Source organism: Corynebacterium breve, assembly GCF_030252165.1.
In the GTDB taxonomy this organism is placed as follows: domain Bacteria; phylum Actinomycetota; class Actinomycetes; order Mycobacteriales; family Mycobacteriaceae; genus Corynebacterium; species Corynebacterium breve.
In genome coordinates this window covers 1,259,865-1,316,866 of the sequence record NZ_CP126969.1, presented here as the reverse complement: position 1 = coordinate 1,316,866, position 57,002 = coordinate 1,259,865, and the positions used below count along the sequence as shown (strand labels likewise).

Below are 57,002 nucleotides of genomic sequence, written 5' to 3'. Positions count from 1 at the left end.
TCCTGCTGCCATGTGGGATTTGGGCCGACCTCCGCTAGGTCGTCAGAGTGCTGCGAGTGTTCGAACAATTCGAAGCACTGATCGAACAGAATCATTAGGTCGCCAACAGGCCAAAGCCACTACGCGAGAAAATTGCAAAGCGTTCGAAACTCGTCGCGAGATGGGGCGCAATTTGGTGCTCGGTAGTGTGCTCGGATTGAGCTTGATTATCGGGTCGGCATTCGGTGGAGCGTTTGGCGAGGATACGACTGGGTCTGCTGGGGCTGACCAAGTGACATATGCCGGAGTGCGGTAATTGATCGATATCGTCGGACTGGGTTGGCATACGAAGGCTAAACTCTATGGTTGGTGGCTCGCTGAATCCTTACGCGCGCCCTAGAATCAAGGCCAACCAAGAGGACGGAAAATACCTGTGCATTGCCCTTTTTGCCACAATGACTCGTCACGTGTCATAGATTCTCGAATCATTGATTCAGGGTCCTCAATTAGACGGCGTCGGGAGTGCGTGGAATGCAATGGCCGCTTTACAACGATTGAGAAGGCCGTACTTACTGTAGTCAAGAGGAATGGCCTGTCAGAGCCTTTCGATCGTGACAAAGTCATTACCGGCGTGCGACGTGCATGCCAGGGGAGAGATGTTACTGACGATGCACTGAAACGACTTGCCCAAGAAGTCGAGGAAACTGTTCGTAGCCAGGGTAGTTCGCAGATCAATGCCAATGAGATTGGACTTGCGATTCTGGAACCCTTACGTGCACTAGACGAAGTCGCATACCTGCGTTTCGCATCGGTGTACAAATCATTCGAAAGCGCCGATGATTTCGAGTCTGAAATACGATTGATGAGACGTCGCGACCGCGAGTACTAGACGACGAGGGGCGCCGGAGTTTATCGAAGCTTATCGACCATTTTCTGAATGCGGCGCTCAGAAACTGGTTTGGGAGTTCCTAGTCGTTGTGCAAACAGGCTCACGCGAAGCTCTTGAATACGCCAGAGGATGTCTTTGACCTCTTTTGTCTTCTCACGCCCAGCCGGCAGGTGATTCAGCTTATTATGCAAGTAAGCTTCGACATTATTTACCACAGACTGTCGATCGGCGTCCCGTTCGGGATCGAAAGACATTTCCTCTAAGCGGGTGCCCATCGCGTCCATGTAGCGGGGAATATGTTGGAGGTTCTCAATCCCGTGAATAGTGATTGCATGCTTCGGCAGGATGAAATCCAGCTGCTTGCGCATGTCATCGATTGCTGGACCTTCCCACTTTTGCAGTTCTGTGGCGATGTTGGCATACTCGACCAGCCCAGGAGCAATCATGACGACAGAACGACGTACTTTGCCCGCTACATCTGGCTTTACCTTGGCAACCAAGGCGTCAAACTCTTCCGGAGAACGTACTGGTCCACCGTGCTCAAACATCAAGTCACGGATCGCCGCCACACGTGCATCTTCAACAAGCCCTTCGGCGCCTCCATGCGGATAGTGATCTACCGCCACCCTTTGCCGTAGCGGCAACCCTTTGATCATCTGCGACGTTGAAACAGTGATCTGCCGCAGCAAAATGGTAAGTGTCGCCGTTACCATGGATGCCTCGGCGGCAGCTCTCGTAGGATGCACAGTGACTTTGACACCGTCCGATGTAGCTTGCAAAGCGGGATATGCCTCTACTTGATTTCCATCGACAGTAGTAGAGACAGTCTCAGGGATAGATCCCAAGGAATCCTTAGTCCACTCTTTGACTGTCTTGGTTTCAGCTTTCCGGCCAGCCTTAGATACCGAGGAGCGAATCTGTCCCGCGCGCCGATCCTGCAAAGCCGCAAGATCCTTATCGTGGTCAATGACCATGCCACGTTTATCTATGGCTGCATATGTAATGGACAGATGCGCGGGAAGAAGCTCAGGACGAAAATCCGAACCATTAATGCCTCTGGCTCCCATCTCCTGGAGCACTTGAGCTAATTGATCAGTCAAAGGCGACTCAAACGGAATCAGTTTTGGTGTCGCACGCTCTGCAAAGTTAGGAGCTGGAACCACTGTCTTGCGCAGCGTTTTCGGAAGCGAACGAATGAGTTCTGTGACTAGTTCAGTACGGAGTCCAGGTACTAACCAGCGGAAATCTTCGCCCTCGACGTTTGCCAACAGGGGTACAGGAATGAGGACGGTGACACCATCGAACGGGTCTCCTGGCTCAAATTTGTACTGCAGCTCGTAGGTGACGCTGCCTTGCTTCCAAGTATCCGGGAAAGAGTTATCGGTATGCCCTTCAACGTCGTCGACAAGAGCTTCTGGGTCGAAGTTGAGAAACGCGGGGTTCTCTTCGCGCTTCCTTTTCCACCAGGAGTCAAAATGGCGTCCGGTTGTCGCATTATCAGGTAGACGGGAGTCATAGAAGTCGAAAAGACTGTCTTCATCCACGACTAAGCCTCGGCGACGAACCTTGTCTTCGACAACTGAGGCTTCGTCGAGAAGCTGCTGGTTGTGCTTCAAGAATTTGTGGTGAGTGTTCCACTCTCCCGCAATAAGCCCGTTGCGGATGAACATATTTCGGGCGGCTGCCTGGTCGATGCGGTGATAGGGCACCATACGGTCCGCTACGACGGTGACCCCGTACAACATCGATTTTTGGTGCACCATCGCGGCTGCCCGTTTGGTCGACCACACCGGCTCGGAATAGGAGTGTTTGAGCAAATTGCCAGCGAGCTTCTCTACCCATGCGGGTTGAATCTTTGCGACACTACGCGCCCACAGGCGGGAAGTCTCTACGAGTTCTCCCGCCATGATGAACTCCGGTGGCTTCTTCGCTAAGGAAGATCCGGGAAAGATCAAAAACCGCGTCCCGCGAGCACCGAGGAATTCTTTGGAATTGCCGTCGCGAGCGCCGATATTCGACAAAAGCCCCGACAGCAATGATTGGTGGATCGCATCTTCGTTACGCGTGCCGACGACGCGGTCGGCGCTGGACCATCCGAGCTGTTTTTCAACGTCGCGAAGCTGCCGCACCAAGTCGTACCACTCACGGATGCGCATGTAGTGGAGAAATTCCTTCTTCATGCGCTTGCGGAAAGCATTACCGGAAAGTTCGTCCCGGGATTCATTGATGTAGTCCCACAACTTTAGGCTAGAAAGAAAATCTGAGGTCGAGTCTTTGAACCGAGCGTGCGCCTGATCAGCCTGAGCTTGGAGCTCAAGTGGGCGCTCGCGGACGTCCTGGATTGTCAATGCGGAGACGATCACGGTCACATCGTCCAGCACACCAAGGGTGTTCGCCTCAACCAGCATGCGCGCCATGCGCGGATCTACGGGGATCTTGGCTAGATCCCGGCCGATCGCCGTCAAGCGGGGTTCTTGGCTTGCTTCTAGCGCACCGAGTTCGTTTAGGAGGACTAGACCGTCACGGATCGCTTTGTGATCCGGCGGCTGGATAAATGGGAAATCGGTGATCTCGCCAAGGCGTAGGGAAATCATCTGCAAGATGACGCTGGCGAGGTTTGTCCGCAGGATCTCTGGGTCGGTGAACTCCGGGCGAGAGTTGAAGTCGTCTTCTGAATACAGCCTGATGGCGATGCCGTCCGCTACTCGGCCACAGCGCCCGGAGCGCTGATTCGCCGAGGCCTGAGAAATCTCCTCGATAGGGAGTCGCTGCACTTTTGTCCTCGTGGAGTAACGAGAGATGCGTGCGGTGCCAGTGTCGATGACATAGTGGATGCCCGGCACTGTCAGCGAGGTTTCCGCGATGTTGGTCGATAGCACTATGCGGCGACCAGAATGTGGGGAGAACACGCGATGCTGTTCCTGGTTGGAAAGCCGTCCGAATAGGGGAGTGACTTCGACCCCGCGCCAGTTCTGGCCCTCGATGACCTCCATAGCATCACGGATGTCGCGTTCGCCGGCGAAGAAGCAGAGGATGTCTCCGTCGCCTTCCGCCATGAGTTCTTGGAGGGCGTGGATCAAACCGTCGAACATGTCGATATCAACGGTGCGATCGCCAACTTGCTGTTCTAACGGGCGATAGCGGATTTCTACGGGATAAGTGCGTCCTGAAACCTCGATGATAGGGGCAGGCGTGCCATCAGCGGCAGCGAAGTGGCGCGCGAATCGCTCAGGGTCGATCGTTGCGGACGTAATGATGACCTTCAGATCCTTGCGACGTGGGAGTAGCTGCTTGAGATAGCCCAGCAGGAAGTCGATATTAAGAGAACGTTCGTGTGCCTCGTCGATGATGATGGTGTCGTAGGCATTGAGAAAGCGGTCGCGCTGCATCTCAGCGAGCAGAATACCGTCGGTCATGAGCTTGACTGCCGACGACTGCGACACGCGGTCATCAAAGCGAATAGCGTAGCCAACCGACTGACCGATTTCTTGACCGAGTTCGTCCGCAATACGTTCTGCCACCGTGCGTGCAGCAAGGCGTCGCGGCTGGGTGTGGCCGATAAGGCCACGTCTGCCACGGCCTAGTTCCAAAAGCATCTTCGGTATCTGGGTGGTCTTGCCCGAGCCGGTCTCACCAGCGATGATGACTACCTGATTGTCACGGATGAGCTCCATGATGTCTTCCCGACGTTCCGATACGGGCAGTTCCTCTGGGTAGGTGATGACGGGAACGGTGTCGTCGATAAGCGAAACTCGAGCCGCGGCCTCGTCGATGTCCCGGGCAATGGCGGACAACGCCTGCGGAGCGCGAGCCTTACGAAGCCGCCGAGAGAACCGGCGAGCATCAGCTAGCGACACGTGGTCTAGGCGGGCGAGCAAATCATCGCGTGAAGGAGGAGAAGTAGTCATGGCTGTTTATGAAGTCTAGCGGGATCGCATAGCGGTGTTGATTGAGGCACGATAATCTGAGCCGGATCGGGTTAGTGTTTAAGTGAACAAACAAGCTCTAGGAAAGGATCGGTCAGATGACCACGCCACCGAACGACAACAACAATTCGGGATATCCGAATTTCCCGGGTGAGGGATCAAATCCTTTTGACGGGTCCCAAAGCCCGCAGCAGCCACACCAGCCGGCTGGTGGATTCCCAGAGTACCCAGCGACACCCCATCCTGAAGATACTCAGGGATTCGGTCAGCAGAATCAACAGAATCAGCAATACCAGCAATACCAGCAGCCAACGTCAGGCTACGGAGCCTACCCAGATTCGCCATCTGGGTACGCCGTGCAAGCGGAGAGCCAACCTCCGATGGTGAACACTGATGGTCGGATTCACGTTATGCGTGCGCTTAAGTGGGGCTTCTCCGTAACCTTCAGCAACGCCTTTGTTTGGATTCTCGGTGCGATCGCGTCGGGTATCGTCATTATGGTTGTCGCTGGCGGCGGTGGCATGTTGTTCGGTGCCACCGGTTCGATGTTTGCGACGGCAGTGTGGGATATCATCGTCAGCCTTGCAACTTCCGCTCTGATGGTCTTTGTGTTGCGCGGCATGATTTGGCAGGTAGATAAGCACAAAGCGTCCTACTCGGATCTGACTAAGGACGTCCACTTCGTTCCCGCGTTCATCGTCTCGATCATCATTACGGCGATTTCCTCCGGGGTCGGTTATGCCTTTGGGTGGGGCATGGGTGGAAGCCTGATGAACGACTTGGGTACCGAGCCGACCCCAGAGCAACTCACCAGTGCAATGGGGCCGATGATTGGAGTAGTGGCGCTTGCCGGAATCGTCAGTTTGCTGATCGGCCCATTCATCATGTTCCCGATCCACTTCGCGGTCGAGGGGCGCGCCAAGGGTATCGGCCAGGCCTTCGCAATGGCATTTGATGCTGGTAAGCGCAATTACGGCAAGCTTATTCTGTACTCCGTGGTTGTAGCACTTGCGGCGACACTCGTAATCGTCTTGACCCTTGGCCTTGCAACAGTGATCATTGCTCCTGCGATGATGCTCACCACAGTTCACATGTATCGCCAGGCGGCAGGTGGGCCAATCCCGCAGAATCCTCAATACGACGCGCCAGCGAATCCGGGCTACCAGGGCTTCGCATAGGGCTTCGCTTGACGACGACTCCCACGCCGTCCACGGATAGTTTCCGTGGACGGCGATTGTTTTTCATAGGACAATGAGCGGGAACATTCTTGTCTCCAGCGCACCTTCACGGTTACACACTGAATCCGAGTCGATCCGAAAGAGCCGATCCCAATGACGATGCCACCGTACGGCGAGTTTCCCCAGTACCAGAACAATCAGCAACCGCAGCCGAACCATTATCCACACCAGGGCGCGCCTCAGGCACCTTACAGCCAGTACAGCTCTGGACCCGGCGCGGGATTCTACGACTATGCGGACAGCAACCACGACCAACTGGTTAACACTAACGGTCAAGTTCACGTGCTCAATGCCGTGAAGTGGTCGTTCCAGCGATGGAGCGAAAACATGAACTGGCTTACTTGGATCTGGGTCCCTTTGGTATTCGTGCTGATTATTTCGATCGTGTTCGCAGCCGGGGCAGGTGTGTTTGTGCTCGTAGCCGAATCCGACGTGCAATGGCTGGCCTTCATTGGCTTCGCCGTCCTGTTGATCGGATTCATCTGGTGCTCTTTCGCGTATAACGCCTTCATGCTGAAAGGATCTATCAGGCAGCTTGAGACTCGCCAGATACAGTTTGGCGATTTCACCAAAAACGCACACATCGGCGGTCTCTTTGGTCTGGGCGTTTTGCTTTTACTCATCCTCGGACTGTTCGCCGGCTTAATCGGCGGACTTGCCTATGCGATCGCCCCAAAGCACATGACTGATGACGAAATTGGCCTGTATATCATGTGCTGGTCGCTCGTATTCATTCTTCTGGCGGTTCTGGTGTCGCCGTTCTTTTTCACGATGCCGTACTACGTTGTCGACGGACGTCTAGGCTCTTCCGGGGCCATCGGCAAAGGCTTTGCAGATGGAAAGCGGCACTGGGGCAAGATCTTCCTCTACTTACTGCTTGAGGGGGTGCTGTCGCAGTTCTTCGTAATGGCCACGCTCGGCTTGGGTGCATTTGCAATCGGGCCCATCGTGCAGATTGTCAGGGCGAATATTTACCGGCAAGCAGCTGGCGGACCGATTCCGGCGGGAAGCGCGATGATGCCGCCAGCCCCTGCTCCGGCTCCGACGGGGTGGCCTCAGCAGTACTAGCTAAGCGCCGGCCAACGCCTTGTTGCCTTCCAAGGTGCGCTCGAAAGCTCGTTTTACCATCTCACCAAGCTTTTCGTACTCGGCGATGCGTGACGACGAAGAGCGGTATACAAGACCGATCGTACGTTGTGCCACAACTGACTCATCGAAGGTTGCCAAAGCGAGGCCAGGACGGGTGCATTCAGTTTGAAGTGCCGATTCTGGGACCAGAGTGGTACCCAGCCCAGCTACGACGAGCTGGAGAATCGTGGTCAACGATGAGGCGCGAGTAACGGAGTCGGCGGCCTCAGCAGGGTTGATGCTGGCGGCACGGCATAAATCCACTACTTGATCTCGAAGACAGTGACCGTCGTCGAGAAGCAAAAGGTCGAGTTGGTCCATGGCCTGCAGTCCGAGGTTGGATTCACCAGCCAAGGAGTGATTCTCTGGAACCACGATGGTGAAACGCTCGTCGTAAAGCGGTAGATCGATAAGTCCGGAACCATCGGACGGAAGCGCCATCAGAGCGACATCGAGCTGGCCTTCGCGCAGCTGGGTGACCAGGTGTTTGGTTTGTTCCTCGACAATTCGCGGTTCCAGCTCCGGGAACTCGTCCTTCAAACCGCGGAGCAGCTCGGGAAGGACATAAGGAGCAACTGTCGGGATCACCCCGATTGTTAGAGGCCCGGTGAGATCGCCATGTGCGCCACGGGACTGGTGGATAAACGCATCGGCTGCCTCGAGAGTCGCTTTGGCATAGGGGAGGAGTTTCTCCCCGATGGGGGTAACGATGACTTTGCGAGTCGATCGTTCAATAAGCTGCACGTCCAACCCGGTTTCCAGAGCAACGAGTGCCTGGGAAAGGGAGGGCTGTGAAATAGACAGCTTGTTGGCTGCGGTGCCAAAGTGCTTATTCTCTGCGATCGTGACAAATGTCCGGAGCTGTGCAAGGGTCGGCCGATACTCTTTATTGCTCATGCTTATTACTGTAACCGATTAAGATAGGTTTTGCTATTGACAGGCCGGGGATTCTTTGGCATAATGGATAACGAACGCGTGACGGAGCGTGGCAACATGTATCCACAAATGTTCCACCACGCGCGAAGTGGCATCACCCGCAAGTTTTTCTTTAAGGAGAATCGTAGAGCTATGGCAATCATGACTGTTGGGGAGCGTTTCCCAGAATTCGAGCTGACCGCACTTAAGGGCGGTGACCTGCACGAGGTCAACGCTGCACAGCCAGAGGATTACTTCGAGACTGTGTCTCTGGACAAGTACCCAGGCAAGTGGAAGGTTGTTTTCTTCTACCCAAAGGACTTCACCTTCGTCTGCCCAACTGAGATTGCTGCATTTGGCAAGCTCGATGAGGACTTCCAGGACCGCGACACCCAGATCTTGGGTGGCTCCACTGACAACGAGTTCGCACACTTCAACTGGCGCGCAACCCACCCAGAGCTGAAAGAAGTTCCTTTCCCAATGTTCGCGGACGTCAAGCACGAGCTCATCCGCACCCTTGGTGTCGAGAACGAAGCTGGCGTTGCAGACCGCGCGACCTTCATCATTGACCCAGACGGCATCATCCAGTTCGTCTCCGTCACCCCAGACGCAGTTGGCCGTAACGTGGACGAGGTCCTGCGTGTGCTGGACGCTCTGCAATCCGAGGAAGTTTGCGCTTGCAACTGGGAAGCAAACGACCCAACCAAGAACATCAACAAGCTGGACGTTGTTCAGGAATCCCTGAAGTAATCCAGTCTTACGTGCCCCGCTATTCCGCCTTCATCGGTGGCGGGGCACACCCATATCTACACGCTTAAACGAAAGGAACTCGTATGTCTATCGATAACCTGAAGAACGCAATGCCAGAGTACGCAAAGGACCAGAAGCTCAACATTGGTACCCTTGCACGTTCCACTGAGCTCAACGAAGAGCAGCTCTGGGGCGCTCTGGTTGCAGCTGCTGCAGCGACCAAGAACTCCACTGTCATCTCCGAGATCGTCGATGAGGCTAAGGATCACCTCTCCGCAGAGGCTCTCGAAGCAGCATTCGGCGCAGCTACCGTCATGGCAATGAACAACGTTGCATACCGCTCCCGTCACATGCTTGGCGACGACTACTCCAACGTCAAGATGGGCCTGCGCATGAACATCATCTCTAAGCCAGGCGTTGAGAAGGCTAACTTCGAGCTGTGGTCCATCACCGTTTCCGCAATGAACGGCTGCGAGGCTTGCCTGGCTTCCCACGCTCAGGTTGTCCTGGAGGAGGGCCTGACCAAGGAGCAGGTCTGGGAGGCAGTCAAGATCGGTGCAGTGATCAACGCTGTAGCGACTGTCGTCGACATCGAGGACGCTCGCTAAGCTTTTCGCTTAACGACGATCACCCGCGCGCTCAAAGAGTGTGCGGGTTTTCTCTTGTGTGGGCATCATCTCCTATGATTGACGCGTAATTAGTCTCTACATGATTGGATTGTCCTACATGAGTTCTGTTTCCGTCGCTGCGATCACCGCATGGACCCTGCATCGTCAAATTGATATCCCGCAGGATATTTTCCCCATGCTCACGCCGGGAGAACAGCCAGTTGCTGCATTTGCGACGTTTCGTGACTCCGCAGTGTTCACGACGAAGCGCATGATAGTCCGTGACGCCCAGGGGCTGCGCGGCAAGAAAGTTGAAATGTACTCATTGCCTTACAAGTCGATCGATATGTGGTCGAGCGAGAACTCGGGCACCCTAGATTTCAACGCTGAACTTGAGCTATGGACTCGAGCCGGAAAGTTCAAGATCAATGTCGGTCGCGATGTCGACGTGCGTGCACTAGACAATCTGATCGCACAGTGCGTTCTCGGCGAACAGTAAACCCGAAACCAAGGAACAATAAGGGGCATGAGCGCTTTGTTTGATGCCCCGACCCCCATCAGCCAACTTTCGCCCGATTCGGCGTACGCCTTTGATCCAACCGGTCTTGCACTCGCCGGGCGTGAAGTCGGTTCGCAATACCATTTTCCAGCCGTCCTCGGTGACACCCCAAGCACCGTCTTAGCAGAATTGGCCGTGATACAGGCCACGCAAGATCTTGTCACCGTCACCATCGATACCGGGCTCTTAGCGTGGCCGGCGGAACTTCGGCCACAACGGTCAGAATTCACCGGCTACAGCGAAGACGACTATTACGGCATATCGTTCCCGCAGCGCGTGGTGGGAGACATCAACGGGCATCCAATTACTCGTATGCCGATGCGTACCGATAACGGTGGAAGAGTGACGTTTTGGTGCACGGAGCTGGATCAACTCGGAGACTACGTCAGCGCCTTTGATCTTCTTCAGTACGCTCAGCACGCAATGGGCCAGTGGCGTCACATTGCAAAGATCCCTCGGTGTGTGCAGATTCCGGCGCTTGAACTGACCTATCAATCAGAGATCTTCGGGCTCGGCCCCGTCACTTTGCAGCGCTTTGCGGTCGGGATTGACGAAACCGGAGCACGTGTCATTGCCCAGACCGGCATGGTCACAGGAGCGTTAGCGCAGACCAAGGACACTGCTGAACCCGTGGTATTTGGTGCACATGGCCCTGTGTTGATGTGGTTTTCGGCAAGCGATTCTACACTGCCCTTCTCGATCATCGGCACAACATCGGATGCATGGCTTTCACCGGAATCCTTCGTGGACCTAAGGAACCTTGAGTTTCCAGAGTGGAGCATCGTTCCACGTCAGAAAGGTCCCGTCGTGCCCGGTGGAATCGTCGATAAGCTCAGGCAAGGGATGCTCAGGGCCGAGGAGATGGAAGCTCTGATGTTTCTCTTCGGACCTGATTTTACGCAGTCTCGGCGAAAGGAAGGGACGACGATCGAGTATCTGTCCAGTGTTGCCACCAGCCATGTTCGTGCAGGGACGTGCCTAGCGCCCGAGGAGCAGCGCGCACTCTACGCTATGTATCAAGAGTTGTTTAGCGCAGGGGATCAAAAGGCGCGATGATCGGGTCTACCTCGCCGGTAGCAATCTGCTTGGCTAGGAGCTTGCCAGAGACTGGGCCCAAGATGATGCCCCACATGCCGTGCCCGCCACAGGTGTACACGTTAGGGACCTTGGTGCGTCCGACTAGGGGTAAACCGTCAGGGGTGACCGGGCGCGAACCGACCCACTCGTCTTGAATGTCATCCCAATCGATGCCCTGGAACATTGGCTTGGTCACGTTGATGATGGAATCTATCCGCGCAGGTTGGAACGCCTCGTCCGGTTCGCGGAATTCCATTGTCCCCGCGATCTGGAAGCGGCCCTTCGAAGGAACGGGCGTACAAGCCACGCGAGTATGTGGAAGGTAAACCGAGTACTTTGCTTCCTTCTCGGTAGGAACATTGAAGGAGTAGCCACGGCCAGCTTGAACCAGTGTGCGCACACCCAAATCCCGCGCCAGCGAAGGTAACCAGGCGCCTGTAGCTAGGACGACGACATCGGCGGTAGCCCACTCACCAGTAGCAAAATTCAAAGCTGGAATACGGGTCGAGCGCACCTCGGTGACTTCAATGCCACCACGGATGGTGCCACCGCGCTGGCGAATAGCATCGGCAAGCGCATCACAGAACACGGAAGGTTCAATGTAGCGCTGGCCACCCATCGTGTAGATGGCCTGAACACGCTCGGAAAGCATTGGAGCGTATTCAAGGGCTTCGTCGTAAGTGATCTGCTGGAAGGGGATGTCTTGGCCGTGACGGATAGCGCCCTCGACCTCGCCGAGGAAACCGGTGGCTTCGGATTCCTTCTCAAAGCCGACGATGAACGGACCATCATGAGTGACGGCATCGACGCCGCCATCGATGAGCTCGTCGAACGCAGCCAGCGAAGCTTGATCCGCCGGGGTGAGCGCGGCCATAGTCTTATCCCAAGACTTCTGATTTGCGCGTGCCATAAATTGACCGACGAAAGCCCATAGCTTCGGATCGATCCGTGGAGGAACACTCATTGCGGCGTTCTTGTCTAGTAACGCAGTAGGGCCGTAGCGCCATAAGCTCGCGTTTGAAAGCGGGATAGTTTTCCCCGGTGCGAGCCAACCCGCGTTTCCCCACGAGGATCCTGCAGCGACGCCCACGCGGTCGACGACTTCGACCTCATAGCCATATTCCTGCAGGTGCCAAGCGGTAGCAAGGCCGGTCATTCCGGCTCCAACGATGATTGCCTTGGTCATGTGCTCCTCCTCACAAATGAAATCGAATAGGATCACTATGCGTGAGCTCAAAGTACTTGACTATCGGCTTGGTGGAATCCGCCGCGAAAGCACCACAGTTGCAGGAATCTGCCATCGTCCATGAGGGATGTGCATGAATCGGCCACTAGATTCCATCGATCGCGCCATCATCGCGACCCTTCAGGGTAATGCGCGCATCCCCATTGCCGAGCTTGCAGCCCGTGTCAACGTCAGCGAGTCCACGGCGCATCGCAGGCTACGGTCGCTTGTCGACGACCATGTGATCACCAAATTCACCGCCGAGGTCGATATCGCAGCCTTGGGGCTACAGACAGAAGCCCTGATTCATATTCGCCTCCATGCGAGTGCCCGCAATGCTCTGCGGAGTTTTCAAACTTTTCTCCAGGAGCTTCCTGAATCCCGTCATGTGTACTTTGTCTCCGGCGGAAGCGATTTCGTAGTTCATGTTGCGGTCGCGGACTCCGCGACATTACGAGACTTCGTGTCAGATTCGATCAGTGCGCGCCCTGAGGTAGCGTCGACCAACACGTCCTTAGTTTTTGAGCATCGTCCGGGCTCGGGTATTGAATGGAAAGCTGGAGAATCCTAGACCTGAAATGTGATGTGGGTTACACTTTGTTAAATGATTTATCAATGGAGGTGACCCACATGTTCCACGACGTTTTAGATAAGTCAGCAACCGATGCTCTTGTCCAGGAAGCGAAGTCTGTGACGATGCGTCTCGTCGAAAAGCAAGATTTGCGCAAGGCAACCGACGCTGCCCGCTTCTACCTACAGATGTTGGAAGGCGGCGAACCGCATCATAAACACGCACGCATCAAGCTCAACGCAATGTTGGTTCAGGTGCTTCGCCGACAGCGCCGGTTCGCTGAGACTAAGGAACCGCTGGAGTTTTTGGTCTCCACCGGCTTTTTTGAATACGCGCGGGTCAACGGTGTTAATGTCGCTGACCATTACCTTGCGGATATGTGCCAAGCACACGGCGACTACGAGCGCGCCGCGCACTTGCGCGACACATTCCTGGAGGAATCCAAGAGAGTGTACGGAAGTGACTCCGAGCACACGCTCGCAATGGAACTACTGGCCGAGTCAACTTGGGCACTGGTGAAGAAGGAATTTCCTTCCTAAACTTGTTTCATCTCAAGGGAGCTCAAGCGCACTTCACCCGCGGCGTCAGAAGCATCCAAATCGACTACGCCGTGCAGCTGAAATGCGTTGTCACCCTCTGGATCTTTGATGATCTGTCGAACAGGCCAGCTGCGAGTAGCGTCGTCGGCGATAGAGAAGAACTCTGGTCCTCGGGCATCGGGGCCGGTGTCTAGATCGTCGTATTCATCAAAGTAGTCGTCCAAAGCCGAACCCCAGTCGGGCGTATCTTCGGGGTCGAGGTACTCCAGCATATCGGCGAGACGATCTTCCTTTTCAAAGGCGAAAAGCTCCACCAGTCGGAAGAAGTAGTTGCGCACCATGATCTTGAACGCGCGTCGGTTGGAGGTGAGCGCAGAAGGGTCTTCCACGCCGAACGCAAGCTCGCGTTCCAGGTCGTGCTTTGAAATTGGTGTGTCTTCGTCGGCCATATGCGCCCACTCGTCGATCAGCGAGGAATCGACTTGGCGGATGAGCTCACCAAGCCATTCGATGATGTCTTCTAGCTCCTCGGTGAGGTACTGCGCTGGGATCGACTTTGCTAGGGTGCGCCACGCGTCGGTGAGGTAGCGCAGCACCACGCCCTCGGAGCGTGCCAGACCGTAGGTTGCGATGAGATCAGAAAAGGTCATCGCGTGCTCGATCATGTCACGCACGACCGACTTCGGCGAGAGTTCGAATTCCTTGGCCCACGGGTTTCCCTCGCGGAAAGTTTCAAATGCTTCGTCGAGCTCGTCTTTTAGCGGCATCGGATAGGTGACGTCTTCGATGAGGGCCATGCGTTCGGTGTAGTCAACCCCGTCAGCCTTTAACGCCGCGATCTCCTCACCGCGCTCTGCTGATTGTTGAGCCTGAAGCAGCTGGCGTGGATCGTCCAAGATCGCCTCGAACGTGGAGATGACATCCAACGTGTACGTGTCGGACTCAGGATCCAGCAGCGTGAGGTACGCGAGGGCAAACGGGGAAAGTGGCTGGTTGAGCGCGAAATCGCGGTCCAGCTCTTCCGTCAAGGTGTAGGGCCTCGATGCAGGCGAGTCTGGGGTACGCTCGACGATTCCCGCGTTTATCAGACCCCGGAACAGTTCCACGGCAGTTAGAATGTCACGGTTCTGCTTTGCACGAGAGTCGTGATTGGTGCGTAGGAGATTCCTCATGTGCTCGTAGCCATCGCCCGGTCTCGCTACAACATTGAGCAGCATTGAGTTCGATACTCTGAACTGGCTGGTCAGCTCCTCAGGTTCGGCGGTGGTCAAGCGTTCGAAAGTATTCTCTGACCATGACACCTGGCCGTCGCGCGGAGCCTTCTTCCGGATCTTGCGTAGCTTGGCAGGATCGTCGCCCGCTTTTCTACGCAGCTTGACGTTTTCAATCTCGTGCTCCGGAGCCTCAACGACTACGGTGCCTTCGGTGTCGTATCCTGCACGACCCGCACGCCCCGCGATCTGGTGAAACTCACGAGACTTCACGATGCGCTGGCGCTGCCCGTCGTACTTCGCCAGCCCCGTCATCAACACAGTTCGAATCGGGACGTTGATGCCGACCCCCAGCGTGTCCGTGCCACAAATAACTTTCAGCAGGCCGGTTTGAGAAAGCTTTTCGACGAGGCGCCTGTACTTTGGCAGCATGCCTGCGTGGTGAATGCCGATGCCGCGGCGCAGCAGCTTAGACAGAGTCTTGCCAAACGTCGTGGTAAAGCGGAAATCCCCGATCTCCTCGGCAATCCGCGCTTTCTCCTCGTCGTTGATGATCTTCATGCTCGTCAGCGCCTGTGCCCGTTCGGTCGCCTCACGCTGGGAGAAGTGCACCACATAAATCGGGGCCTTCCCGTTAGACAACAGCTCCTCGATCGTTTCGTGGACTGGTGTAAATACGTAGTGAAAATCCAACGGCACGGGGCGTTCGGTACCAGAAACCAATGTGGTCGTACGTCCGGTGCGATCTGTCAGATCATCCTGCAGCCACTGTGTGTCGCCCAAGGTGGCAGACATCAACAAGAACTGTGCGTTGGGCAGTTCCAGCAGCGGCACCTGCCACGCCCAGCCACGATCGGGTTCCGAGTAGTAGTGGAACTCATCCATCACAACCTGGTCGATGGCGGCATTCTTGCCATCACGCAATGCAATATTGGCCACGATCTCCGCTGTTGCTGCGATGATGGGTGCGTTGCCATTGACGGTTGCATCGCCAGTCATCATCCCGACGTTTTCAGCTCCGAAGATCTCGCAGAGTGCGAAGAATTTTTCGCTTACCAACGCCTTGATCGGCGCCGTGTAGAACGTCCTCTGCCCGCGAGCCATGGCGATGAAGTGTGCGGCGTTTGCCACCATCGACTTTCCCGAGCCGGTGGGGGTCGCAAGAATAACGTTGTCACCCGCCAACACCGCTAAGGAGGCTTCTTCCTGTGCCGGGTACAGAGTGATGCCGCGACTATTGGTCCACGACATGAAAGAGTCCCAGATTGCGTCCTCGTAGAGGGAATCTGGAACTTCTGAAAGATCAGGCAGGAGCTGGGCTAGATTCACGGTTTCCACCGTAGCCCAGATCAGCTTTCGTCCGTGGTACCTTGGCCGTCCGCCTCGGACTCAGAGTCGGCATCGGGGGCAGGGGAGTCGTCGCCAAGCGATGGGTCGTCTGCTGCCTGTTCGTTGCTATCGAAGTTAAACAACTGCTTTGCGTGCGGCAGCTCAGGCCGGGTTCGCTCGCGGTCATCTACCGCGGCCAGGTAGTTCTCAAAAGCCGCGCCGATTTCCTCGCCAGACGGTACCTGGGATTCCCCGGGCATCATCGCGTTCGGGTGAGTCTTGCGGTACTCGGCAAGTTCTTGGTCATAATGCTTTTCCAACTGAGTGACCACATGCATGATCTCCTCAGAGCCTGCGGTCTGTTCTGTGAGCTGCTTGGCAACCACATTCATGTCATGTTCAAGTGCCTTCAGAGGGAACTTTAACTTGGAAGTATCAGACACCGACTGCAGCAACTGGAACGTGGCATGCGGGTATGGCGATTGTGCCAAATAATGGGGGACGTGCGCCGTATATCCGGCAACGGCATGACCGCGGGCGTGCAGTTCGCGCTCGATCATCAAGGAAGCCGAACCTGGCATGGTTACCTTGCCATCGAATGAGAACATCGTGCCTACTAAGTCGCGGTCATTTCCATGCGCGGACACCATCAGGGGACGAGTATGAGGAACGGCCATGGGTGCTCCGTACAGGCAGATGGTCTTGCTGACGTTGTACTTATCTGCCAGATCGGCCACTGCCTGGCTAAAGCCTTCCCAGCGCAAGTCAGGCTCAGGACCCGAGAGCAAGAGGAAGTTCTCACCCTCTGAGTCTCGCACTACGCGCATGTCGAGCTCGATCTTCTCCATGTTGGTGATTTCATGCTTTTCCATCATCACCGCAGGCCTGCGTGAGCGGTAATCGATCAGCTCGTCGGCGTTAAAAGTAGCGACTTGGCTGTTGTCTAAAGCTGCCTTCAAATGCTCGGCAGCACTTTCTACAGCGTGACCAGCATCGGCGTAGCCCTGCATCGCGATAATAAGGGTCGGTCCATGCTGGCTGGTATCTCCCACGGGCGGTGCGGGGTACTCCATCTCATACATGCGGCGAGTATCGTCTGCCATGATCAACCTCTCTTACTAATAAAGTTCATTTCCTAAGGACGGATGTATTAGTTACAACATTGTCAGTTAGCAAATGATTCCCTCGAATACTTCATTGTTCTTTAAAACTGGAGCTTTTGCCAACGATCCAGTGATTTCACCGCAAACCTGTGGATGAAAATGTTGTTTTCCACAGATTTCGGGCATTGTGAGCACGAAGCCAGACGTGACAGCTGTGCACCACAACGATGGAAAGCATGACCAACATAGACAACCATTCCATCCCACCACTTACTCAACCCGGCGAACTTATCGCGGCCATCCCAGGCGTGCTCGGCTTCTACCCTCAAGATTCTGTCGTGCTCATCGGCTTTATGCTTGACGACGATCACCCGCACTCCCTGCTCCTCGGCCCCGTAATGCGGGCCGATCTTGACAACACCGACACTGTCTCCGACGCACTCCACTTTCCACCAGCAACCGCCTGCGACGTCTTCTTGGCGGTTCTTGTTTCTGACGACACAACATCCCGACAATACAAGCGAGCCGTCTCAACATTGAAGAATATGGTTGATGCTTTCGGCCACCCTTTCATAGACGCGTGTTGGAGCGTGCCCGAGATCGCCACGGGCGCAGCCTTCTACGTAGAATTCGGCCCTGATGACGATGATCTGATCGGAGGGATTGTAGATAACGTGGCCATGTCCCCGGCAATGAAACCACTGTTGGATCATGGTGCGCTTCCGGCATTGAGTAGGGCAGAGGCCTTTGCTTACTTCCAAGCCGAGTGTGTTTATGACCCAGACACCCAAGCTCTGGCACGCTTGGCGTACAGCAGGGCCGACGAACTGATTGCACGAGACGATGCCGGGGCACCAGGGGCAGACCGTGCCGTTGATCAATCCGCGCGGATCATAGTGAATGCACCGCAATACTCACTAGTCACGGTAGATAACGCCCCAAAAGTCAATGACGTGCTCCCTGAAGAGGATGACCTGCTCACGGTACTCACGTGCCTAGCACGATCCAGACTCCGGGATTGCTTGGTTCCTACTGCGGTTGCGCATCCCCGTCGATCCGCCCCGGTCTTCCTCGCGATCGCGCGAGAATTCGACGGTGTGATTCGCAGCAACGCACTGTGCCTGTGGGCGATTGTTGCTACAGCACACTCTCTCAGCTCGTGGGCTACAGCTGCACTAATCATTGTGCAGGAGGAACTGCCCGGACACGCATTAGCCGATGCGCTTTTCAAAGCGCTGATGTTGGGGGATTTCGACGGGATGCTCAAGGTAGTGCAAAAAGGGGCACACGAACAGCGTCGTCGTCTGGTTCCAAGCGACGGGAAAGCCGCCTAACTAATTTTTCTGACGAGTTGCCGAGTGCGCTTTGTCGCCCAGCTGGGCGGTGTACGCCCACGCATCCTCCACGATGGTGCGAAGATCGGTGCGGGTCGGGTTCCACCCTAGTTCAGCCTTGATCTTATCGCTGGAGGCGATCAGGGTAGCTGGGTCACCCGCGCGTCGCGGGGCAATCTCGGAAGGGATGGGGTGACCAATGACTTCTCGGCACATCTCGATGACCTCGCGAACCGAATAACCATCGCCTGAGCCGAGATTAAAAATACGGTGTTCGCCGGCGCGGTTGGTCTCAAGGGCGCGCAGGTGGGCGTCGGCAAGATCGCGAATGTGGATGTAATCACGTACCGCGGTGCCGTCCTTGGTTGGCCAGTCATCACCGAACATGTAGATCTTTTCACGGTGTCCCAGGGCTACCTGGAGGACCAGTGGGATGAGGTGGGTTTCAATAGCGCGGTTCTCGCCGATCGACCCGTAGGCGCCGGCCACGTTGAAGTAGCGCAGACTCGTGGCCGCCAGACCGTGGGCCGTACAGAAAGAGGTGATTGCGTAATCGATCGCAAGCTTGGTAGCACCGTATGGGTTTGTCGGCTGCGTGGGCATGTCCTCGGTGATTGGAACTATCTCCGGCTCGCCGTAAGTGGCTGCAGTGGACGAGAACACTAGGGAAGGCACATTATGCTCACGCATGGCATTGAGCAGGGTCAAGCTGGTGACAAGGTTGTCTTGCCAGTATTCCTCGGGCACCTCCATAGATTCACCGACCAACGACCGTGCAGCGAAATGCAATACGCCGTCGAAGCCTCCTTCGGTCAGCACATCGTTTACGGTGTCTTGGACATCGCCTTCTACAAGGCGCACCCCGTCGACCAGGGCATCGCGGTTACCGGTCGAAAGATTATCAATGACGGTGACGTCGTGGCCGGATTCAACTAAGACCGCAGTGCAGACACTTCCGACGTATCCTGCGCCGCCTGTGACAAGAAGCTTCATAAAGATCTACCTTTCTGTGGGCGAGCCTGTGGGCAAAATTCTACTGTGCCAGGGTGATGCGGAAGGCGTGCGCGAGGTCGTCGTAAAGCTCAACTTCATCCCCTGTAGAGCTTGCAACGACGATGGTGCCGTTGTCGTCGAACAGGGTGACTTCGTCACCAACGGTGATTCCTGCCTCGGTCAGCGCGGAGAATTGCACGGGGTCGAGCTGGAGGATCTCATGGATCTGCTCTACCGTGCCCGACACTGGGTTGGAAAGGTCGAGGTCGGTTGCGCGCGTGCCAATTTCCACGGAGTCGGGTGAGGCGATGCCAAGACCGGTGAGGTTAGGAATGGGGTTGCCAAAAGGGGAGCGGGTCGGGTCGTCGAGGACGGCAATGACACGCTTTTCCACAGCCTCGCTCATCACATGTTCCCAGCGGCAGGCTTCTTCGTGCACGAGTGAAAGATCCAATCCGAGGATGTCGACCAAAAGCCGCTCTGCCAACCGGTGTTTGCGCATAACGGAGGTTGCGCGGGAACGGCCTTCGTCGGTAAGCGAGAGGCTGCGGTCGTCTTCGACGACGACCAACTTGTCCCGTTCCATGCGCGCGACGGTTTGTGAGACGGTTGGGCCGGATTGGTCGAGGCGTTCAGCAATACGGGCGCGGAGGGGAACGATTCCTTCTTCCTCAAGCTCGTAGATGGTGCGCAAGTACATCTCCGTTGTATCGACCAAATCACGCATTACTTGTTTACCTCAGGCATTCACAAAAAAATTACTCCGCCACTCCCATGGCGGAAACGAATGACCACATGGTACCGCAGAATTGGCACCATGTGGTCAGAGCAACGATTTTCGATTAGGCGTAATCGCGCAGCTTTTCCGCACGTTCGCCCACGCGCAACTTAGCCATTACTTCCCGCTCAATCTGGCGTACTCGCTCACGAGATAGTCCGAACTTTCGTCCGATCTGATCTAATGTACGTGGCACACCGTCGTCGAGGCCGTAGCGCAGGCGGATGACGTCTTGCTCACGCTGCTCTAGGGAGCCGATTACCTTCTGAATATCGTCGTGGCGCAGCGTTGCAACGACAGAGCTTTCCGCATCTGTTGCTTCCGCGTCTTCAATGAAGTCACCCAGAGGTGCCTCTTCATCAGCGCCCACCGGCATATCGAGGCTGACTGGATCACGAGATTGACGGAGCAGCATTTCGATCTTGTGCTCCTCGATGCCGGATTCCTCTGCCAACTCTTCGTTGGTCGGTTCACGACCCAAGGATTGGTACATTTCGCGCTTAATGCGAGAGAGCTTGTTGACTTGCTCGACTAGATGTACTGGGAGGCGAATCGTGCGTGACTGATCTGCCATTCCGCGGGTGATTGCCTGTCGAATCCACCAAGTGGCGTAGGTGGAGAACTTGAATCCCTTGGAGTAATCAAACTTCTCCATCGCGCGAATCAGGCCCAAGTTGCCTTCCTGGATCAAATCCAGCAGTGGCATTCCGCGTCCGGTGTAGCGCTTTGCAAGCGAAACGACAAGGCGGAGGTTTGCTTCTAGAAGGTGGGCACGAGCCTTACGGCCCTGCTTTGCCAAGATTTTCAAGTCGCGCTTCTTCGCGCGGGTGAGCTTGGCGTCTGGATCATCGAGCAACTTCTGGGCGTACAGGCCGACTTCAATCTGCTGTGCGAGCTCTACTTCCTCTTCAGCGTCAAGTAGTGCGGTCTTGCCGATGCCGTTGAGGTAAACGCGGACAAGATCTGCAGCGGGATTGTCGTTTGTTTGATTGCGGCGGCTTCCACGGTCAACTTTCTCGTCCATCTCCTGTGCGGGTGACGGTTGAGTCATAAATCTGCCTCCTTGAAGGTTTGCCAGTCTATAGTCACAACGGTTGATGCGCGCAGATTGTTCCCAATACAGGAAGTTGACATAAAAGCAGGTCAACCGGGGGTAGATTAGGCTTCGACGAGAACCGTAAAAGGACCGTCGTTCACGCTTGAAACCTTCATCATGGCGCCAAACCGGCCTTCCTCCACACGAATTCCACGTTCCCGCAACGCCTGCGCGATCTTCGCGATGGTTGGTTCCGCTACCTCACCCGGAGCCGCATCAGACCATGATGGGCGCCTGCCCTTTGCGGTTTTACCCATCAAAGTGAATTGGCTCACCAGAAGCACGGGGGCTTGGACATCGGTGACCGATTTCTCGCCGTCTAAGATGCGCAGTTCTGCAATCTTACGCGCCATTGTCTCCCATGCGCTCGCGTCGTCATCACGACCGACTCCGACTAGGGCCAAAATGCCACCGGTGTCGGGACACGAAATGCTGCCCACAACTTCATCATCGACGGTGACGGCAGCTTCGGTCACACGGGTCAGTACTGCTTTCAACGGATTGTCCTCTCTCGGTTCCTCTCTCGGCGGTCTCTATGCGATTATCTAGGCCTGCGTCGTTGCAATGTCTGATGGCAGGATCAGCCCGTGGCGAATGAGATCAACTACGGCGGAAACGGCGGACGACGCGAGCTCTTCTTCGTCGTCAATGCCCTGTGCAGCAGCCCACAGCCCGACAGTTTCTTCGAGGTTCAATCCCTGCGGGTGAAGTCCTGCGACGATCGATGCTAAAGCTCGGTCAACCTCGTGGCTAAAACGCGGACCGTCCGTGCGCGTTAAGCGAATGACCTGTGGGGTAAAACCCATGCCGGTCTCGCTATCTGCAAGGCTGACCTCTTCGCGCGCGACTCCCGGTCGCACAAGATACGTGCTCTGGAGGATTTCGGCGGCTGTTTTGTCCCGGAGCCAGCCAATGCGTTCAAAGTACTCATCAACTTCAGGACCTAAAGGATCAGTAAACGGCTGTAGGACTTCCTCACAGGTAACCTCCGTTGGACGATCACCGATATCACGCAAGAAGATCCAGCCGAACCCAACACCGATCACACCTTCTTCGCGGAAGTACTCAAGCCACTCCTGAGTGCGCTCAATACCCGCGCGCGAGCGTGGATCGATGGATTCATCCTTCAGCCAAGTGCTGACGTATTGCCCCGGATCGGCAACATCACGCTGAATTACCCAAGCGGATACACCACGCTTAGGCAGCCACGACGCGATGCGGGTTGCCCACGATTCCTCGCGCGTGTGCACCCAGGCACCGAGGGTGTAGGCCGTACCGTTGGGGTTCAGATGCGCAGGGGCATGCTTAACGACGAGCTGCGTCGCCCCATCCAAACTCAACCCAGAGTCGCGATAGACGTGTCCCACCTCGGGCAGCCCCACTACAAAAGGAGGGTTAGCCACGATCCGGTCGAAAGACTCTCCTTCCACCGGCTCGAACCAAGACCCCGTTCTAATCTCAACATTTCTCACATGGGCACCCGCCATTGTGCACCGAGCCATTTGCAGCGCGCGTTCGTGGACATCCGTTGCGACAATGCGCATCGCAGAATCTGCCTGTGCCAAAGCTTGCACTCCAGAACCGGTGCCCAAGTCCAATACGGAATCGACAGGGGAGAGCGGGGTTGCCGATAACAGAGACAAACTCGCCGCACCGACGCCGAGAACGTGGTCGGGACCTGGGACATGATCAGTCACTGAGGCATCCAAGTCAGAAAACACCACCCGGTTCTTTCCGGCGATGATGTGAGGGCGAATATCCACGGCAACCTGTACTTCACCCGCGGGCGTGACGTGGACAAACGCTTCGTCGATAAGCGAGGCAGCAAGGCGATGCCCAATTAGCTCGCCCAAGATCTCGCCGCTTGTCGGCAGACGCAGTAGGAAAAAGCGGATCAGGCCAGCGAGCGCGTCGTTGCCATTCGTGGCGGACATGACTACGCCAGGCTCTCCGCGATAAAGGGCCTCTGTTACCTCCGGACCCAAGTAGCCCGCAATGCCATCAGCGGTGAAGCTCAGCTCGGCAAGCTTATCGACGAGCGCGCGGGCCGTTTCAGGACGCGAAGATGCAGAATCCACTCAAAAACTCCTCAAGTAGTTAGTGTCCGGCTGGGGGATCATCGTGATCGATCACCCCGTTGATGATGTCATCATGATCGATGGTAGCGGGAAGGTTGTGCTCCACACCTGTCCCATGACGCGCTTCAAGAGCAATCTGTTTCTCCGACTCAATGGCGTGGTGACGAGCGACGGCCGGCTTGTACACGTTTCGCGCACGCGAATCGCGTGGCTCGCCGCGACCGTTAGCGATCACGACCGCAATCCACGGCATGGGGACAGACACTGTAAAGAAGAACGCCGCGGGCCACCACATCTGCTCGAAACCGAGCCAGATGCTGGCGAAGATGAACGGCACACGCAGCAACTGCAAGACCAGATACTTAACCTCGCGAGTGTGCCGGTTTTGTTCCGGCGACGTTGTCGCATCGGTGATGAGTTCTGGTTTGCGGGGGCGCAGCGAGAACCGACGACGGGGATGCTCCTCCGGAGGAGCATCCGCGTCAACCCAATCTTTGCCTTCTACGCCGTCCATGTATTCCAAGGGTAGCCCGAACAGCTTAAGAAATTGAAGAAAGTGAGGCATGATGGAGAATGTGAGAACGACGACGAAAACCATTGAGCGCCCAGATATTCGTGAAGACACCACCACGGGGACCGATGATGGCACCCCGAAGTTCTTCCACTACGTGAAGAAGGACCAAATCGTGACATCTGCCGTTAGCGGAAAGATGGTCGTTGCACTGTGCGGAGAGACTTTCCCCGTAACCAAGCAAGCAAAACCCGGCTCTCCCGTGTGTCCTGACTGCGAGCGCATTTTTAAGGGGTTGCGTCGCAAGTGACCCAACCTGCGCCAGGGCCTCAGCTGCGTATATGGCAGCAAGAGGCCCTTGATCAGTTTCTCCACAAGAAGCCAAGAGACTTCCTCGCAGTGGCTACGCCAGGCGCGGGTAAGACTACTTTTGCTTTGACGTTGGCTGCCACGCTGCTGGCGGATCGCTCGGTGGAGCGCCTTATCGTCGTGGTGCCTACTGAACACTTGAAGCATCAGTGGAGCGAGGCAGCGAAGCGTTTTCGAATTTCGCTTGATCCCAATTTCACCAATTCATCTGCGTTTAACCCAGCCTTTGACGGCATCGTTGTAACCTATGCGCAAGTTGGCATGCACCCGTTTAAGCACCACGCGGTGTCGTCGTCACGCAAGACGCTGGTGATTATGGATGAGATTCACCATGCCGGTGACTCCAAAAGCTGGGGCGATGGCGTTTACGAGGCCTACAACGATGTCGAGCACCGACTCGCTTTGACCGGTACGCCTTTCCGCTCAGACGATTCGGCGATTCCGTTTGTGCGCTACGAAGAAGACGGCGACGGCCATCAAGTTTCGCGAGCAGATTACACATACGGCTACGCCGAAGCGCTTAAAGACGGTGTTGTTCGTCCAGTGGTGTTCCTTGCCTACTCTGGCGAGGCACAATGGCGTGACTCGGCCGGGGAAGAGTATTCGGCCCGCCTCGGTGAGCCCCTCAACCCCGAGCAAACTGCCCGCGCGTGGAAAACCGCGTTGGACCCAAAGGGGGATTGGATCGCGGCTGTCTTGACGGCTGCGCACACGCGCCTTCAAAAGGTACGCACCAACATGCCAGATGCAGGTGGTTTGGTCATAGCAACGGACACGACAACAGCACGTGCCTATGCGAAAATCCTCGAAAGCTTAAGTTCCACCCCGGTTTCAGTCATCTTGTCTGATGAACCCGGTTCCTCCGAGCGTATTGATGAATTCTCCGCGTCACGCGACGAGTGGATGGTGGCAGTCCGCATGGTGTCTGAAGGCGTCGACGTTCCTCGACTCGCCGTAGGTGTGTATGCGACATCGGCGTCGACGCCACTGTTCTTCGCTCAAGCAATCGGTCGCTTCGTGCGTTCCCGAATGCCGGGCGAGTCCGCATCGGTGTTTTTGCCCTCTGTGCCGGTACTGCTTCGCCTAGCTGAAGAGATGGAGGTCTCTCGCGATCACGTATTGGGCAAGCCCCACCGAGAAAAGGACGGCTGGGACGACGACTTGGTGGCGGAGGCTAACCGAGAGCAGAACGAACCTGACGAGCCCGGAACCTACGAGGCGTTGGGGGCGTCGGCGGAGTTGGACTCGCTCATTTTCGATGGATCTACTTATGGAACCCCAACCCTCGCAGGTTCCGCAGAAGAACGCGAATATCTCGGCCTTCCAGGTCTACTCGATGCAGAGCAAGTAAAGACTCTGCTGCGCAAGCGGCAAAGCGATCAACTCGACGCGCAAGAAGCTGAAGAAAAGGCGCGCCGGGCAGCAGAAAGAGAGCAGCGAGAACGCGAGGAGATGCTCGGGACTTCGACTAAGAAGAAGCCAGACGATTCAGACCCTGGATCATCGGGGGTCGCCTCCGATGAGATCCCAGCACTGCGCAAACAGTTAAATACATTGGTATCGATTACTGCGGGTCGAACAGGACGTCCGCACGGTTCGATTCACACCGAGGTGAGAAAAGCGTGTGGCGGGCCTCCCACGGCTCTATGCTCTGCCGAGCAGTTGCGCGAGAGAATCGCCTACCTTAGCGATTGGTGATTTCCGTTTTCATAAGCGGGGACCGTCCGGGAACTGTACTGTAGAAGGGAACATATTTGCCCGATGCGATACCGATGGAAGGATACCCTCCCTCATGACGGACAATTCGAACCAAAACAACCCTTTTGGCAACAATCAGCCGGACAACGGCCCATACAACAACCCCGGCGGAGACTCCGCACAGGGTGGAACGGACTACACCTCGTCCTATCCACAGAGTGGCCCCACCGATGGAGCTGGTAGCTCCTCCAGCTACTCCGATCAGACCGGCTACTCGGCACAGGAAAGCTACCCGAACCAGGGTGGCTACCAGGCTGGGCAGCCAGTGGAAAAGAACAACCTTGCACTGTGGTCTTTGATCCTGGGCATCGTCGGCATCGTTCTTGTCATCACCATTTTCCTGTTCCCAGTAGGCACGCTCGCCGCGATCATCGGCCTGATTCTCGGCATCATGGGTATCCGTCGTGCAAACAAGATCACCGGCCCTGTGACTCGTAAGGGCATGGCGATTGGTGGTGTGGTCACTTCCATCATCGCTTTGGTTATGACTGTTGGCCTCCTGTTCCTCGGCGTTGGCATGATGTCCTTCTACCAGGAATCTGGCATGAAAGATTGTGAGCACCTCCTGGACTCGCCAGACGAGTATGAGCAGTGCGTCCAAGACGTCATCGAAAACGCGAACCAGTAAATCGTGGATACCGCTCAAAAAATTCAACGCCGCGGAACCACCTCGAAGCGCATTCTTGCGCCCGATGTGGCCCGCGGCTTGGCTTTGCTAGGCATCGCAGTAGCCAACCTCCCCACGGCGTGGGCGATCCCCATCGACGCGGAGGGCGACTCGATGCTGGGAGGCTTCTACCCAGGAGCCTCGGAAACTCATCATCTTCTGGATCAACTAGCGATGGTCTTTTCCGCAATGTTTGCGCATGTGCGCGGACTCCCGATGTTTGCGACTCTGCTCGGCTTCGGCATCGGATTGATTTCGCTCAGCTTGCAGCGTCGTCAGTTCCCTCGCAACAAGGCAATGCTGGTCCTCGTTCGCCGCTATGGTTTCTTGGCTCTGTTCGGTGTCATCCACTGCATTTTCCTCTTCTTCGGCGACATCATGATTTTGTATGGCCTACTGGCGATGATCGTCGCGTTGATGATCGGTCTATCGAACAAGGCCATTAAGTGGATTGCAGGAGTGCTGCTCGGTCTTGGAGTGACGGTGGGAACTGCATTCACCTTTTTCATGATGAACTCATTCGGCGACAAGATGATCAACTACAGCTTTACGCTGCCGGAAAACTATCTGGGATACATGCTGCTTGGTCTTGGATCGATCGCCGGATACGTCTTTGGCGTTGTAGCCTCAGCGGGAACTATTTTCCCTGTGATTTTGATCGGGTTCCTTTTTGCCCGCACTGGCGTACTCCATGAGCCGGAAAAGCACTTGCGCACGCTTTGGGCATGGATCATCGCTGGTGCAGCAGTAGTGCTCTTTATCGGTCTGCCTTGGGGACTATCCGCCGCCGGATTTATCAATCCTGAGTGGGCAGAGACATTCAGCACGCTGAACCTGAACTTCGGCTACATTACTGGACCTGCGATTGTGGCGTTGGTGACGGTCGTCTTGATGCCAGTGCAAAGACGCTACGCAGAGACTGATGTCGTGCCGCTGTGGCTCCGGGCACCTGTAGCGCTGGGCAAGCGCTCGATGTCCGGTTACCTGATGCAGTCTGTATTGTTCTTCATCTTGGCGCTACCTTTCACATTGAACCTGCTTACAGATATTGGTGCTGCGCTAGTACTTGTTGTCGCGACAGGAGTATGGCTAGTCACGCTAATTCTTGCCGTAATCCTGGAAATGACCGGTACTCCGGGGCCGTTTGAATGGCTTCACCGCAGAATTTCGTATGGAAAAAATGGCCTACCTACGCAGTGGAAACCGCCACAGGCCGAGCTTCCAGCTCATCCAATTCCTGCTCAGCAGCCTCCACACAACCCCGCGCACAACCCCGCAAATAGACAAGCACCACCGCAGTTGGACTAATAAACGAAACGACGAAGCTCCCGCGACCGAAATGATTCCGGTCGCGGGGGCTTCGTCGTAAAGCAGGGGCGTAATACTAATCCAGGTAGTCGCGTAGCACCTGGGAGCGCGACGGATGACGCAGCTTGGACATCGTCTTTGACTCGATCTGACGAATGCGTTCGCGCGTCACGCCGTAAACTTGGCCGATCTCGTCGAGGGTACGAGGCATGCCGTCGGTGAGACCGAAGCGGAGGCGCACAACCCCAGCTTCGCGCTCGGACAGGGTGTGAAGCACGTCTTGGAGCTGGTCCTGGAGCAGGGTAAAGGAGACGGCATCGACTGCGACAACAGCCTCGGAGTCTTCGATGAAATCTCCAAGCTGGGAGTCGCCTTCGTCGCCAATGGTCTGGTCGAGAGAGATTGGCTCGCGGGCGTACTGCTGGATTTCGAGGACCTTTTCCTCGGTGATATCCATTTCCTTGGCCAGCTCTTGCGGGGTAGGTTCACGGCCCAGATCCTGCAGTAGCTCGCGCTGGATACGGCCGAGCTTGTTGATGACCTCGACCATGTGCACAGGGATACGGATCGTACGAGCCTGATCAGCCATAGCGCGGGTAATCGCCTGGCGAATCCACCAAGTTGCGTAAGTAGAGAACTTATACCCCTTGGAGTAGTCGAACTTCTCCACAGCGCGGATGAGGCCGAGGTTGCCCTCCTGAATCAAGTCAAGGAATGCCATGCCACGGCCGGTGTAACGCTTTGCCAGCGAAACGACCAGGCGTAAGTTTGCTTCGAGCAGGTGGTTCTTGGCCTTGCGGCCGTCACGAGCCACCGCACGAAGGTCACGCTTCACAGCAGGGGTGAGCTTGGCATCCTTGTCGCCCTCTTCTGCAGCGCGTGCCATCTCGTCCAAGCGGTGTTGAGCATAAAGACCAGCCTCGATGCGCTTTGCAAGTGAAACCTCTTGCTCAGCATCGAGAAGGGCAACCTTACCGATTTGCTTGAGGTATGCACGGACAGAGTCGGCGGAAGCAGTGAGCTGTGCGTCCTTGCGGGCCTGGCGAAGTGCCGCGGACTCTTCGATGTCCCAGACTGAGGAACCTTCGTCTTCCTCTTCGTCTTCCTCGTCTTCATCCGCGAACTCTTCATCGTCGGCGAGGGTAGGGTCAAAGTCGCCCTCGTCCTCGTCGGTTTCCGCACCATCGACCTCATCAACAAGGTCGTCTTCTAGAAGCTCATCCTCGGAATCGGTGACTGCGTCGTCGGCTTTGGCGGTAGCCTTTTTAGCCGTCGTTTTCTTGGTCGTCTTCTTCGTAGTCTTACGAGCGGTCTTTTTCGCAGTCTTCTTGACTGTCTTTTTGGCCGTCTTTCTCGCAGTTTTTTTGGCGGTCTTCTTAGCGGTCTTCTTGGTCGCCTTCTTGGGCTCCGCCTGCTTGTTTTCGCCGTCGCTGGCGACGCCGCTGGTCGTGTTTACATCCACGTCCGCTGCGTTTGCCTTGCTGGAAGATGTGCTGGCTGCCACGTACGCCCTTTCGCCTTGATCGTCGTGCTTTCTCGTTGCTGGTCAGGAACCATAAAATACTGGTAGCTGAGAAGCGTCTTGAGTCGTATTGCCCAAGGATACGCAAAACCCTAACTCAACGTAGAAACGCGGTGGGAAACAAAATATTCCCTGCTCTTGCGTGAGCAACTCGGTTAACAGTACAGTATACCGTCTTGATTTTGAGCATTGGTCCCAGTACTGGGTTTCGCCTGAAGTTTTATGGAGTTACATCACCGTCGACAGCCATCGCTGCTCCGACGATCCCAGCGCGGTTGCGCAGTTCAGCTGGATATACGGGAGTCTCCACAGTTAACCGCGGTACCCACTTCTCGTGTTCGCGCGAAATGCCACCGCCAACAATGAAGCAAGAAGGGGAGAAGAGCTTTTCGTATTCCGCAAGGACGGTGTCAACGCGTTTTGCCCACTTCTTAAAGCCGAGCTCTTCGTTCTCTTTGACCGCGGAGGAAGCTTGGTGTTCTGCCTCCTGCTTGCCGACGAGCATGTGACCCAACTCGGTGTTGGGGAACAGGGTTCCGTTCATGAAGAAGGCGGATCCGATTCCGGTGCCAAACGTTAAGAAGATGACGGAACCCTGGCGTGCGTTCTCGTGACCGTAGGCTACTTCGGCTAGGCCTGCTGAGTCGGCGTCGTTAAGCACCGCAACTTTGCGGCCCTCGAGCCGCTTGGTGAAAAGGTCGTGGACGTTGACACCGATCCACGACTTGTCGATATTCGCTGCAGACAACGCAGTCTGGTTCTTGATCACTGAAGGCATGCAGATGCCAACGGGGCCGTTCCATTCTTTCTGATGGACAATGTCAGCGACCACGTCAGCCACAGCCTCTGGGGTAGAGGGCTTCGGAGTGGCGATCTTGATGCGATCACCGACAAATTCGCCTGTGTCTAAGTTGACTAGGGCGCCCTTGACGCCGGATCCACCGATATCGATTCCCAAACCGATTGACTCGTTGCTCATAACCACAACCATACAAAAACAAGGCCGTCTATGTTACGACGATGTTGCAGCCAAGAATCCACTGCCGATTGGAAACTCTGGGTGCACAATGGTGGCTATGAGCGAAACTGTTTCCCAAGTCTTCACCCCAGCAGAATTCCGAGACCTTGCCTGCGATATCGCCCTTGGGGCAGGCGAGCTGGTCCGCACCCAACGAGCGGAGCTTGCAGGAGAGGACCGACTTGATGCGGATACGAAGTCTTCCATTGTGGATCCGGTGACAGTTGTGGACAAGGCTTCAGAAAAGTACATCGTGGGGCGGATATCGGCGGAGAGGCCGTTGGACGGAATCGTTGGTGAAGAAGGCGCGGATAAGTCATCGACAAGCGGCGTGCAGTGGATCGTTGACCCCATCGATGGAACGGTGAATTTTCTGTACGGCCTTCCTGTCTATGCGGTGTCGATTGGTGTCGCCATCCATGGTGAGTTGGTCGCGGGCGCTGTGCTCAACGTTGCTACAGGGGAGTTGTACCTTGGCGCTCGCGGCGAAGGGGCGAGCGTGAGGCGCAACGGCAAGACTGCACCACTGCAGGCTTCCCATGTCACTGACACTGAGCAAGCCCTTGTAGCCACGGGGTTCGGCTACACGGCACGTCGGCGTGAAGCTCAGGCACAGATATTGACAACGTTGCTGCCAAAGGTGCGCGATATTCGTCGGATGGGTGCGGCGGCGCTGGATTTGTGTCGCGTTGCGGAGGGGCATGTGGATGCTTATTACGAGCATGGTTTGCACCCGTGGGATTACGCAGCGGGGGCTGTGATCGCAAGGGAAGCTGGTTGTGGGGTTGTAGTCCCTGAACTGGACGTATCGGGCGTCGAAGGGCGACTTGTTGTCGTCACCGCTCCGGGAATTACCAACAATTTTCGAGCGTTAGTTGAGGAGAGCGGGGCTAGCCAAAATCTGCCCCACTGAGCTGGTGATATGACAGATTGAATTTGGTGCTCTAGTATCGCGTCGAAAGTTACCTGTATGGGATGCTCAATGAGCGAAGGACCACTTCGGGTCAACTTGAATGACTGACAACACCATTTTTTATCAAGATTTGACCAAGGAAGGGCACCTGAATGGCTACCGACTACGATGCTCCGCGGCGCCGCATGGACGACGAGCTTGAAACAGATTCGCTCGAAGGACTGAAGGCTGCTGAGGTTGCGGGAAGCAGCATGGACGACGAAGGCGAGATCGTAGACTCCTTCGAGATTCCACAAGCTGATCTTTCCGGTGAGGAGCTCAACGTCACTGTGGTTCCACGTCGTGAGAACGAGTTCACCTGTTCTTCGTGCTTCTTGGTGCAGAAAAATGTTCGCCTGGCTTACACTGAGCCAGACGGTTCGAAGATCTGCTTGGACTGCGAATAACGACTTACCCCGGCTGGAAACCAGCCGGGTTACTTATTTGGAGTCATGGTTTGCTCAGGCACAAATGCCTGGAGAAGCTGCCCGGGATTCTTGCTGGAGAGCAACCAATATGGAGTCGGATCTTCAGGGTCATTGAGCACAATCAACGCTAATTCCTTGACCCACCCCCGAGAAACGACAAACGCTGCTGGGTCGAGCTGTCGGCCAAGGGCGTTTTGTTTTGCACTTTCCGGGACCACCATCGCTCGGTCAACGACTGAGGCAGGCAAATTTGCATCGCCAGCCAACAGCCAGCGCGATCCGTCGGGGTCTTGCACAACTTCTAACACGTTCTTAGACATCCAAAACATAACCCATACCATCAGCAGGAGCCCGACGAGAAGTGGGATGAGAAACCACCAGAAGTTGCGGTTCAAGCTGAACTGGAAAGCTATCAAAAGGGCAAGGCCCGCCGCCATTGCCCACCAGTACCAAGGAACCCATTGGCGTTCGCGGTACAGAGTGGTTGATGAAGAATTTTGCACACCAGTCGAATCAGTCACGTATCCAACTTTAGGTGAGGTCGACACGAAAACTCTATTCCCCGTCGCGCTTAACGCTCCCGTAGTCTGGAACCGTGACTATTAACGAAGAAAGCCTTGGCCCGATTCCGCTGCGTCGTTTGGATCCTGAACTACCGCTCCCGCAACGCGCACATCGCGGTGACGCAGGCGTGGATCTGTACTCTGCCGTAGACGTCGTTCTTGCTCCGGGCGAGCGTCAGTTAGTGCCCACTGGAATCGCACTGGCGTTGCCTTTGGGCACCGTGGGGTTGATTCATCCTCGCTCTGGTCTGGCGGCGAAGCAGGGGCTGAGCATTGTTAATACTCCGGGCACTGTCGATGCGGACTACCGTGGCGAAATCAAGGTGTGCCTGATCAACCTCGATAGGGAAACTCCGATTGAGATCACTCGCGGGATGCGCATCGCGCAGCTTGTCGTGCAGCGCGTTGAGCTTGTCGATTTTGTCGAAGTCGAAGAACTCGATGACACCGAGCGCGGTGCTGGTGGCTACGGATCCACTGGCGTTCATTCCCTGTAAAATTATTTCGAAACGCATCAAGGAAGGTGAGCCTCATGGCCCTGTGGCCTTTTGGAAAAAAGAACAAAGATAACTCCGAAGCGACCTCTGCAGAAGAGCAGCTTAACGACGACGCGTTAGCCACAGAATCTGCAGACGACACTGATGGTGCGCAGGTTGATGATGCTCATACTGCCGAAGACATTCCGGTGGCGCGCGGGGTAGCAGAGAACTTTGAGCATGATCCTGTTGAGGGCAATACGGGCCCCTTCGACGGTGACAAAGTTGACATCGAAGATTTTGATTTCTCTGATTTCGCGGTGTCCATCTTGGATTTGGGCTCGATGAAGATCCCTCTGCCTAAGGATTCCCAAGTACAAGTCGAGATGGGTGAGCAGGGGCCAAAAATGCTACACATTGTGACCCGACATGGGCGCATTACGCCAGTGGCTTTCGCTGCACCGAGCTCCGGGGGCCAATGGGAGCAATCCGTCGATGAAATCGGCGAAGGGATGCGCGGACAGGGTATGCCCACGGTGTACGAGATGGGACCGTGGGGACGAGAGGTGGTAGGTACCGGCACTAACGGTACGATCCGCATCCTGGGTATCGATGGACCGCGCTGGATGCTACGCATGACGCTTGCCGCTCCCGAAGGCAATGACGAACAACTTGCAACTATCGCCCGCGAGTTGGCTGCGCGTGCGTTTGTTTACCGAGGCGATGACCCAATTCTCGCAGGTAATTCGTTGCCAGTGACGCTACCTCAGCAATTGGCTCAGCAAGTCCAGCAAGCGGTTCAGCAGCGAGCACAGCAGCACAATGCTCAACCCGGCTCTGACCCTGCGGCAACTGAATCACAGATGCACGATGCAATGCGAAAGCTCATGGAAAACGGCGGGGAGACCAGCAAGTAGTGCCTGAATTTACCGCGGGTGATGACCTCACCTTGACCGCAACCTCAATGGCGCATGGCGGCGAAGCAATCGCACATGCCGATGATGGGCGTGTTGTTTTTGTCAGTGGTGCCGTACCCGGCGACACTGTTACTGCGACTGTGACTAAAGCGAAGAAGCGCTGGGCACGAGCGACGACTACTGCAGTACAGGTTCCCAGCGAGTTTCGCGTGGAGGCGACGTGCCCAGCGGCAGCAGCGGGGGCGGGTTGTTGTGACTATGCCAGTATTGCAGGCGAGAATCAGTTGCCGTTCAAACGTGACATCTTGATCGGCCAACTCGCCTCGCTCGCTGCGCGCTCTGGAGTCTTTGAGGGTTTTGATTCGCAACAGATCGAGGACCATTCGCTTAGCAAGACCATTCCGTCCCCGTGGCGCACTCGTGTTCGTTTTGGTGTCGACTCCCGAGGCCGTGCAGGCGTGCGCAAACTACAGTCCAACGAGATAGTGACGGAACGTTGTTCGCAAGTGTTCCCAGACATCTACGACGAACTTGAAAAGCACAGCTATACGCCAGGTGCCGAAGTCATTGCAGTGCGGGACAGCAGCGGTTCAGTTCATGTTGTTGAATCCGCACGAGTACCCCGCGGCAAGCGGGTGGAGACCATCGAGAAAGTCATCGCTGGAACCGGTGCGGTGGAACAGGTCGTCGGCAAGCATCGATTTGTCTTCCCGGCAACTGCATTTTGGCAAGCTCATGAGCAGGCACCGGAGACTTATGCTGAGATCATTCGAACCTGGGGCACGGGCAACTACGACATTCCGGTGGGCTGGGATCTGTACGGTGGCGTCGGTGTATTCGTACCTGCGATCGCACAGGCGATGGGAGAGGATGCGAAGGTCATATCGGTCGATTACTCCGCAGGCGCCAACGCGTCGAGTCAGGAAGCGTTAAGCGAATTCAACTTTGAATCCGTTGACGGCCGAGTTGAAGCCGTTGTGGATGCGCTCACTCAACCTGGACTTGTTGTACTAGACCCGCCACGTTCAGGGGCAGGAGCGGAAACTGTCCAAGCGATCGCTGGGAAGCAGCCAGAGCGAATCATTCATATTGGCTGTGATCCCGCCACGCTGGCGCGAGATCTGTCAGACTGGGGTGAGGCTGGCTATCGAGTGAAAAAGATGGCCATAATCGATGCCTTTCCTAATACGCACCACTTTGAAGTGATGGTGGAGCTAGAAGGAGCAGGAATTCCCGGCTAGTGGGGCCAAGTGTAAGATAGCGCTTTAACGCATATGTGGGTGGACGATCGTGTGAAAAGGAGCATGAAAGGTCAAATGAGTATTTTAAGTGGACTTTCTTCTCCAGCAGACCTGAAGGCACTGTCGCACGCCGACCTGGAACGACTGGCAGACGAAATTCGTGAGTTCTTGATTCAAAAGGTATCTGCCACCGGCGGGCACTTGGGTCCAAACCTTGGTGTTGTGGAACTGACGATTGCTCTTCACTACGTTTTCAATTCTCCAGACGAACCGATCATTTTCGATACCTCCCACCAGTCCTACGTTCACAAGATCCTGACCGGGCGAGCGGAGAAGTTCGATACGCTGCGCCAGAAGGACGGGCTTTCCGGCTACACCGCCCGGCACGAATCCGAGCACGACTGGACCGAATCCTCCCATGCCTCGGCCGCATTATCGTATGCAGACGGCATGTCCAAAGCCTTCGAACTAACCGGCCGCGGGCAAAACAACGTCATCGCAGTCGTTGGCGACGGTGCTTTGACTGGCGGCATGTGCTGGGAGGCATTGAACAACATTGCCACCGGCGATCGAAATGTTGTCGCTGTGGTGAACGACAACGGGCGCTCCTACTCGCCGACAATCGGCGGGTTTGCTAACAACCTCGAGGGCCTGCGAGCTCAACTAGCTAACCTTCGCATCCAGCCCGCCTATGACGAGGTGATGGAACACGGCAAAAAGACGCTCAAGTCGATGGGCTGGGTGGGTGAGCGTACCTTTGATGCGCTGCATGCGCTGAAAGAGGGCGTGAAGTATCAAGTCCTTCCGACCGAGATGTTCCCCGAGCTCGGAATGAAGTACGTAGGCCCAATCGAAGGTCACGACATCGGAGCTTTGCTTAACGCGTTCAACTACGCGGCTAACTACGATGGGCCATTGATCGTCCACGTCGTTACTGAAAAGGGCCACGGATACGCGCCGGCTGTCAACGATATCGCTGATCAGATGCACTCTACCGGCGTCATCGATCCGGCGACGGGCATACCGGTGAAGGAGTCACACCCAGACTGGACCTCGGTGTTTTCTGCCGAGCTTCTGGCTGCGGCAGAAAAGCGCGATGACGTCGTCGCGATCACCGCGGCGATGGCGGGTCCGACAGGTCTAGCCCCTTTTGCTGAAAAGTACCCGTCTCGCTTTTACGACGTGGGTATCGCTGAGCAACATGCGATCACGTCGGCAGCAGGCCTTGCTTTGGGTGGCCTGCACCCGGTTGTCGCTTTGTACTCGACATTTCTCAACCGCGGTTTTGACCAGTTGCTCATGGACGTCGCCTTGATGAACCTTCCCGTGACATTCGTGCTGGACCGTTCAGGAGTCACAGGTTCTGACGGTGCAAGCCACAATGGCGTGTGGGACCTCGCTGTTGCATCCATCGTTCCAGGTATCAAGATTGCGGCTCCTCGTGACGCAGAGCGACTAAGCGAGGAGTTCAACGAGGCGATCGAGATTACAACGGGGCCAACTGTGGTCCGATTTCCTAAGGGAGACGTTGGCGACGAAATCGAAGCGGTCGAGCGGCTCCAAGGCGGCATTGACGTTCTCGACCGCCCGCAAGAGGTTGACGATGAGGCATTGCAGGTTCTTCTCGTGGCCGTGGGCAGTTTCGCTGAACCAGCGCTGCAGGTCGCACAGACGCTTAACGACGAATTCCCTGGCGAGGTTCAAGTCACCGTCGTCGACCCTCGTTGGGTGATTCCCGTGTCGCCTCACTTGGTTGATCTCACTGCCGGAGCAGACTTGGTGGTGACATACGAAGACGGCATCATCCACGGTGGCGTGGGTACGTCGTTGAGCGAAGCGATGTCCGCAGCGCAGGTGGACACGCCACTGCGTCAGCTTGCTTTCCCCACCGTGTTCCCTTTGCACTCTTCTCGTAGCCAATTGCTCCGTGAGGTTGGGCTGGATGCCGAAAGCGCGACCAATACTGTGCGCGGCTGGATCAGCTTCCTCGACGAAGAGGGATAATTTCCTACTACTGTGCGTGGGCGACGATGAGTGGGGCACACAGCGTGATCTGCCAATCGCGGGCGCCCAAGCCGTCCAAAAGTTGTGCTACGCGATGCGTTGTCCAACGGCCCGATTCGGTAGTCACCTGCCACACTGCGCTTCGCAAGACTCGAGGGCTCAAAATGTTCTCCGCAGGTATCGTGATGTCCTCGGAAACTAGAGCGATGTCCGTGCGGATTTCTTGCAGAATTGCCCACGAGTCTGGGTATTCGCGTTCCCAGTAGCCCTTACCGGGTGGCAAAGTATGCTCGCGCAGCACAGGAGGAAAGCTTTGTGGGTCGCTGTCCAAAGCAGAGCGGACGATCTCCCAAGTACAGTTGGCGCGACGAACACCGCGGATCTGTTGGAGTTCCTTGCGAGACTGTGGACGTTCCTTAGACACTGCAACCAACGTCTTGGTCGACATTAGTTTTCCCGGGGCGGTGTCGGTGTCTAAGGCAGACTGTTCGCGTGCATGCCATAAAGTTCGCGCCAGTTGCAGAGATTCACGTGATCTCAATGAGTTAATGCCCTTCGTGTCTCGCCATGAGCGAACCGGAGGCGCTGTGATGTCCGCGTGTTTCTCGACGATATATGCAAACTCTGCTTCGGCGATGTCGAGCTTATGCTGCTGGTCAAGAAATTCGGCCTGGGCTTCAGCAAGATCATTGAGGTATGCAACGTCCAGGGCGGCGTATTCCAGCCAGTCATGCGGAAGCGGAGACAGTGACCAATCCTCGCGGCCATGTCCCTTTTCCAACTGCACCCCGCAAAACTCAGCGACCATGGCGGCGAGATTCGGACGCGGGAAGCCACCGATCCGACCCGCGAGCTCAGTGTCGAACAGGGTGCCAGGGTAAAGGCCAAGCCATGCAAGGCAGGGAAGATCCTCTCCAGCCGCGTGGACAATCCAGTCCTGACCATTGAGCACGGGAGCAAAGATCTCGGTGACCTCGCCTCGGTGGCCTTCGGGGGCAATCAGGAAAATGCCGGCGTCGCGTCGAAAAACTTGTACGAGAAATGCGCGATCGTCGTAGCGGAAAGAGGAAGCCCGTTCGGTATCGATAGCAAATGGACCACGGCCTCGTCGCAAAGCATCTGCTGCTTCGCGAAAGGCCGTGGGGGAGTCAACGAGCTGAAAAGGGGCTGCACAACAGCCATATTATCGGCTGCCTAGTTCGGTCACACCTTCTGGAGGAAGACCGGCAACTAATGCCAGTACCTTGGAAAATGCCTCAACGTGGTTCGACAGATCGATGCCTTCTGCTGTCCATGATGCACGCATTTCGAGTTGGTAGGCACGAGGAGGACCACCGATTTCACCAAAGCGCACACTGGCAGTGGAAGTCACGGTGCCACCGAGGTTGGTAAACCCTGCGCCTGTATTGTCCAGTGATTCGTTGAGCCACTGCCATGCGACATCAGGGAGCAAAGGATCACTGGCTACGGCGTCGTCCATATCTGCCTGGATGTAGGCCACTAGGCGCATGGAGCCTTCCCAGGCCTCTTCGGCATCTGGTGAATGGAGGAGGACAAGGCGACCGAACGCGTCACCCTGCGAATCCTGCGGGATAGCGTTCTCGTCGAAGTCGTGGGCGACCTCAAGGCCGACCGCATGGCTGTATGGTGCCGGACGCTGTGGCGGGCGGATAGTGCCAAGGCTGATTTCCGGACGCAATTGGGCCTGGTGCATCGACTCAACTGCAGATGTGAATTCTGGAGGCATAGCAGAGGCATCACCGGTTGGGTGAGACATCGCCACAGGCGATTGGGTGTTAGCGTCGGAATTCGTCACGCCATCCAAGCTATCTACCGAGTCCCGTTTGCTCGGGGAGGCGCGCCGAGGGAGCAACAATTGGACATCCGAGTGTTAGGAAAAGCGTGGTGGACTAGTGATCCTCGTGCAGGCGACAAAGGGTAGAGTAACAGTAATACTTTCGTTTGATTGCCGGAAAGGAATTTTTACAGTGGCAAAACTCGACTTTGACAAGCTCAACAGCATGCAGCGCTACACCCAATTTGTCACGCTCCGCGTGATTCCCGGTGCTCTTGGCTCCGAGCGCGCAGACATGATCGCCGAGGCGCAGAGATTCTTCTCTGAACTCGAAGAGGCTGGTGAGGTTGTTGTTCGCGGTATTTACGACATTTCGGGCATCCGTGCCGAGGCCGACGTCATGATTTGGTGGCATGCAGAAGAGTTTGAGCAGCTACAACACGCGTTCCACAAGTTCCGCCGCGAGACGGTCATCGGCCAGGCGTTGGAAGTCTTCTGGATTGGTAATGGCCTGCACCGCCCGGCAGAGTTCAACAAGTCCCACCTGCCGAGCTTCATCATGGGTGAGGAGCCGGAGGCATGGATCACCGTCTACCCATTTGTACGCTCCTACGAGTGGTACATCATGGACGACAAGAAGCGCCGCAAGATCCTATCCGAGCATGGACAGGCAGCGCGCGATTTCCCGGATGTGCGCGCGAACACCGTCCCGGCTTTTGCACTTGGGGATTACGAGTGGATGCTGGCATTTGAGGGTCCAAGCCTCGACCGCATCGTCGATCTCATGTACCAAATGCGCTATACCGAAGCTCGCCTCCACGTGCGCGAAGAAACCCCGTTTTTCACTGGGCGCCGCGTCGCGGACATTTCAGAGGTCATCGAACTTCTGCCTTAGAAAGTTACTCGACAGGAGACTCCTCGAGCTCCAAACAGATCGAGTTAATGCAGTATCGCAAATCAGTTGGGGTGGGGAATCCCTCACCCTCAAAGACGTGGCCGAGGTGTGATTCGCAATTTGCGCACAACACCTCGGTTCGCACCATTCCGAGCGATTCATCTTTGCGCTCGATTATGCGATCTTCAGCCAGCGGTGAGAAGAATGCGGGCCAGCCACAGTGGGCGTCGAACTTTTCCGTAGAACGAAAAAGCTCTGTGCCGCAGGCTCGACACTTGTAGATGCCTTCAGTAGTCGTCTCGGTGTACTCACCTACACCGGGTGGCTCGGTGCCTGCCTGACGCAGGACGTAGTACTCGGCGGGGGAGAGCTTTTGGCGCCATTGTTCGTCGGAAAGCTGCGTGAATTTGTCCATGCCGTCCACCCTACCCACGTCGCCGCAGCGACGATAAGCACTGCCCAGCCGGCGGTGGGGAGGAAATAGGTGAGCCACTTGCCCAGTTGTGGGAAATGGGGGCTCATCCATTGCAGTGGAGATAAAGCGAGAAGTGCACCCAGCCATGCTGTGGGGGTGTGGAAAAAGCTCACGCGACCCACTGCTGTGAACATGGCGGGGAAGAGCATCATCGAATAGTACGCTTGCCCAAGGCTGGACAGGAGGAAAACACCAGTGAGCAAGACGGCCGCGGTCGTGGTTGCCCACACGAGCGGCTCGGTGTCTCGCAGCGTCACAAGCGCAACCGCTGCGAACGCAACCATGAGTGCAAGCAGTGCCCACAGGGTTTTCTCCATCCAGCCAGGCATGCCGAAATAGACAGCGAAGCCCGCGAGCGACGAGTTGGCATAGTCGCGTGTTTCGCCCAAGTAGGGCACGACCTTGGTGAGGTAGTCGTTTGCCCCGGGAACTAGTGGCCACGCAATCGCATTGAGCCCGGCCGGTACCGCTATGCCCGCCACGATAGCCTTCCAGTCCAGCTTGACCAGTGGAAGGAAGAGCAGTGGAAGAAACATTGGCTTTATGACGATCGCCAGGCCGATCACCAACCCTGCCCACCAAGAATGGCCGCGAAGCAGAAACGCAAGATAGGCGACAAGCGCGAACAGTAAGACGCCATTGATGTTGGAAAACACGAGCGTGTTAGTCACAGATTCGGTGATAAACGCTAGTGCAATTGACATCGGGAACAGTGGCGAACTCAACGAGTGATTCACAAGTCGGGTCATCCACCCCAGCGCCGCGACAATGGCCACCGCATTGAGCAGGATGAACCAGGGTCGAATTAGCCCGGTGTCTGCCGTTAATCCCAGCGGCGCGAGCAGCAGAGTCGCCCCCGGGTTGTAGAGGTAGTGCGGGTTGACGTGGTGGTAGACCTCGTTGTAAACGGGCACGCGCTCAACAAAGCGTCGCGTGGCGGACTGCACCGTGGTGAAATCGTCAGTCACGCTTCCAGTCCACGCCAATACCACCAGCCGGTGGAAGACCAGGATCAGGGCGGTAGGCCAGGCGAGCGCGTTCAACCGTTTATCAAGCACGCTTCTTACCATAGCGTAGGAACAGGAGCGAATCGTCGGTGGCGCGGGCATCTTCCAGGATGATCTCTTGGCTGTACGGTGTGCCGTCAGGGCGTGGCGCTAATAGGTTGTGCTCAACAGGTGCGTTCACGAGTGGTGCCAGTGTCAAATGTAGCTTATCGACGACACCTGCGTGAAACATCAACGAGTAAATTTCGGGACCGCCCTCACAGGTGATGCGGGCGAACCCCCGATCGCGGAGCGCGGCAACGATCTCCGCTGCGGAGCCGGAGCCTGTGTCCACTAGTTCTGCGCCGGCATCGGTTAGTTGGGCGCGGCGGTAGGCAAGGCGGTCGTCGGTCAGTGAAGCGTGTGGAGCGAGGATGACTGGCGGTACCGCGGTGTTCCAGAACAGTTGAGCAGATGTGTCGAACTCCAGTGATCGCGCGATCGTAGCAATCGGTGGTATTTCAGCTTGGCCACGCAAGGCGCGAGCTCGGCGCTGTTCTGGGGTGGATCGGACGCCAAAATAGTTCTCGGCGCGGGCTGTATTCGCGCCAACGAGAACTACGTCGGACCAATCCCGCAGAGCATTGAGGAGGGCGAAATCGGTGGCATTTCCCAGGGTGTGGGACCGTCCATCCACTGAGACTGCCCCGCTCAGCGTCGCAACGGCGATGGCGCGCAACTCCGCGACGCCGGACGGGAGCACGGGCCCCATGAGCTCCGCGGGGGCAATCTGGGTCGGACGAGTCATGTGAGGGAGTCTACACTGATGCGGAACCTGTTTCTTTGATCTGAGGTAGACAATGTACGCAATGGATTTGGTGGATCAAGCTCGACTGGCCTGGCTCGATGACGACGATCGGGATGGTCTGCACACTAAACTCATCGCAGAGGCGGGGAGTGAATGGAAGCAGACCGCCGTGACGCTGGTGGAGGCGGTGTTTGGGTCGAGCATTCACAGCGACCAAGAACTTTTCGAAAAGTGCTTCAACGCAGTCACCGATCTGACTTGGAAGGCGCGAGAGATGCGCCAAGGGTTCCACAACGAAGAATTGATAATGGTGTCGCCGGAATGGGCGCGCACGAGCAAGACTGCGAAATTCGCACTGACCTTAATCGAGTTGCAACTGCATAGGTTCAACTTCGATTCCGATGGCATCCGCCGCGTCCTTGACTTGGCTGAAGACGCGCCTTTGCGCTTTGGCAAGCTAAACCTTAACCACGTCTTTTTGACGTTCTCGCGGCTGCTCGCCGGTCGGCGGATCGATCCCCGGGCAATCTACCAGGCAGTCGGGATCGAAGCACCGGAAGGCACCGATTCAGTGTCCTTGGAAGATGTGCCGGTCAAGATCAAACATTTGCTGTTACATGCGATGTGGCTGTTCCCGCAGGGTGAATACGGCGAGGAAATGTTGGTCTTCTCGGAATCAATTCTGGCGGACAATTCGCCCAGCGACTTTAACGCGCATTACCGCCGGGCGGAGGCCTACCGTCGGTTAGCCGCGACTCGAGGTACGCCTGACCACGACCGCGCGGTGCCAATTACGGACCGCTTCTCTGGTTACACGTCGACAACAAGCGATGCCCTTTATGCTGAGGCACTGCGCTCGATCCACATGGCGATCAAGAATCTTCCGGCCGATGCAAATGAACTGCACGCGGAGTTTGTGACTTATCGCATGATGATCGCAACGGAACGGCAGGTGCACGATTCGATTCGGAGACGTATGGGCCGGGAGTTGGAGCACGTTCGGGCTCAGGTAGACGCGATGTCTGAACGTATCGAGCAGGAATCACGCAACGGACTGCTTCGCAGCATTGAAATTCTTGCGTTGTTCTTGGCTGTGATCGGCATCATGAGCTTCAATATCAGCATGGTGGGACTTACAGGAGCGTCGTCGTGGGAGCGCATCGGCTTGGTTGTGCTTTTTGCGGCGATCTTGTTTGTCTTCTACTGGCTAGTGCACGTTACGGTGTACCGACACACGCACGCCGAGGCAGTCGTGTTCAAAGTCCGCCGAAAGCGGTTGGAAAAATTGGAAGCGCAAATGTCAGACTTAGAGACGAAGATGGATTACGTGCCGGAGGAGGCTCGAAACATCTTTCTTGAATCCTTTGTGGATAGTCGGCCTGTCGACGACGTGCCGAGTTTGACCGCTGACCCGAGGAGGGACGACCAGAATGCCCAACCCCAGTGATAAGGGTGCGGAGTATGTTGCTGACGAGCGTGTGATTGATCCCGGCACATACGAGATTGTTACGTACAACGATGCAGCACATGCGATCACGGCGTATTTGGAACAGCGACTGCAATCGGTATTTCGGCGTTGGCCAGCACGCCCGGTGGTGATGCTATCTGGCGGCGTCGATTCGATCCTGATGGCAAGTTTCGCGGCCGACCAGCGACCCAATGCACTGGCGGTGACATTTAGTCAAGAGAGCTCGGCCGAGGCGCAAGAGGAGGCTGAAGCGGCCGCAGAGGTCGCAACAATCCTCGGGCTTGAGCACGTGGTACTTTCTCCCTCAGCTAGTGAATTGCGCAGCTTGTTAGCGTCGACAGTGCGACGGCTTGACACGAGCGAGCCATGGGAAGTGCTGGCAGGCCTTGTGGTGCACGCGGTGGACCAGGAAGCTTGCCGCCGCGGTGCCACAGGGGCGTTGCTGTCGGGCGGGGGAGCGGATGCTCTTTTCCTCGGTGGGGAACCGCTGGATCCGCAGCACGATAACTACCTAGAAGCGTGGGATGCGAAAGTCCGCGCGAAGGTCGAGGCGAATTTTCGTAGGGAGCGGTTCATTCCCGACTTTTACGAGCGACTCATCGATGACCCGGATCGCCATGTTCAGGTTTGGCAGACCCATGCCGCGGTGGATCTTGCACTCAGTCTTCATCCGCAGGTGACACGTGGGGAAGACTTGGCAGGGGATAAGGTGATTTTTCGTCGTCTAGCAGTGCAACGTGGGATTCCTGAGCGGCTGGTGGCGTTGCAGAAGAACCCACTGCAGGTGTCGTCGGGTGGTATTTCCGGAATTGTCGATGTTGCACGGCGCGATCTCACTGCCCAGTTTGGCGAAAGAACTTATTCGGACCCGTTGCTAGAGCCTCTCGATTTCACCGTTGCCCGCCTGTTTCTGAACACTTTGCTGGAAAGATGAAGCCGCCCGGTTCCGGGCGGCTTCATTCGATGGAGCGGATGACGAGACTCGAACTCGCGACCCTCACCTTGGCAAGGTGATGCGCTACCAACTGCGCTACATCCGCGTGTCGTTCGCAGGCTCACGAAAGGTGAGTATACGAACAGCGTGCGCGATACAGGGATTGAACCTGTGACCCCTACCGTGTCGAGGTAGTGCTCTACCGCTGAGCTAATCGCGCAAGTATGGAGGTGGATACGGGAATCGAACCCGTGTACACGGTTTTGCAGACCGTTGCCTAACCACTCGACCAATCCACCGTGGAGTTACCTCCAAAGTACTCGATATGTACTTGGAGCGGATGACGAGACTCGAACTCGCGACCCTCACCTTGGCAAGGTGATGCGCTACCAACTGCGCTACATCCGCGTGTCGTTCGCAGGCTCACGAAAGGTGAGTATACGAACAGCGTGCGCGATACAGGGATTGAACCTGTGACCCCTACCGTGTCGAGGTAGTGCTCTACCGCTGAGCTAATCGCGCGAATCATTTCAACCAGGCCCGGTGAAATGAGAGCGGATGACGAGACTCGAACTCGCGACCCTCACCTTGGCAAGGTGATGCGCTACCAACTGCGCTACATCCGCATGCACCTCGTCTTGTTGGTCTTGTTGCCGTGACGTGGTGCGAATCAAAACTTTAGCCTGGCTTGAGTCACTTTCACAAATCGGCAGGTCATAACGTGGATTGGAGGTAGCCGTGCGCCCTTAAACTACAACAGTGGCATTCATGTAAAGACAAACATGAACCTACGTAGTGACCAGCAGATTAGGGGACTGCGTGAGTTGCGAGTAGTGTTTTCTGAGCATCAGATACTGGTCCTGTAGCTCAGCGGGAGAGCATTCCGTTCACACCGGAAAGGTCGCTGGTTCAATCCCAGTCAGGACCACAATTGTGTAACAAAAACAGGAAATACCCGCTACTCCGTGTAGCGGGTATTTTCAGGTAAGCACTCGGTTAACTTAGGCGTCGATGATAACTTTCATGGCTTTAGATTCGGCGGCGTTGGAAAATGTGTCCCAAGCCTCTTCCAACTGATCCCACGTGAAGTGGTGGGTTGCCAAGGACTTGATGGGCAAGTGTGAGTTTTGAACCGCCTTCATAAGCATCCCAGTCGTATTAGCGTTGACAAGGCCTGTAGTGATCTTCAGGTTCTTGATCCACATGCTTTGCAGTTCGAAATCCACAGGCTTTCCGTGAACACCGACAACCGCAATGTTGCCGCCTTCCTTGATGTTGTCGGAGCAGGTCTTCCAGGTTGCTGGTAGGCCTACTGCCTCAATGGCGGTGTCTACGCCACGGCCATCTGTGATGTCTGCGACGATCGCGTCGACGTCGTCTTTCGAAGGGTTCACAGTATGGGTCGCCCCCATCGTCTTGGCCATTTCCAGACGATTGTCGTCGAAGTCTACGACGATGATGGTTGACGGCGAGTAGAACTGGGATGTCAGAAGGACACCCATGCCGACAGGCCCAGCGCCAACAATCAGTACGTCCTTGCCTGGCGCGACTTCGCCGTACTGAACTCCAATCTCATGGCCTGTAGGCAATGCGTCGGATAGGAAAACTGCGACTTCCTTATCCAGATCCTCTGGCAAGTGGTACAAGGAATTGTCTGCAAAAGGCGTACGCACATATTCTGCGAGAGTTCCGTCAATCATGTACCCGAGAATCCAACTGCCACCATTCTGGCAGTGGCTGTAGAGCTGCTTCTGGCAGTTTTCGCATGATCCACAGCGGGATACGCAAGAGACGAGGACTTTGTCGCCGGGCTCAAATGCGGTGACAGCAGAGCCGACGGCTTCGACTACACCAATTCCTTCGTGTCCGAGGATGCGGCCCGTCCACTCGCCGGTCTTTTCGCGGGCGACCGATTCGATTTCTGGATTCTTACCGTGGGCGATTCCGAGGTCTGTACCGCAGATTGTTGTTGTGGTGATGCGAACGATGGCATCGGTAGGTTCAAGGATTTCTGGCAAAGGGCGCTGTTCTACGCGCACATCGTTTGCTCCATAGTAGGTGAGGGCGGACATTGTCTGGGTCATGAGAGTGCTCCTTGTTAATGAAAAAGAGGTAAAGCCAGCCGATGCTGCTCTACCTTTAAACTCTACTCGCGAATTGCTACTAGGTGTTGTGTCAAAATCTCTACTACGTGGGAAGACTGTGTAAGCAATAAGGCGATGAAGGGGCGCCCGTCAAGCGAGCGGCACGTGCCCATTGGGTGGCTGAGGCCTAGGCCTTATTGAAAATCATTAAGCCGAAATCCCTGCTTCCTTTTCGGGTTTCTGTCTATTGGTGGATTCGTAGCTGTCTAGGTTCCCTCATTTTTCAGTTGCTAGGTGGGGGTAAGTCGCTTGGGGGTCTTGCGATCTAGTGCCTCGTTTTGCAGGTTCGACTAGACCATTAAGTTGTGTCGCGGTGCGGCCGGCCCGGGGGTAGTGTGGTGTGATTTGCAATTGCCCCCCGTCGCAACCTTTACAGTTATGTGCAATTAACTAAAAGGGTCGCTAGAATGCCAGGTAGATGGCCTTGACTGGCTATTCCTGTCCGGGGGGTGAAGGTTCGGGGTGCCTAAGTTAGCTATTCCTTATCGCTGCGATTCTTGCTATAAATTTTCCATCACTGTGATGCGCAACATATACCTTTATGCGTGCTCGCTTTGTCTGTATCGTTTCCTGCCAACCTTTACCGAAAGATGTGAATCTATGTCAGTAAAAGCTCCACTTTCTCCTCCGCTGTCGCAGTCTGTAGACGGATGGAAGTCCTCGAAGCACAAGGCGTCTGTGTATGGCGTTGTAGTAGTCATGTTTCTCACCATGATCTTTGATGGTTACGACATCGTGGTTTATGGAGCAATCCTTCCGACGCTCCTTAACGATCCTTCACACCTTGGACACTTGTCCCCGGCCGTAGCCGGGACGCTAGGTTCTTACACGATGATCGGCATTCTGTTCGGTGCTCTTGGAGCCGGGGCGATTGGCGATCGAATTGGGCGACGCAAAATGATGTTGGTCGCACTTGCGTGGTTCTCTATTGGGATGGCGCTCGGAGCGATGGCCACATCGATCGCATTCTTCGGGGCGACCCGATTCTTTACTGGTTTAGCACTTGGTGTAATCACCGCAGGCGGTGGTGCCGTGATCGCCGAGTTTGCTCCAGCTCACCGCAAGAACATGTTCAACGCGATTGGTTATACGGGAATCCCTTTCGGTGGTGTGATCGCCTCGTTCTTTGCCCTGTGGCTGGAAGACAGTATCGGGTGGCGCGGGTTGTTCTTCATCGGTGCGTCTCCAATCCTTTTTCTGCTTCCCCTTGCGTGGTTCCTACTTCCAGAGTCTCCACGTTGGCTTACTGCAATGGGGCGCAAGGAACAGGCGCGACAGATTTGCCACAAGTTTGACTTTCCTGAAGAACAGTTCACCAAGGATGAGATCATTCGGTTGGATGCAGATGGGGCGGTAGTCAAGAAGCAGAAAATCGGTCTTGCGGCAATTTTCTCGCGACCTTTCCTAATGGGAACTCTGATGATCGGCATTATGAGCTTTATGGCGATCATGGCTACTTACGGTTTGAATACCTGGCTTCCTCAAATCATGCAGATTAACGGAATGTCCTCCGACGGATCGTTGTACTCACTGGTCGCCCTAAACTCAGGCGCGGCACTTGGAGCGCTGGCGGCAGCAAAGATCGCTGACATGATCGGAGCGAAACCCGTCATTATCGTGACCTTCACCATTGCTGCGATTTGTATGTTCGCAATGCCGTACCTCACATTTGCGCCTCTGATGTACGCCGCAATTGCTGCTACTGGACTGGGGGTGACCGGTACTCAGATCCTCGTTTACGGAATGACCTCCAACTACTATCCAACTCGGGCTCGCCAAGCTGGAATGTCCTGGGCGGCTGGCTTTGGTCGATTAGGTGGCATTGCGGGACCATCACTCGGTGGGATCATCATCGCAATGGGCTTGGGGGCCTCGGATGCTTTCATTGTCTTCGCCGTAGCCACTGTCGTGGGGGCGATCGCTACGATGGCAGTTCCACCTCGCGAAAACAAATAGAGAACATTCTTGCTGTTCCGACAAGGAACAGACTGACCCTGACGCCGATGTTACTCGACGTCAGGGTCATTCCTTTCCTCCGAAAGAACCAACTACTTTGAGGTCGGTAAATAAGCGGACATGTCACCGTTTATGTTTGGTTTTAGTGTTACCTCCACCCCTGTAAGGGGTGGGTGAGGGTCGGTGGCAACAGTGGTGCGGAACTTTTATTCACTGGGCACCGACAACTCCCATGACGGTCCCTCAAGGGGGTATCGTCGTTGTTAATTGGCAGGATAATTTGCCACGCAAGACAACTAATCCACAAAGGAGCAAGACTTCAGTGCGTTCGATTCTCCGCCTTAGCACCGCTATTGCAAGTGCAAGCTTGATGATTGCGATGTCAGCACCATTTGCTGGCGCGCACGATTCGGTCATTGGTGGAAATCCCGCAAACGGAGACGAGCTCCAAGAATTTCCTGACGTGATTGCACTGGAGTTTTCTGGTTACGTCAAGGAAGATTTCAACACATTTGCCGTCTCAGACGCCGATACCGACGAGGTTCTTTTCTCTGGTACGCCAACGGTAGACCAACGCTGGGTCTCTATTGCCGTTCCCAAAGACGTGGAACCTGGCCCCGGAAATTACCGGATTGGGTTTCAAATCACGTCTTCTGATGGCCATTCAACCCGTGGCATGACCAATTTCAAGGTCGCGGGTGAAGACGAGTCCTCGGGCAGCGACGATGCAGTGGTAATCACTGCTGCAGAAGAGGACTCAGCAAGTGTGAACCCGTGGATATGGATTGCAGTAGGCCTGTTAGTTGCCGCGCTCGCAGTAGGTGGCATTCTCATTGCCTCCAAAGGGCGCAAATAACCCAACTTCCTAAAAGGAGCACTTCACCATGTCTCGTCGTCTAATCTCCGGTATTGCAATTCTGGCAACCGCGGCAGCACTCACTGCTTGTTCGAGCGAGAACGGCACTACCGAGGACACTGCTACAGAGTCTTCGGCCGCATCCACTGCAGCATCTTCTGAGTCTTCTGCAGAGGACACCACCACCGAAAAGGCTGCTGAACAAGACATCATGTTCGAAGAGCCTGTTGTCCGCGCAATGGAGGCAGGCAAGGGTATGACTGGCATGTTCGGCACTCTTGTCAACAACACCGACAAGGACATCAACATTGTTGAATTCGAAACTGATCTCGGTGCAAAGATGTACGAGCTCCACGAGGTTATCGATGGCGTCATGATGGAAAAGCCTGGCGGCTTCGTCGTGCCCGCCAACGGAACCTACGAGCTGAAGCCGGGCGCTGATCACTTTATGATCATGGGGTTTGATGAAGCAATCGAGGCCGGTGACACCATTGGTGAAGTTGTCATCAAGGATGTAGAGGGCAACACCTACGACTTTAAGGATGTTCCAGTTCGTACGCTGCTCCCTGGCGACGAGAACTACGGTGGCGACGGCTCTCTCGAAGGCCACAACCCAGAAGAGAAAATGACCCACGACATGGGCGAGATGGAAGGCGACATGGGCGAGATGGCCCACTAGTAGTCAGCTGAATCCACTTTGGAAAAACGTAAGTAGAGAGCAGGGATAGTTTCATGTCAGTATCACGTCGTGGCTTCATGGCCGGTGCAACTGTTGCGGCTTCGGCGGCAGCGCTCGCCAGCTGCGCAAACGCAGGCGATGCACAAAAGGTTGATGCCGCGTCGGATGCCGAGACCCGCTTAACCGCGGCCATCGTCGATTTCGATGGCCCGCACCAAGCCGGTATCGAAACTCCGGTACAGGCGAACCTAAATCTGATTTCCTTCAACTTGAAGGAAGATGCAGACCGAACCACTGTCACAAGACTCTTGCGACTGTGGACGGAAGACGCACGTTCATTGTGCGCGGGAAAGGTCCCGCTCGGCTCTCTCGAGCCTGAAATGGTAACTGCCCCTGCCAACCTTACGATCACCTGCGGAATCGGACCGCGCGTATTTGAAGTTGCAGATCTCGTCGACAAGCAGCCTGATTGGCTCCAGCCACTGCCTGAATTTTCACTGGACCAACTTGATGAAAAGTGGGGACAGTCGGATTTTGTCTTGCAGATCTGTTCTGATGACCCAATTATGGCATCGCACGCGATGCGCCACATGGTGCGGGCAGCGATGGATTATGCCGAAACCGGCTGGCTCCAGCAGGGATTCTTGAACGCCGATGGCGCAATCGAGAAAGGTAAGACCCCGCGGAACCTGTTCGGCCAGGTCGATGGAACAGTTAACCCGCACAACGCGGAAGAGTACAAGGAGCAAGTCTGGATTGACCAAGGCGCGGACTTCTTGATCGGTGGAACATCGATGGTCGTGCGCCGCATCAACATGAACTTGGATACGTGGGAGATGCTTGATCGCGCTTCTCGCGAAGAATCCATTGGTCGTGACTTGGAAAAGGGCGCCCCACTTAGCGGCGGTGAAGAATTCGATCAACCTGACTTTTCTGCGACGGATAAGTACGGCCTCCCGCTGATCGATAAGAATTCGCACATGGCGCGAGCAACAGCTCCCGAGGACGCCCCCGAGCAAAAGATAAAGCGCCGACCATATAACTACGATGTTCAGCCCGATCCGGCTCTCGGACAGCTGTCAAACGCTGGATTGGTGTTCATCACTTTCCAAAAAGATCCAGTGAAGCAATACGTTCCTATCCAGCAGCGGCTTGACGAATCAGATCGTCTGAATATCTGGATCACCCATATCGGCTCTGCCGTGTATTGGGTCCCACCAGGAGTCTCGGTTGACGGCGATGGCGATCATTACTGGGCAGAAAGCTTGTTTGCGGACGACGCTTAGAGTGGGCGCACACCTGCTGGCATGAAGGACAGGCCTAAACCAGAGTTTCTTTCACAAGGGGAGTAGACTGTGGCCCAGCCCCTCGCGGGGTTTTTCATGCTAGCAGCGCGTTGGCGGCCAGGTATGCCGCCGACGCATGAGCGCAAAGGAGCGCACTTTCTATGGCTAACGACGTAGCCTCGCCTTCCATCACTCTCACCCCCTTCCATGTTCCCGCAGGAACTGCAGTCGGCGCGGCGATGCGTGAATTAGATCTGCCGAACAAAGGCCCAGACGCAATCGTCTGTGTTATGGATGCAGAAGGAACCCTGAAGGATCTGGCGCACGTTCCAGAGACGGATGGCGAATTCACGCCTGTGCCTGCTTCGTCAGAAGAGGGGCGTGGCGTGATCCGCCACTCCTGTGCGCACGTGCTAGCGCAGGCGGTGCAAGCAGAATTCCCGGGCACCAAGTTGGGAATTGGCCCCGCGATTGAGAACGGTTTCTACTACGACTTCGATGTCAAAGATCCGTTCACTCCGGAAGATCTTAAGACGCTGGAAAAGCGCATGAAGAAGATAATTAAGTCAGGTCAGAAATTCGTTCGGGGGGTCTACACCTCGACCGAAGAAGCTGCCGAGGATCTCAAGAACGAGCCGTTCAAACTCGAACTCGTCCAGGACAAGGGCAATGTCGACCCAGATTCCGACGAAGCTACCGAAGTGGGCGCAGGCGAGCTTACCTACTATGCAAACGTCAATCCTCGAACCAACGAGACTGAGTGGCATGATCTCTGTCGCGGCCCACACGTACCGACGACCCGTTACATCCCAGCTTTCGCGTTGACCCGCTCGTCGGCAGCGTACTGGCGCGGCGATCAGTCCAACGCGGGGCTCCAGCGTGTGTACGGTACTGCATGGGAAACCAAAGAAAAGCTAGACGAGTACCAAACCATGCTCGCCGAGGCGGAGAAGCGTGACCACCGCCGACTGGGCGCAGAGCTTGACCTTTTCTCGTTCCCTGACGAGATCGGTTCTGGATTCCCTGTGTTCCACCCCAACGGCGGAATCATTCGCTTGGAGATGGAAGAGCACTCCCGTCGTCGCCACATTGAGGCCGGTTACTCGTTTGTAAACACTCCACACATCACCAAGGGTGAGTTGTTCAAGAAATCCGGGCACCTTGACTGGTATTCGGACGGCATGTTCCCGCCGATGAAGCTCGACGGTGAAACTGACGACGAAGGCAATGTCACCAAGCAGGCGCAGGATTACTATGCCAAGCCGATGAACTGCCCGATGCACAACTTGATCTTCTCGTCGCGCGGTCGTTCTTACCGAGAACTGCCGCTGCGCATCTTTGAGTTCGGTACCGTGTATCGCTACGAAAAGTCCGGCGTGATTCATGGTTTGACCCGCGCTCGTGGTTTTACGCAGGACGATGCCCACATCTATTGCACGGAAGAACAGCTTGAGGACGAACTCACCAGCGTGATTGAGTTCATCATTTCGCTGCTGAAGGACTACGGCCTGGACGACTTTTACTTGGAACTTTCCACGAAGGATCCAGAAAAGTTTATTGGCGATGATGACGTGTGGGAGCGGTCTACCCAGATTCTGCAAAACGTGGCAGAGAAATCTGGTCTTGAGCTCGTTCCTGACCCCGCTGGTGCGGCCTTCTATGGCCCGAAGATTTCCGTTCAGGCGCGAGACGCTATCGGCCGTACCTGGCAGATGTCTACCGTTCAGCTCGACTTCAATCTTCCCGAGCGTTTCGAGCTGGAGTACACCGCATCGGACGGCACGAAGAAGCGCCCGATTATGATTCACCGCGCGCTTTTTGGTTCCATCGAGCGCTTTTTCGGTGTGCTCTTGGAGCACTACGCCGGCGCCTTCCCAGCGTGGCTTGCACCGCACCAAGTTATGGGCATCCCGGTCGCTGACGACTTTGCGCCACATCTCGATGAGGTAGCGAAGAAGCTCCGTGCCAAGGGAATTCGTGCCGAAGTTGATACTTCCGACGATCGCATGCAGAAGAAGATTCGTACGCACACTCAGAACAAGATCCCATTCATGCTGCTGGCAGGCGCACGAGACGTCGAAGCTGACGCCGTCAGTTTCCGCTTCCTGGATGGATCGCAAGTTAATGGCGTGCCCGTTGACGAGGCAGTGACTATCATCGAGGGCTGGATTCGTGAACGAATCAACGAGCAACCGAATGAGGAGAACATTGCCGCGCGACGTGGGTAATCACGGTGAAAGTGAAGCAGAACAACTAGAGGCGTACACGGACACGGGCGTCGGCCAGCCGGATCGGTTGGAACGCCTGTGGGCGCCTTACCGGGCGGAGTACATCACCCAGGTCCCAGTGGATGATGAACACTCTGCTCATAGCTCAAGCGACGATCCATTTGTTGCTGCTCCCGAGCAGTCAGACGAAGACGCTTTGATTGTTGCCCGCGGAAGCTTCGTGTACGCCTTGATGAATCTGTACCCGTATAACTCGGGTCATCTCATGGTTGTGCCTTATCGTAAGGTCGCGAATCTTGAAGACCTCACCCAAGACGAGACGGCGGAGCTGATGGCCTTTACCAAGCTAGCTGTACGAACGCTGAAACACGTTTCGCGCCCAGAGGCAATTAACGTGGGGTTTAATCTTGGCAAAGCGTCCGGAGGTTCGATAAGCGATCACCTTCATCTGCACATTGTTCCGCGGTGGACTGGCGACGCCAATTTCATGACGGTTTTGGGCGAAACGAAGGTCCTGCCACAATTGCTCCGCGATTCCCATGCATTGCTCGCTGAAGGATGGAAAGAGATCGTGTTAGCAGATCAGCTGCGTGAGGAGCAACGCGATGCTTAGCGTTCATGGCAGGAAACCCGCAGCGGTAGTCATCGAGCCGGTAGCCAAGTCACTACTTCGCGTTGGCCTGACTCCCAATGTGGTGACCGTGGTTGGGGCAATCATCACAGTGACGATTGCTGTGGTATTAATCCCGCTGGATCACTTGGTATGGGCCGCCATCCTCTCAGCCCTGTTCGCGGCTTTCGATATGGTCGACGGGACGATGGCTAGGCTCAAAGGGGGTGGCACGGCTTTCGGGGCTACCCTTGACGCCTCCTGCGACAGGATCACTGACGGTGCGCTCTTCGCCGCGATCACATTCTGGCTTGTTTATATTGATCAAGCCCATCCGGTAACCGTTGCGGTCTCACTGGTGGTTGTAGTGGCATCGCAAATCATCAGCTACGTCAAAGCCCGTGGCGAAGCCGGTGGCTTGAAGATGGTTGGTGGCCTCATAGAACGTCCCGAGCGACTCATCCTAGGCCTCGGTGGCCTTGCGCTGGAAGGGTTCGGAGTCGCGTATGCGATCGAGACGGCACTCTGGGTACTCGCTATCGGGTCTCTATTTACTATCGTCCAGCGACTACATATTGCCTCTCGCGACCCACAGTCCAACACTCGCGTCGCGCCGCCTGCTGGCAGCAAAGAAGCCGAACAGGAATAACTTATGGCTTTCCCCAGCTCTCTAAAGGAAGGCGCTGTCGCGGCTGGCTACTTAGCCGGGTGGAAAATCGTCGGCAAGCTCCCTGAAAATTTTGCCAAGGCACTTTTTGATTTTGGCGCAGACAAAGCTTCGCACGACGGCACCGGCATGGAGATGCTTCGCCGCAACCTTAGTCGCGTCGTGGGCCCTGAAAACGTCACGCGAGAACTGGTGAAGTCGTCGATGCGCTCCTACGCAAGATATTGGCGTGAAGCCTTTCGCCTGCCACGGCTGGCTGGAGACCCCCGAATCATCGCTCAGCTGGCCGACCACTTGGTGGGGCGCGAGCACCTTGAGGCGTCTCTGGATTCAGGTCGTGGTGTCATTCTGGCGTTGCCTCATAGCGGCAACTGGGATATGGCGGGAATGTGGCTCAACGAGAATTATGGGCAATTCACTACGGTCGCAGAGCGCGTCAAACCTGAAGTGCTATTCCAAGCTTTTGTGAACTTTCGCGAATCGCTAGGTTTCGAAGTTCTTCCATTGACTGGAGGAACTAGGCCACCTTTTGAAAGGTTGAAAGAGGTCTTGGCCGACGGAGGAATCGTGTGTCTTCTCGGCGAGCGCGACCTCACCGATAGAGGCGTGCCTGTCGAGTTCTTCGGTGAATCTACGACGATGCCAGCTGGACCGGCGAAGCTAGCCATGGAAACCGGCGCAGCCTTGCACGTTGTCCACTGTTGGTTCACGGAAGAAGACGGCAAGCAGGGGTGGGGAATGTCAGTATCGGATTCTCTTGAAGTGACCAGCTTGCAGGAAACCACTCAGCGTATTGCCGATGGCTTTGCGACGAACATCGCGATGCATCCGGAAGACTGGCATATGCTGCAACCACAGTGGATCGTCGATAAGCGAAGCCGGAAGACTAAAGACAAGAAAGGGTAGTGCCATGCGGATCGGAATCGTGTGCCCCTATTCTTTCGACGAACCCGGAGGGGTTCAAGCCCATGTCCTTGACCTTGCGGGCGTGTTGCGTGCGCAAGGTCATTACGTCGCGGTGCTCGGTCCCGCTTCGCCTCAGGCAGAACTGCCGGACTTTGTCACACGTGGTGGTGCGGCTATCCCGATCCCGTATAACGGGTCGGTCGCGCGTTTGTCGATTGGGCCTCAGGTAACCAGGCTGGCTCGTGAGTTTATTAAACAAGGTCAGTTTGACGTGCTTCATATTCACGAGCCGAACTCGCCCAGCTACTCGATGGCAGCGCTTCGGGTAGCGGAAGGTGCGATTGTTGCGACGTACCACGCATCGGCTGTTTCCTCGCGACTGCTGCAGCTAGTCAAACCTGTGCTGCGACCCAACTTGGAAAAGATTGGTGGCGGTATCGCGGTGTCGGAAATGGCCCGGCGCTGGCAGGTGGAGCAGCTCGGCGGCGACCCAGTGCTCATTCCGAATGGAGTTGATACCCGGAAATTCGCTGCGGCGAGACAGTCGCCCACGGAAGGGCCCACCGAGATTGTTTTCCTGGGCAGAATCGATGAACCACGCAAGGGGCTCGACGTTTTGCTACGCGCTTTGCCCCAGGTTGATCGCGATCTGAAGATCACAGTAATTGGTGGAGGACACCCGCGCAGTATCGAAGGTGTAGATTTTGTCGGTCGGGTAAGTGAAGCGGAGAAGGTCGAAATACTTGGCCGAGCCGACATCTATGTCGCCCCGAACACAGGCGGCGAGTCCTTCGGAATCGTTTTGGTGGAGGCCATGGCCGCCGGCTGCGCCGTGGTTGCAAGCGACCTTGAAGCCTTCGCAGCGGTGTGCGATATCGGAAGCGAATCTCCCGCAGGGCTCCTCTTTCCTGTCGGGGATGACGAGGTGCTGGCTTCGCACATCCGCTTGCTTATCGACGACGACCAGCGCCGCAACGAGCTTATCTCGGCGGGAATCGAACGCGCGAAGCAATACGATTGGCAAACCGTCGCAGCACAGGTGCTCAACGTATATGAGACAGTCGCAGATGGAACACCGGTGGTGGCGCGATGATGAGCACTACCGGTTGGGTGGTTTTTGCAGTCGTCGTCACGCTTTTCCTCGCCTGGGCGTATTCGACTGCGCAACGGCTAGACCGCCTGCACGTCAGGGTGGATAGGGCGAGGTCGGCTCTGGAGTCAGCCCTTAATCGGAGGGCAGCGGTTATTG

The 57,002-nt window shown here is 55.9% G+C and carries 53 protein-coding genes, 7 tRNA genes and 1 pseudogene (1 of these 61 only partly in view); 34 read left to right on the top strand and 27 right to left on the bottom strand.

Annotated features, from left to right (window positions below):
* Positions 1 to 412: 412 nt before the first annotated feature.
* Positions 413 to 868 (top strand): transcriptional regulator NrdR, encoded by a 456-nt coding sequence (nrdR, locus tag QP027_RS06460; RefSeq protein WP_284823413.1) that lies wholly within the window; start codon positions 413 to 415, stop codon positions 866 to 868.
* 20 nt (positions 869 to 888) lie between these two features.
* Here the strand turns inward: nrdR and hrpA are convergent, their stop codons facing one another.
* Positions 889 to 4,776: an ATP-dependent RNA helicase HrpA gene (gene hrpA, locus QP027_RS06455; RefSeq protein ID WP_284823411.1), complete on the bottom strand. Its 3,888-nt coding sequence runs from the start codon at positions 4,774 to 4,776 to the stop codon at positions 889 to 891.
* Positions 4,777 to 4,892: 116 nt separating this feature from the next.
* Here hrpA and QP027_RS06450 point away from each other — a divergent pair, with 116 nt between their 5' ends.
* Positions 4,893 to 5,972: a hypothetical protein gene (locus tag QP027_RS06450; RefSeq protein ID WP_284823409.1), complete on the top strand. Its 1,080-nt coding sequence runs from the start codon at positions 4,893 to 4,895 to the stop codon at positions 5,970 to 5,972.
* A gap of 153 nt (positions 5,973 to 6,125) precedes the next feature.
* Complete coding sequence (locus QP027_RS06445; RefSeq protein WP_284823407.1) at positions 6,126 to 7,100, top strand: hypothetical protein; 975 nt, start codon at positions 6,126 to 6,128, stop codon at positions 7,098 to 7,100.
* Here QP027_RS06445 and QP027_RS06440 read toward each other — a convergent pair whose 3' ends face one another.
* Positions 7,101 to 8,057: a hydrogen peroxide-inducible genes activator gene (locus QP027_RS06440; protein WP_284823405.1), complete on the bottom strand. Its 957-nt coding sequence runs from the start codon at positions 8,055 to 8,057 to the stop codon at positions 7,101 to 7,103.
* Between the two features lie 171 nt (positions 8,058 to 8,228).
* Between QP027_RS06440 and QP027_RS06435 the strand changes: the two genes are divergently transcribed.
* The 4 genes from QP027_RS06435 (at position 8,229) to QP027_RS06420 (ending at position 11,048) form a co-directional block, all read left to right on the top strand.
* Positions 8,229 to 8,825, top strand: coding sequence for a peroxiredoxin (locus QP027_RS06435; RefSeq protein WP_284826963.1), 597 nt, complete (start codon positions 8,229 to 8,231; stop codon positions 8,823 to 8,825).
* A gap of 83 nt (positions 8,826 to 8,908) precedes the next feature.
* Positions 8,909 to 9,433, top strand: coding sequence for an alkylhydroperoxidase, AhpD family (ahpD, locus tag QP027_RS06430; RefSeq protein WP_284823403.1), 525 nt, complete (start codon positions 8,909 to 8,911; stop codon positions 9,431 to 9,433).
* 118 nt (positions 9,434 to 9,551) lie between these two features.
* Entirely contained in the window at positions 9,552 to 9,932 is a 381-nt protein-coding gene (locus QP027_RS06425) for a PH domain-containing protein (protein ID WP_284823401.1), read from the top strand.
* A gap of 27 nt (positions 9,933 to 9,959) precedes the next feature.
* A complete protein-coding gene (locus tag QP027_RS06420) occupies positions 9,960 to 11,048 on the top strand; it encodes a hypothetical protein (RefSeq protein WP_284823399.1) in 1,089 nt (362 codons plus the stop codon).
* Here the strand turns inward: QP027_RS06420 and QP027_RS06415 are convergent.
* Positions 11,020 to 12,255: an NAD(P)/FAD-dependent oxidoreductase gene (locus tag QP027_RS06415; protein ID WP_284823396.1), complete on the bottom strand. Its 1,236-nt coding sequence runs from the start codon at positions 12,253 to 12,255 to the stop codon at positions 11,020 to 11,022. The genes QP027_RS06420 and QP027_RS06415 overlap by 29 nt on opposite strands.
* A gap of 133 nt (positions 12,256 to 12,388) precedes the next feature.
* On the opposite strand from QP027_RS06415, the gene QP027_RS06410 reads away from it, so the two are divergent.
* Both QP027_RS06410 and QP027_RS06405 read left to right on the top strand, forming a co-directional pair.
* Entirely contained in the window at positions 12,389 to 12,865 is a 477-nt protein-coding gene (locus QP027_RS06410) for an Lrp/AsnC family transcriptional regulator (RefSeq protein ID WP_284823394.1), read from the top strand.
* A gap of 59 nt (positions 12,866 to 12,924) precedes the next feature.
* Entirely contained in the window at positions 12,925 to 13,404 is a 480-nt protein-coding gene (locus QP027_RS06405) for a hypothetical protein (RefSeq protein ID WP_284823392.1), read from the top strand.
* Here QP027_RS06405 and QP027_RS06400 read toward each other — a convergent pair.
* Positions 13,401 to 15,944, bottom strand: coding sequence for a DEAD/DEAH box helicase (locus QP027_RS06400; protein ID WP_284823390.1), 2,544 nt, complete (start codon positions 15,942 to 15,944; stop codon positions 13,401 to 13,403). The two genes, QP027_RS06405 and QP027_RS06400, sit on opposite strands and share 4 nt — an antisense overlap.
* Positions 15,945 to 15,964: 20 nt before the next feature.
* Positions 15,965 to 17,047 (bottom strand): PAC2 family protein, encoded by a 1,083-nt coding sequence (locus QP027_RS06395; RefSeq protein ID WP_284823389.1) that lies wholly within the window; start codon positions 17,045 to 17,047, stop codon positions 15,965 to 15,967.
* 236 nt (positions 17,048 to 17,283) lie between these two features.
* On the opposite strand from QP027_RS06395, the gene QP027_RS06390 reads away from it, so the two are divergent.
* Positions 17,284 to 18,381 (top strand): DUF4192 domain-containing protein, encoded by a 1,098-nt coding sequence (locus QP027_RS06390; protein ID WP_284823387.1) that lies wholly within the window; start codon positions 17,284 to 17,286, stop codon positions 18,379 to 18,381.
* Here QP027_RS06390 and galE read toward each other — a convergent pair whose 3' ends face one another.
* The 6 genes from galE to QP027_RS06360 form a co-directional block, all read right to left on the bottom strand.
* On the bottom strand, positions 18,382 to 19,374 hold the full coding sequence (gene galE / locus QP027_RS06385; RefSeq protein ID WP_284823385.1) for a UDP-glucose 4-epimerase GalE: 993 nt from the start codon (positions 19,372 to 19,374) through the stop codon (positions 18,382 to 18,384). It lies immediately after the preceding gene.
* A 40-nt stretch (positions 19,375 to 19,414) separates the two neighbouring features.
* A complete protein-coding gene (locus QP027_RS06380; protein WP_284823383.1) occupies positions 19,415 to 20,101 on the bottom strand; it encodes a metal-dependent transcriptional regulator in 687 nt (228 codons plus the stop codon).
* Between the two features lie 115 nt (positions 20,102 to 20,216).
* The gene (locus QP027_RS06375; RefSeq protein ID WP_284823381.1) at positions 20,217 to 21,203 is read right to left on the bottom strand and encodes a sigma-70 family RNA polymerase sigma factor; all 987 of its coding nucleotides are present in this window, start codon (positions 21,201 to 21,203) and stop codon (positions 20,217 to 20,219) included.
* 107 nt (positions 21,204 to 21,310) lie between these two features.
* Complete coding sequence (gene dtd / locus QP027_RS06370) at positions 21,311 to 21,745, bottom strand: D-aminoacyl-tRNA deacylase (protein ID WP_284823378.1); 435 nt, start codon at positions 21,743 to 21,745, stop codon at positions 21,311 to 21,313.
* Between the two features lie 48 nt (positions 21,746 to 21,793).
* Positions 21,794 to 23,326, bottom strand: coding sequence for a DUF7782 domain-containing protein (locus QP027_RS06365; RefSeq protein WP_432418580.1), 1,533 nt, complete (start codon positions 23,324 to 23,326; stop codon positions 21,794 to 21,796).
* A gap of 19 nt (positions 23,327 to 23,345) precedes the next feature.
* On the bottom strand, positions 23,346 to 23,840 hold the full coding sequence (locus QP027_RS06360; RefSeq protein WP_284823375.1) for a DUF3099 domain-containing protein: 495 nt from the start codon (positions 23,838 to 23,840) through the stop codon (positions 23,346 to 23,348).
* Between the two features lie 49 nt (positions 23,841 to 23,889).
* On the opposite strand from QP027_RS06360, the gene QP027_RS06355 reads away from it, so the two are divergent.
* The 4 genes from QP027_RS06355 to QP027_RS06340 all read left to right on the top strand — a co-directional run bounded on the left by QP027_RS06355 (position 23,890) and on the right by QP027_RS06340 (position 27,939).
* Complete coding sequence (locus QP027_RS06355; RefSeq protein ID WP_284823374.1) at positions 23,890 to 24,147, top strand: DUF3039 domain-containing protein; 258 nt, start codon at positions 23,890 to 23,892, stop codon at positions 24,145 to 24,147.
* Positions 24,144 to 25,904 (top strand): DEAD/DEAH box helicase, encoded by a 1,761-nt coding sequence (locus QP027_RS06350; protein WP_284823372.1) that lies wholly within the window; start codon positions 24,144 to 24,146, stop codon positions 25,902 to 25,904. Before QP027_RS06355 ends, QP027_RS06350 begins: the two co-directional genes overlap by 4 nt.
* A gap of 94 nt (positions 25,905 to 25,998) precedes the next feature.
* Positions 25,999 to 26,592, top strand: coding sequence for a DUF4190 domain-containing protein (locus QP027_RS06345; RefSeq protein ID WP_284823370.1), 594 nt, complete (start codon positions 25,999 to 26,001; stop codon positions 26,590 to 26,592).
* A gap of 3 nt (positions 26,593 to 26,595) precedes the next feature.
* Complete coding sequence (locus tag QP027_RS06340) at positions 26,596 to 27,939, top strand: DUF418 domain-containing protein (protein ID WP_284823368.1); 1,344 nt, start codon at positions 26,596 to 26,598, stop codon at positions 27,937 to 27,939.
* Between the two features lie 76 nt (positions 27,940 to 28,015).
* Here QP027_RS06340 and QP027_RS06335 read toward each other — a convergent pair whose 3' ends face one another.
* Positions 28,016 to 29,443 carry an RNA polymerase sigma factor gene (locus QP027_RS06335; RefSeq protein WP_284823367.1) on the bottom strand — a complete coding sequence of 476 codons (1,428 nt, stop codon included), beginning with the start codon at positions 29,441 to 29,443 and terminating at the stop codon, positions 28,016 to 28,018.
* A gap of 238 nt (positions 29,444 to 29,681) precedes the next feature.
* On the bottom strand, positions 29,682 to 30,440 hold the full coding sequence (gene ppgK, locus QP027_RS06330; RefSeq protein WP_284823366.1) for a polyphosphate--glucose phosphotransferase: 759 nt from the start codon (positions 30,438 to 30,440) through the stop codon (positions 29,682 to 29,684).
* A gap of 97 nt (positions 30,441 to 30,537) precedes the next feature.
* Here ppgK and QP027_RS06325 point away from each other — a divergent pair, with 97 nt between their 5' ends.
* Positions 30,538 to 31,392: an inositol monophosphatase family protein gene (locus QP027_RS06325; RefSeq protein WP_284823364.1), complete on the top strand. Its 855-nt coding sequence runs from the start codon at positions 30,538 to 30,540 to the stop codon at positions 31,390 to 31,392.
* A 152-nt stretch (positions 31,393 to 31,544) separates the two neighbouring features.
* A complete protein-coding gene (locus QP027_RS06320) occupies positions 31,545 to 31,838 on the top strand; it encodes a DUF4193 domain-containing protein (RefSeq protein ID WP_284823362.1) in 294 nt (97 codons plus the stop codon).
* A 29-nt stretch (positions 31,839 to 31,867) separates the two neighbouring features.
* On the opposite strand, the gene QP027_RS06315 is transcribed toward QP027_RS06320, so the two are convergent.
* Positions 31,868 to 32,380: a DUF3093 domain-containing protein gene (locus QP027_RS06315; protein ID WP_284823360.1), complete on the bottom strand. Its 513-nt coding sequence runs from the start codon at positions 32,378 to 32,380 to the stop codon at positions 31,868 to 31,870.
* Positions 32,381 to 32,454: 74 nt separating this feature from the next.
* Between QP027_RS06315 and dut the strand changes: the two genes are divergently transcribed.
* From dut to dxs, 4 genes are all read left to right on the top strand, one after another.
* The gene (gene dut, locus QP027_RS06310) at positions 32,455 to 32,919 is read left to right on the top strand and encodes a dUTP diphosphatase (protein ID WP_284823359.1); all 465 of its coding nucleotides are present in this window, start codon (positions 32,455 to 32,457) and stop codon (positions 32,917 to 32,919) included.
* A gap of 35 nt (positions 32,920 to 32,954) precedes the next feature.
* Positions 32,955 to 33,815, top strand: coding sequence for a DUF3710 domain-containing protein (locus QP027_RS06305; RefSeq protein ID WP_284826873.1), 861 nt, complete (start codon positions 32,955 to 32,957; stop codon positions 33,813 to 33,815).
* Positions 33,815 to 35,056: a class I SAM-dependent RNA methyltransferase gene (locus tag QP027_RS06300; RefSeq protein ID WP_284826872.1), complete on the top strand. Its 1,242-nt coding sequence runs from the start codon at positions 33,815 to 33,817 to the stop codon at positions 35,054 to 35,056. The genes QP027_RS06305 and QP027_RS06300 overlap by 1 nt, the downstream gene beginning before the upstream one ends.
* Before the next feature lie 75 nt (positions 35,057 to 35,131).
* Complete coding sequence (dxs, locus tag QP027_RS06295) at positions 35,132 to 37,060, top strand: 1-deoxy-D-xylulose-5-phosphate synthase (protein WP_284826871.1); 1,929 nt, start codon at positions 35,132 to 35,134, stop codon at positions 37,058 to 37,060.
* Positions 37,061 to 37,067: 7 nt separating this feature from the next.
* On the opposite strand, the gene QP027_RS12315 is transcribed toward dxs, so the two are convergent.
* The 3 genes and pseudogenes from QP027_RS12315 to QP027_RS06280 form a co-directional block, all read right to left on the bottom strand.
* Entirely contained in the window at positions 37,068 to 37,601 is a 534-nt protein-coding gene (locus QP027_RS12315) for an HRDC domain-containing protein (RefSeq protein WP_349293187.1), read from the bottom strand.
* A 150-nt stretch (positions 37,602 to 37,751) separates the two neighbouring features.
* Positions 37,752 to 38,204 (bottom strand): annotated as a pseudogene (locus QP027_RS12310) (ribonuclease D); the annotation flags it as partial.
* Between the two features lie 39 nt (positions 38,205 to 38,243).
* Positions 38,244 to 38,837, bottom strand: coding sequence for a DUF3000 domain-containing protein (locus QP027_RS06280; RefSeq protein ID WP_284826959.1), 594 nt, complete (start codon positions 38,835 to 38,837; stop codon positions 38,244 to 38,246).
* Between the two features lie 244 nt (positions 38,838 to 39,081).
* On the opposite strand from QP027_RS06280, the gene hemQ reads away from it, so the two are divergent.
* A complete protein-coding gene (hemQ, locus tag QP027_RS06275) occupies positions 39,082 to 39,750 on the top strand; it encodes a hydrogen peroxide-dependent heme synthase (RefSeq protein ID WP_284826957.1) in 669 nt (222 codons plus the stop codon).
* Positions 39,751 to 39,754: 4 nt separating this feature from the next.
* Here hemQ and msrB read toward each other — a convergent pair whose 3' ends face one another.
* From msrB to QP027_RS06260, 3 genes are read right to left on the bottom strand one after another with little or no spacing between them, the layout of a single operon-like run.
* Positions 39,755 to 40,165 carry a peptide-methionine (R)-S-oxide reductase MsrB gene (gene msrB, locus QP027_RS06270; protein ID WP_284826870.1) on the bottom strand — a complete coding sequence of 137 codons (411 nt, stop codon included), beginning with the start codon at positions 40,163 to 40,165 and terminating at the stop codon, positions 39,755 to 39,757.
* Entirely contained in the window at positions 40,063 to 41,283 is a 1,221-nt protein-coding gene (locus tag QP027_RS06265) for a glycosyltransferase family 87 protein (protein WP_284826869.1), read from the bottom strand. The genes msrB and QP027_RS06265 overlap by 103 nt, the downstream gene beginning before the upstream one ends.
* Complete coding sequence (locus tag QP027_RS06260) at positions 41,276 to 42,019, bottom strand: pyrimidine reductase family protein (RefSeq protein WP_284826868.1); 744 nt, start codon at positions 42,017 to 42,019, stop codon at positions 41,276 to 41,278. Before QP027_RS06260 ends, QP027_RS06265 begins: the two co-directional genes overlap by 8 nt.
* A 61-nt stretch (positions 42,020 to 42,080) precedes the next feature.
* Here QP027_RS06260 and QP027_RS06255 point away from each other — a divergent pair, with 61 nt between their 5' ends.
* Together QP027_RS06255 and QP027_RS06250 are read left to right on the top strand one after the other, a co-directional pair.
* A complete protein-coding gene (locus tag QP027_RS06255; RefSeq protein ID WP_284826867.1) occupies positions 42,081 to 43,466 on the top strand; it encodes a hypothetical protein in 1,386 nt (461 codons plus the stop codon).
* Entirely contained in the window at positions 43,450 to 44,421 is a 972-nt protein-coding gene (locus QP027_RS06250) for an asparagine synthase-related protein (RefSeq protein WP_284826866.1), read from the top strand. Before QP027_RS06255 ends, QP027_RS06250 begins: the two co-directional genes overlap by 17 nt.
* 30 nt (positions 44,422 to 44,451) lie before the next feature.
* Here QP027_RS06250 and QP027_RS06245 read toward each other — a convergent pair.
* The 6 genes from QP027_RS06245 to QP027_RS06220 form a co-directional block, all read right to left on the bottom strand.
* Positions 44,452 to 44,527: transfer RNA gene (locus QP027_RS06245), tRNA-Gly, on the bottom strand.
* Between the two features lie 42 nt (positions 44,528 to 44,569).
* Positions 44,570 to 44,641, bottom strand: a tRNA-Val gene (locus tag QP027_RS06240).
* Positions 44,642 to 44,646: 5 nt separating this feature from the next.
* Positions 44,647 to 44,720 (bottom strand) — tRNA-Cys (locus QP027_RS06235).
* A 33-nt stretch (positions 44,721 to 44,753) separates the two neighbouring features.
* Positions 44,754 to 44,829, bottom strand: a tRNA-Gly gene (locus QP027_RS06230).
* Between the two features lie 42 nt (positions 44,830 to 44,871).
* A tRNA-Val gene (locus QP027_RS06225) sits at positions 44,872 to 44,943 on the bottom strand.
* Positions 44,944 to 44,974: 31 nt separating this feature from the next.
* Positions 44,975 to 45,047: transfer RNA gene (locus QP027_RS06220), tRNA-Gly, on the bottom strand.
* A 230-nt stretch (positions 45,048 to 45,277) separates the two neighbouring features.
* On the opposite strand from QP027_RS06220, the gene QP027_RS06215 reads away from it, so the two are divergent.
* Positions 45,278 to 45,349: transfer RNA gene (locus tag QP027_RS06215), tRNA-Val, on the top strand.
* 73 nt (positions 45,350 to 45,422) lie between these two features.
* On the opposite strand, the gene QP027_RS06210 is transcribed toward QP027_RS06215, so the two are convergent.
* Positions 45,423 to 46,505, bottom strand: a complete 1,083-nt coding sequence (locus QP027_RS06210) for a zinc-dependent alcohol dehydrogenase family protein (protein WP_284826864.1) — start codon at positions 46,503 to 46,505, stop codon at positions 45,423 to 45,425.
* Between the two features lie 660 nt (positions 46,506 to 47,165).
* On the opposite strand from QP027_RS06210, the gene QP027_RS06205 reads away from it, so the two are divergent.
* The 10 genes from QP027_RS06205 to QP027_RS06160 all read left to right on the top strand — a co-directional run.
* Complete coding sequence (locus QP027_RS06205; protein WP_284826862.1) at positions 47,166 to 48,521, top strand: MFS transporter; 1,356 nt, start codon at positions 47,166 to 47,168, stop codon at positions 48,519 to 48,521.
* Positions 48,522 to 48,843: 322 nt separating this feature from the next.
* Positions 48,844 to 49,377: a copper resistance CopC family protein gene (locus QP027_RS06200; protein ID WP_284826860.1), complete on the top strand. Its 534-nt coding sequence runs from the start codon at positions 48,844 to 48,846 to the stop codon at positions 49,375 to 49,377.
* Positions 49,378 to 49,405: 28 nt separating this feature from the next.
* A complete protein-coding gene (locus QP027_RS06195; RefSeq protein ID WP_284826859.1) occupies positions 49,406 to 50,056 on the top strand; it encodes a copper chaperone PCu(A)C in 651 nt (216 codons plus the stop codon).
* 53 nt (positions 50,057 to 50,109) lie between these two features.
* A complete protein-coding gene (locus QP027_RS06190) occupies positions 50,110 to 51,342 on the top strand; it encodes a Dyp-type peroxidase (protein ID WP_284826858.1) in 1,233 nt (410 codons plus the stop codon).
* A 161-nt stretch (positions 51,343 to 51,503) separates the two neighbouring features.
* Entirely contained in the window at positions 51,504 to 53,570 is a 2,067-nt protein-coding gene (gene thrS / locus QP027_RS06185) for a threonine--tRNA ligase (RefSeq protein ID WP_284826856.1), read from the top strand.
* Entirely contained in the window at positions 53,539 to 54,183 is a 645-nt protein-coding gene (locus tag QP027_RS06180) for an ATP adenylyltransferase (RefSeq protein ID WP_432418613.1), read from the top strand. Before thrS ends, QP027_RS06180 begins: the two co-directional genes overlap by 32 nt.
* The gene (pgsA, locus tag QP027_RS06175; protein WP_284826852.1) at positions 54,176 to 54,829 is read left to right on the top strand and encodes a phosphatidylinositol phosphate synthase; all 654 of its coding nucleotides are present in this window, start codon (positions 54,176 to 54,178) and stop codon (positions 54,827 to 54,829) included. Before QP027_RS06180 ends, pgsA begins: the two co-directional genes overlap by 8 nt.
* A gap of 3 nt (positions 54,830 to 54,832) precedes the next feature.
* The gene (locus tag QP027_RS06170) at positions 54,833 to 55,753 is read left to right on the top strand and encodes a phosphatidylinositol mannoside acyltransferase (RefSeq protein WP_284826850.1); all 921 of its coding nucleotides are present in this window, start codon (positions 54,833 to 54,835) and stop codon (positions 55,751 to 55,753) included.
* Positions 55,754 to 55,757: 4 nt separating this feature from the next.
* Entirely contained in the window at positions 55,758 to 56,846 is a 1,089-nt protein-coding gene (locus QP027_RS06165; protein WP_284826847.1) for a glycosyltransferase family 4 protein, read from the top strand.
* Positions 56,846 to 57,002: the 5' portion of a hypothetical protein gene (locus tag QP027_RS06160; protein ID WP_284826955.1), read on the top strand. The gene runs 308 nt beyond the window's last position; the window shows 157 of its 465 coding nt (coding positions 1-157); the start codon lies at positions 56,846 to 56,848; its stop codon lies off the right edge, out of view. Before QP027_RS06165 ends, QP027_RS06160 begins: the two co-directional genes overlap by 1 nt.

What these genes read in the sequence shown, in the direction of transcription:
- hrpA (WP_284823411.1), bottom strand. Translation starts at nt 4,776, where the DNA reads ATGACTACTTCTCCTCCTTCACGCGATGATTTGCTCGCCCGCCTAGAC.
- QP027_RS06450 (WP_284823409.1), top strand. Translation starts at nt 4,893, where the DNA reads ATGACCACGCCACCGAACGACAACAACAATTCGGGATATCCGAATTTC.
- QP027_RS06445 (WP_284823407.1), top strand. Translation starts at nt 6,126, where the DNA reads ATGACGATGCCACCGTACGGCGAGTTTCCCCAGTACCAGAACAATCAG.
- QP027_RS06440 (WP_284823405.1), bottom strand. Translation starts at nt 8,057, where the DNA reads ATGAGCAATAAAGAGTATCGGCCGACCCTTGCACAGCTCCGGACATTT.
- QP027_RS06435 (WP_284826963.1), top strand. Translation starts at nt 8,229, where the DNA reads ATGGCAATCATGACTGTTGGGGAGCGTTTCCCAGAATTCGAGCTGACC.
- ahpD (WP_284823403.1), top strand. Translation starts at nt 8,909, where the DNA reads ATGTCTATCGATAACCTGAAGAACGCAATGCCAGAGTACGCAAAGGAC.
- QP027_RS06425 (WP_284823401.1), top strand. Translation starts at nt 9,552, where the DNA reads ATGAGTTCTGTTTCCGTCGCTGCGATCACCGCATGGACCCTGCATCGT.
- QP027_RS06420 (WP_284823399.1), top strand. Translation starts at nt 9,960, where the DNA reads ATGAGCGCTTTGTTTGATGCCCCGACCCCCATCAGCCAACTTTCGCCC.
- QP027_RS06415 (WP_284823396.1), bottom strand. Translation starts at nt 12,255, where the DNA reads ATGACCAAGGCAATCATCGTTGGAGCCGGAATGACCGGCCTTGCTACC.
- QP027_RS06410 (WP_284823394.1), top strand. Translation starts at nt 12,389, where the DNA reads ATGAATCGGCCACTAGATTCCATCGATCGCGCCATCATCGCGACCCTT.
- QP027_RS06405 (WP_284823392.1), top strand. Translation starts at nt 12,925, where the DNA reads ATGTTCCACGACGTTTTAGATAAGTCAGCAACCGATGCTCTTGTCCAG.
- QP027_RS06395 (WP_284823389.1), bottom strand. Translation starts at nt 17,047, where the DNA reads ATGGCAGACGATACTCGCCGCATGTATGAGATGGAGTACCCCGCACCG.
- QP027_RS06390 (WP_284823387.1), top strand. Translation starts at nt 17,284, where the DNA reads ATGACCAACATAGACAACCATTCCATCCCACCACTTACTCAACCCGGC.
- galE (WP_284823385.1), bottom strand. Translation starts at nt 19,374, where the DNA reads ATGAAGCTTCTTGTCACAGGCGGCGCAGGATACGTCGGAAGTGTCTGC.
- QP027_RS06380 (WP_284823383.1), bottom strand. Translation starts at nt 20,101, where the DNA reads ATGCGTGATTTGGTCGATACAACGGAGATGTACTTGCGCACCATCTAC.
- QP027_RS06375 (WP_284823381.1), bottom strand. Translation starts at nt 21,203, where the DNA reads ATGACTCAACCGTCACCCGCACAGGAGATGGACGAGAAAGTTGACCGT.
- QP027_RS06360 (WP_284823375.1), bottom strand. Translation starts at nt 23,840, where the DNA reads ATGGACGGCGTAGAAGGCAAAGATTGGGTTGACGCGGATGCTCCTCCG.
- QP027_RS06355 (WP_284823374.1), top strand. Translation starts at nt 23,890, where the DNA reads ATGATGGAGAATGTGAGAACGACGACGAAAACCATTGAGCGCCCAGAT.
- QP027_RS06345 (WP_284823370.1), top strand. Translation starts at nt 25,999, where the DNA reads ATGACGGACAATTCGAACCAAAACAACCCTTTTGGCAACAATCAGCCG.
- ppgK (WP_284823366.1), bottom strand. Translation starts at nt 30,440, where the DNA reads ATGAGCAACGAGTCAATCGGTTTGGGAATCGATATCGGTGGATCCGGC.
- QP027_RS06325 (WP_284823364.1), top strand. Translation starts at nt 30,538, where the DNA reads ATGAGCGAAACTGTTTCCCAAGTCTTCACCCCAGCAGAATTCCGAGAC.
- QP027_RS06320 (WP_284823362.1), top strand. Translation starts at nt 31,545, where the DNA reads ATGGCTACCGACTACGATGCTCCGCGGCGCCGCATGGACGACGAGCTT.
- QP027_RS06305 (WP_284826873.1), top strand. Translation starts at nt 32,955, where the DNA reads ATGGCCCTGTGGCCTTTTGGAAAAAAGAACAAAGATAACTCCGAAGCG.
- dxs (WP_284826871.1), top strand. Translation starts at nt 35,132, where the DNA reads ATGAGTATTTTAAGTGGACTTTCTTCTCCAGCAGACCTGAAGGCACTG.
- QP027_RS06280 (WP_284826959.1), bottom strand. Translation starts at nt 38,837, where the DNA reads ATGTCTCACCCAACCGGTGATGCCTCTGCTATGCCTCCAGAATTCACA.
- hemQ (WP_284826957.1), top strand. Translation starts at nt 39,082, where the DNA reads ATGCAGCGCTACACCCAATTTGTCACGCTCCGCGTGATTCCCGGTGCT.
- msrB (WP_284826870.1), bottom strand. Translation starts at nt 40,165, where the DNA reads ATGGACAAATTCACGCAGCTTTCCGACGAACAATGGCGCCAAAAGCTC.
- QP027_RS06260 (WP_284826868.1), bottom strand. Translation starts at nt 42,019, where the DNA reads ATGACTCGTCCGACCCAGATTGCCCCCGCGGAGCTCATGGGGCCCGTG.
- QP027_RS06255 (WP_284826867.1), top strand. Translation starts at nt 42,081, where the DNA reads ATGGATTTGGTGGATCAAGCTCGACTGGCCTGGCTCGATGACGACGAT.
- QP027_RS06250 (WP_284826866.1), top strand. Translation starts at nt 43,450, where the DNA reads ATGCCCAACCCCAGTGATAAGGGTGCGGAGTATGTTGCTGACGAGCGT.
- QP027_RS06210 (WP_284826864.1), bottom strand. Translation starts at nt 46,505, where the DNA reads ATGACCCAGACAATGTCCGCCCTCACCTACTATGGAGCAAACGATGTG.
- QP027_RS06205 (WP_284826862.1), top strand. Translation starts at nt 47,166, where the DNA reads ATGTCAGTAAAAGCTCCACTTTCTCCTCCGCTGTCGCAGTCTGTAGAC.
- QP027_RS06195 (WP_284826859.1), top strand. Translation starts at nt 49,406, where the DNA reads ATGTCTCGTCGTCTAATCTCCGGTATTGCAATTCTGGCAACCGCGGCA.
- QP027_RS06190 (WP_284826858.1), top strand. Translation starts at nt 50,110, where the DNA reads ATGTCAGTATCACGTCGTGGCTTCATGGCCGGTGCAACTGTTGCGGCT.
- thrS (WP_284826856.1), top strand. Translation starts at nt 51,504, where the DNA reads ATGGCTAACGACGTAGCCTCGCCTTCCATCACTCTCACCCCCTTCCAT.
- QP027_RS06180 (WP_432418613.1), top strand. Translation starts at nt 53,539, where the DNA reads ATGAGGAGAACATTGCCGCGCGACGTGGGTAATCACGGTGAAAGTGAA.
- pgsA (WP_284826852.1), top strand. Translation starts at nt 54,176, where the DNA reads ATGCTTAGCGTTCATGGCAGGAAACCCGCAGCGGTAGTCATCGAGCCG.
- QP027_RS06170 (WP_284826850.1), top strand. Translation starts at nt 54,833, where the DNA reads ATGGCTTTCCCCAGCTCTCTAAAGGAAGGCGCTGTCGCGGCTGGCTAC.
- QP027_RS06165 (WP_284826847.1), top strand. Translation starts at nt 55,758, where the DNA reads ATGCGGATCGGAATCGTGTGCCCCTATTCTTTCGACGAACCCGGAGGG.